Genomic DNA, 56,366 nt, shown 5'->3' with positions numbered 1-56,366 from the left:
GCCTACTACCGTTTCGACGAAGCCCAGCTGGACCCGGCGCAGCGTGCATTGTGGCATGCCTTGAGCAACGGAAGCGACGACCCGTTGCTCCGCCAGGATGCCGAGCGCGTGGCTGCAGTGCTGGCCCATCGCGCCTCTGACCAGAACTGGGCCGACAGCGTGGCCGGCGACATGGAGCGCCACTACTCTCCGGGCCGTACCTGGGAGGCGCTGGCGCGCACCGCCTTGCCGTTGCTGGAGACCGGCGACGTGCTGGACATCGCCTCCGGTGACGGCGTGCTGGCCGAACTGGTCGCCCCCCACGCCAAGCGCTACATCTGCATCGATACCAGCGCGCGCGTGGTCGCCGCTGCCAGCGAGCGCCTGCGCCGGCTGCCCAATGTGGAGGTCCGCGAGGGTGACATGCATGCCCTGCCGTTCAAGGACGGCAGCTTCGACCTGGTGGTGCTGATGCACGCGCTGACCTACGCCAGCAAGCCGGCGCAGGCCGTAACCGAAGCCGCACGCGTGCTGCGCCCGGGCGGCCGCCTGCTGCTGTGCAGCCTGGCCCGTCACGAGCACAAGGCGGCGGTGGAGGCCTATGGCCACGTCAACCTCGGCTTCAGCGACAAGGAGCTGCGCAAGTTCGTCGACAAGGCCGGCCTGCAGGTGTCCAGCCTGGAAACGGTCACCCGCGAGAAGCGTCCGCCGCACTTCGAAGTGATTTCGCTGATCGCCAACAAGCCCTGAGCCCGAGACCACCATGCCTGCCCTGCCCTGGTTGCATCCTGATCGTGCAAACGCCCTGCTCGACGCCCTGCGCGAGCGGATCCTGATCATCGACGGCGCGATGGGCACGATGATCCAGCGCCATGGCCTGCAGGAAGACGACTACCGCGGCGAGCGATTCGCCGGTGGCTATGACCATGCGCACGGTCCCGGCTGCGACCACGGCACGCCTGAAGGCCATGACCTGAAGGGCAACAACGACCTGCTGCTGCTGACCCGGCCGCAGGTCATCGCCGACATCCATACCGCATACCTGGACGCCGGGGCGGATCTGGTCGAGACCAACACCTTCAACGCCACTTCGGTCAGCCAGGCCGACTACCACCTCGAACACCTGGTGTACGAGCTGAACAAGGCCGGCGCCGCCGTTGCACGCGCCTGCTGCGATGCGGTGGCTGCGGCCACGCCGGGCAAGCCGCGCTTCGTGATCGGGGTGATCGGTCCCACCAGCCGCACCGCTTCGATCAGTCCCGACGTCAACGATCCGGGCTTCCGCAACACCAGCTTCGACGAGTTGCGCGACACCTATCGCGAAGCCATCGAGGGCCTGATCGATGGCGGCGCCGACACCCTCATGGTCGAGACCATCTTCGACACGCTCAATGCCAAGGCCGCGCTGTATGCGCTGGAGGAGGCCTTCGACGCGCGTGGTGCACGCCTGCCGGTGATGATCTCCGGCACCATCACCGACGCCTCCGGGCGCACCCTGTCCGGGCAGACCGCCGAGGCCTTCCATGCGTCACTGGCGCATGCGCGCCCGCTGTCGATCGGCTTGAACTGCGCGCTGGGCGCCGAGGCGATGCGCCCGCACGTGGAGACCCTCTCGCAGGTCGCCGACTGTTACGTCAGCGCGCACCCCAACGCGGGCCTGCCCAACGCCTTCGGCGAGTACGACGAAACGCCTGAAGAGATGGCCACCACCCTGCGCGGCTTCGCCGAGGATGGCCTGTTGAACCTGGTCGGCGGCTGCTGCGGCTCCACCCCCGACCACATCCGTGCGATCGCCCGCGCCGTGGCCGGGCTGCCGCCGCGCGCCCTGCCCGGTGTCCAGGAGCAGGCCGCATGAATGTCGCCGCCACCGTTCCACACTTCCCGCCCTCCTGCTGTTGAGCCGACGCCTGCCATGACGCCTGTCCGCCCTACCCGCCTGTCCGGCCTGGAACCCCTGGTCATCACTCCGGACCTGCTGTTCATCAACGTCGGCGAACGCACCAACGTCACCGGCAGTGCGCAGTTCCGCAAGCTCATCAAGGAAGGCCGCTACGAAGAAGCGGTGGACGTGGCCCGCCAGCAGGTCGCCAGCGGCGCGCAGATCCTCGACGTCAACATGGACGAGGGCCTGATCGATTCGGAAGCGGCGATGACCCGCTACCTCAACCTGATGATGTCCGAGCCGGACATCGCCCGCATCCCGGTCATGGTCGACTCCTCCAAGTGGAGCGTGATCGAGGCCGGGTTGAAGTGCCTGCAGGGCAAGAGCGTGGTCAATTCGATCTCGCTGAAGGAAGGCGAGGCGCTGTTCCGCGAACACGCGCGCAAGGTCCTGCGCTATGGCGCCGCCGCGGTGGTCATGGCCTTCGATGAAAGCGGGCAGGCCGATACCTGCGCGCGCAAGGTCGAGATCTGCACCCGCGCCTACCGCATCCTGGTCGACGAGATCGGCTTCCCGCCGCAGGACATCATCTTCGACCCGAACATCTTCGCCGTCGCCACCGGCATCGAAGAGCACGACAACTATGCGGTGGACTTCATCGAAGCCACCCGCATCATCAAGCAGACCCTGCCGCACTGCCACGTCTCCGGCGGCGTCTCCAACGTCTCGTTCTCGTTCCGCGGCAACGAAACGGTGCGCCAGGCCATCCACTCGGTGTTCCTCTACCACGCCATCGCCGCCGGCATGGACATGGGCATCGTCAACGCCGGCGCCATGCCGATCTACGACGAGCTGGAGCCTGAGCTGCGCGAGCGCGTCGAGGACGTGATCCTCAACCGCCGCAGCGATGCCACCGAGCGCCTGCTGGAGATCGCCAAGCGCTACAAGGGCAGCAAGGGCGCGGCGAAGACCGAGGACCTGGCCTGGCGCGGGAAGCCGGTGGCGCAGCGCCTGGCACATGCGCTGGTGCACGGCCTGGATGCCTTTGTCGAGGAAGACACCGAGCTGGCCCGGCAGGCCTCCAGCCGCCCGCTGGACGTGATCGAGGGCCCGCTGATGGACGGCATGAACATCGTGGGCGACCTGTTCGGTGCCGGCAAGATGTTCCTGCCGCAGGTGGTGAAATCCGCACGCGTGATGAAGAAGGCGGTGGCCTACCTGCTGCCGTACATCGAGGCGGAGAAGGCACGCAGCGGTGATACCGCCAAGAGCAATGGCAAGATCATCATGGCCACGGTGAAGGGCGATGTGCATGACATCGGCAAGAACATCGTCGGCGTGGTCCTGGCCTGCAACAACTTCGAGGTGGTCGACTTGGGCGTGATGGTGCCAGCGCAGAAGATCCTCGATGCCGCCCGCGAGCACAACGCCGACCTGGTCGGCCTGTCCGGACTGATCACCCCGTCGCTGGAGGAGATGAGCCACGTCGCCCGCGAGATGGAGCGCCAGGGCTTCGACCTGCCGCTGCTGATCGGCGGCGCCACCACCTCGCGCGCGCACACCGCGCTGAAGATCGACCCGCACTACAAAGCGCCTACGGTGTGGGTGAAGGACGCCTCGCGCGCGGTGGGCGTGGCCCAGTCGCTGATCTCACGCGACCTGCGCGAAGCCTTCGTCGCGGCCAACGAGGCCGACTATGCCGAGATCCGCGCCCGCCACCGCAACCGTGGCGACGCCAAGCGCCTGGTGACGCTGGAACATGCGCGCGCGCAGAAATTCCAGGGTGGCTGGGACAGCTACACGCCACCGGCACCGGAACAACCCGGCCTGCACGTGTTCGATGACTACCCGCTGGACGAACTGGTCGACTACATCGACTGGACACCGTTCTTCCAGGCCTGGGAGCTGGCCGGCAAGTTTCCGGCCATCCTCACCGACGAGATCGTCGGCACCCAGGCCAGCGAGCTGTACCGCGATGCGCGCGCGATGCTCGAGCGCATCGTCGGCGAGAAGTGGCTGACGGCCAAGGCCGTGTTCGGCCTGTGGCCGGCCAACAGCATCGGCGACGACGTCCGCGTGCAGCACCCGCAGGGCGAAACCACCCTGCACTTCCTGCGCCAGCAGGTAGACAAGCCTGCCGAGCGCCCGGACTTCTGCCTGGCCGATTTCATCGCGCCCCTCGACAGTGGCAAGCAGGACTGGATCGGCGCGTTCGCAGTCACTGCCGGTATCGGCATCGACGCGCACGTCGCGCGCTTCGAGGCCGAGCATGACGACTACAACGCGATCCTGCTGAAAGCACTGGCCGACCGCCTCGCCGAGGCGCTGGCCGAGCGCCTGCACCAGCGCGTGCGTACCGAATTCTGGGGCCATGAGCGCGCCGAGGCGCTGGACAACGACGCCCTGATCGACGAGCAGTACCGCGGCATCCGGCCGGCGCCTGGCTATCCGGCCTGCCCGGAACACAGCGAGAAACGGCGCCTGTTCGACCTGCTGCAGGCCGAAGCAAACGCCGGCATGGAATTGACCGAGAGCTTCGCGATGCTGCCCACGGCCGCTGTCTCGGGCTACTACTTCAGCCATCCGCAGAGCCAGTACTTCGTGGTCGGCCGGCTCAGCCGCGAACAGGTCAGCGACTACGCCCGCCGCAAGGGCGTGGACCGCGCTCAGGCCGAACGCTGGCTGGCCTCCAACCTCGACTACGACCCCGAATGACACAAAAAGCACAAAAAGGGGACGGAGGGGATTAAGTCGTTTATGCATTCGCGACTTAATTCCCTCCGTCCCCTTTTTTGCCTCATCATTCCGCGATGACCGTTCCCGTTGCACGCCTCTCCAGCTTCTACCTGTTCTACTACGCGGCGCTGGGCGCGTTCACGCCGTACTGGAGCCTGTTCCTGACCGCGCGCGGCATGAGCGTGACGGCCATCAGCGTGATGATGGGCCTGTGGTACGCCACCCGCGTGATCGCGCCCAGCACCTGGACCTCGCTGGCGGCCGCATCGCCACGACCGATCCGCCTGCTGCGCGCGGGCTGCGTGCTGACCCTGCTCAGCTTCGCGGTATTCCTGCTGCCGCTGCCACAGCCGTGGATGTACCCGGCGATGGTGGTGTTCTGCTTCTTCTACAACGCGGTGATGCCGCAGTTCGAGTCGATCACCCTCACCCATCTGGGCAACGACAGCCATCGCTACGGGTTGATCCGGGTCTGGGGCTCGCTCGGCTTCATCGCCGTCGTGACCCTGTTCGGCTGGCTGATCGAAGATGACGGCACGGCCAGCCACGCCGGGCTGCTGCCGTGGATGATGCTGCCACTGTTCGCGCTGCTGGTCGCCTCGGCCTTCAGCAACCACTACGCGCGCGGCATCGGCAAGACCGGCGGCGACGCCAGCGGCTTCTGGCAGATCGTGCGCCGACCGCCGGTGCTGGCGTTCTTCCTGGCCGCCTTCATGGAGCAACTGTCTTTCGGCCCGTACTACACGTTCTTTTCGGTCTACATGGACCATCACGGCTACCGCACCTCCACCCTGGGCCTGTTGTGGACCATCGGTGTGGTCTTCGAAGTGGGCGTGTTCTTCACCATCGGCCGCTTCTTCCGCCGCTATGACGCCAGCTGGATGCTGTTGATCGCGCTGGTCAGTTCCTGCCTGCGCTGGGCCGTGACCGCACTGTTCCCGGAAAACCTGCCGGTGATGCTGCTGGCGCAGAGCGCGCACGCGCTGGGCTTTGCGGCGTTCTTCGCAGCAGCGATGCAGATGCTGGCGACCTACTTCCCCGGTCGCCTCAATGGGCATGGCCAGGGGCTGCTGTACGGATTCTCGTCCGGTGTCGGCGGTGTGCTCGGCGCACTCATTGCCGGCCAACTGTGGAAGATCGACGATGGTCGCACCGCGTTCCTGGCCGGCAGCGGCTTCGCCCTGATTGGCGCCCTGCTCTGTTTCTTCGCACTGAGCCTGCCGCTCATACGTGCGCGACGGAACAGCCGCGTGCGCTGACCCCTGCCCGGCTCAGCGCTGCAACAGCACCTGTTGCAGCGAGGGCAGCAGCACCCGGTTGCCATGCGCACTGAGATGATCGCCATCGAAGAACAGCGGCCGCCCATCGCGCTGGGCTGGACATAACGCGTCGTCGCACAGCGCCGGCATCGGGTCCCACAGCACGCCACCTGGCAGTCCATCGACCACCTGCTGCAGGCTGCCCAGCATGGGTGCCCGCAACGTTTCCATCGCGACGCGCGTGCTGTCCAGGCCGTTGCGGCAGACCTCGTTGCGGGCATTGAAGCGGTCCGAGCAGCGATAAGGAGGCGCTGGCAGCACTGGCTTGGGCGCCTCCAGCACGATGCGCACGCCACGCTCGGCCAAGGGTCTCCACTGCGCGACCGCCTCGGCCACTTCGGCGTCGCGTCCTGCCGCGGCCTCTGCCGTCAGTTCGCCCGCCAGCTGCGCCTGCGCATCGAACAGCACGAACTGATCGGAAAGGCGTGGCACGCGCAACGACACCAGCACCACGGCATCCCCCGGCTGCGCACGCCGCACGATATCGGCGAACACCGCGGCGTCGAAATCAGCGCAACCGGCACCGGCACCGCGCCACTTCTGCAGGCTCACCTGCGGGCATCCGCCGCGGCCATAGAGGGAGACCGCCGAGCCGGTTTCCAGGGCCAGTCGCTGCAGCAGCTCGATGTAGGCCATCGCATGCGAATCACCAGCAACGAACACCCGCTTCGGCGCGCCAACCGGTAGCGGGCGGTCGCAGTCTCCACGGGCAAAGGTGCGCGCACTACCGCCTTCGAAACGATGCTTGGCGACCACCAGTGCGCACTCGGGATAGTCACCGGCCACGCTCTTGCCATTGGGGTACCAATCGGCCGGATGCCGGCTGACCGTACTCAACGACAGCCGCGGCACCTGCAGGTAGAGCACTGTCTGGATGCCGGCGGCGCACAGCAGTACGACCGCGCCGGCCAGCACCCAACGCCCGGGACGCAGGCGCTGCGCCAACGTGCCGCGGAACGGCTGTTCCACCCAGCGCCACGACAGCCATGACAGCAGCAGCACCAACGCCATCGCGGTGGTCATCTGCAAGGGTGTCTGCAGGCCCACGGTCCAGCGCATCAGCACGAACACCGGCCAGTGCCACAGGTACAGCGAGTACGACAGCAGGCCGATACGGCGCATCGGGGCGCTGGCCAACAGGCGCGCCACCCATGCCTGCGGATGATGATGCAGCGCCCACAGCAGGCCCGCGGTGGCGAAGGCCGGCAGCACGCCGTCAGGCCACGGTGACCGCCCGGCACGCGCGGACCACAACGCCCACCCCAGCAGGCCCAGCGCCACCATGGCCAGCAGGGAGAACACCGGCGCGGCGCGCTTCAGTGCCTGGCCGGTTGCCGGGTCCAGCGATTCGCGCACATGCAGCAGCTGGAACAGCAGCACGCCCACCCCCAGTTGCCAGAGGCGGGTGCTGGTGGCATAGAACGCCCACGATGGCGGCGCCTCGCGCAGACCCAGCACCGCCGCATGCAGCAGCGACGCCATGCTGACCAGGGCGAACAGGCCCAGGCTGATCCAGCGCCCGCGTGCACCGCGCGCCCAAGCCAGGAACAGCAGCGGGAACAGCAGGTAGAACTGCTCTTCCACGCCCAGCGACCAGGTGTGGGTGTAGGGATTGAATTCGGCCCTGGGTGCGAAATAGTCGTTGCCGATCGCTGCCAGCACCCAGTTGCTGAAGCCGAAGAACGCCATCAGTCCGGTCCTGTCACTGGCTTCGCTGAGCCAGGACTCGGGAATGAACAGCACGCTTGCCACGGCAGTCAGCAACAGGCAGGCCAACAGCGCCGGCGCGATGCGACGGATGCGGCGCACATAGAAGCGCAGCATCGACTGCCCCAGCGACAGCGGCGGCAGCCGGTGTACCGACGCGCTGACCACGAAACCGGAGATGACGAAGAACACATCCACGCCGGTGAACCCGCCTGGCAACCAGGCCGGGTCCAGGTGGAACACGATGACGGCCAGCACGGCGATCGCGCGCAGGCCGTCAATGTGCGGCACGTAGCCACGGCTTGGATCAGCGGTCATCCCTACCCCCACGGCCGCGACGGCAGCGCGCCCGCGGCGGTCACGCGTTTACCAGACCAGGTCGTCCGGCACCTGGTACTGCGGGTCCGCGTACGGATCTTCCTCGGCCGGCGCATTCGGATCGACCTTCAGCGCCACCGATGCGGCGAACACCGCCTCGCACTGCGCCAGCACCTCGGCGGTCACCAGCAGGTAGCGGCCATTGAGCTGGACCACACCCAGCTCACCGGCGTTGAGCGCGGTCAGCTGTTCGGCGGTCACATAGATGCGCTTGATCTTGCCGCCGTAGGGGAAGTGGCGGGCAATGTCCGCCGCTTCGGCATTCAGGCCCTTGTCCTTCAGCAGTTCTTCCAGCTTGGTCTTGGCCTCGCGGCGCACACGCGCCTCTTCCTGCTTCAGGCGCTCGGTTTCGATGCGCTCTTCCTTTTCCTTCTGCGCGCGGATGGCGTAGGCCTTGGCCAGGTCCATCTCTTCTGCGCTGCGCGGCTTGCGCGGGCCCTGCTGGCCCGGGCCACGCGACTGGCCGGGCTTGCCCGGGCCGCCATGGCCAGGACCGCGACGCTGGCCGGGCTTGTGCTCGCCCTTGCCAGCGCCCTGCGGCTTTCCATTGCCGTTGCCACCCTTGCCCTGCGGGCGGCCATCACGGCGGGGGCCATCATTCTTGCGCTCTGGCTTGGGCGCAGGCTTGAAGCCCAGGCCCATCAGCTGGTCACGGAGGGTATCGCTCATAGGATTCGGATCAGTAGTGCGGCGGCGGCGGTTCGCTCGCCGGATCGGAAGAATTCAGCGCGTTGCGGACCTTGCCCAGATCTTCCAGCAGCACGCGCAGCACGTCGGCGTTGCGCATGCCCTGCATGCGGGCATCGGCCAGCGCATCGCTCAGTTCGGCCAGCGCCTGTTCCTGGAAGGACACGCGCATTTCCAGTTCGACCAGGCGCGCTTCCAGCGCCTGCTCGCGTTCGGTTGGCAGCAGATCAGACATGCAGCGAGCGCCCCCGGCCAATGCCGTAATACGCCAGGCCCGCTGCTTCCACGTCCGCCGGCTCGTACAGGTTGCGGCCGTCGAACACCACCGCGTCCTTCAACTGCTCGCGCAGCGTCTGGAAATCGGGGCTGCGGAACTGCTTCCACTCGGTCACCACGACCAGTGCATCGGCGCCCTGCAGCGCCTCGTTGGCATTGCTGCAGAACACCAGGTCATCGCGTTCACCGAAGATGCGCTGCGCCTCATGCATCGCTTCCGGATCGTAGGCACGCACCGTCGCACCGCCTTCCCACAGTTGCGCCAGCAGGCGTCGGCTGGAGGCTTCGCGCATGTCGTCGGTGTTTGGCTTGAATGCCAGGCCCCACACGGCAAAGGTCTTGCCACGCACGCCTTCGTCCTCGCCCTTGTCGTAATGGCGCTGGACCAGGGCGAACAGATGGCCCTTCTGCGCATCGTTGACCGCTTCCACGGCGTTCAGCAGTTTAGGCTCCAGGCCGGCCTGCTGCGCGGTGCGGGCCAGCGCCTGCACATCCTTGGGGAAGCACGAGCCACCATAGCCGGCGCCCGGGTAGATGAAATGCCAGCCGATGCGCGGATCCGAGCCGATGCCCTGGCGGACCTGCTCCACATCGGCGCCGACACGTTCGGCGATGTTGGCGATTTCGTTCATGAACGAGATCTTGGTCGCCAGCATCGCGTTGGCGGCGTACTTGGTCAGCTCGGCCGAACGCACGTCCATTTCCACCACGCGGTCGTGGTTGCGGTTGAACGGTGCATACAGGCGCCGCATCACCGCCACCGACTCGGCGCTGGTCGCACCGATGATGATGCGATCCGGACGCATGCAGTCGGCAACGGCGTCGCCTTCCTTCAGGAATTCCGGGTTGGACACCACGTCGAAGGCGATGTCGGCGCCACGTGCCGCCAGCTCTGCGGCAATGGCGGCACGGACCTTGTCGGCGGTGCCCACCGGCACCGTCGACTTGTTGACCACCACGGTCGGCACGCTCATGTGCTGGCCGATGGTGCGGGCCACGGCCAGCACGTACTGCAGATCAGCGCTGCCATCCTCGTCCGGCGGCGTGCCGACGGCGATGAACACGACCTGGCCGTGGCCGATCGCGGCTGCGGCATCGGTGGTGAACGTCAGCCGCGACGCGGCGTGATTGGCCTTCACCATCGGTTCCAGGCCCGGCTCATAGATCGGGATGATGCCCTGGTTGAGGCCATCGACCTTGGCCTGGTCGATATCGACGCAGACCACCTGGTGGCCGACATCGGCCAGGCAGGTACCGGTCACCAGCCCTACGTAACCGGTACCGAAAATCGCAACGCGCATGTCCGTGCTGGCTCCGTGGTCGCTTACGGCAGGACGCCCAGCAGCTCGACGTCGAACGTCAGAGTCGCGTTCGGGCCGATCGGGCCACCCGGGGTGCCGTTCTCACCGTAGGCGAGCTCGCCCGGGATCCAGAAGCGGTACTTCGAACCGACCGGCATCAGCGCGACGCCTTCGGTCCAGCCCTTGATCACCTGGTCCAGGCCGAACTCGGCCGGCTGACGACCATAGGAGCTGTCGAACACGGTGCCGTTGAGCAGCTTGCCTTCGTAGTTGACGCGCACCTTGCTGCTCGGCAGCGGACGCTCGCCGCTGCCCGGGCGGATGACCTGGTACTGCAGGCCCGACGGGGTGGTTACCACGCCGGGCTGGGTCTTGTTCTTGGCCAGGAACGCATTGCCTTCCTCGCGGTTGGTCTGCGCGGCAGCGGCGGCCTTGGCCTGCATTTCGGCCTGCTTGCTGCCCATGAACGCCTGGATGGTGGCGGTCGCGTCAGCTTCCGTCATCTTCGGCTGACCCTTGCTCAGGCCGGTGCTGATCGCGTCAAACAGCGAGGCGACATCGATGTCGTCCTTCAGCTGTGCCAGCGACGGGCCGACCGAGTAGGAACCGATCATCTGCGACACCTTGACGCGGTCGACCTTCGGCGGCTGCGAACCCGGCGCCATGCCCGGCACCTGCTGCCCGCTGCGGGCCATCACGACCTGGCGCAGTGCGGCATCGGTGGCCTTGGCCTGTTCCTGGGTGATCTGCGGCTGCAGGCCTTCGAACGAACGTTCCACGGCGGTGCGCAGCGCGGCCACATCGATCTCATCGGCGATCGGGGTGAACGACTTGGCGACGTCCAGGCCGATGGCGTAGCCGAGCTTCTGCTTGGGGGAATTCAAGGTTGCGGTCTCCTTGGCGGCTGCGGGGGCAGCCGGTTGTTGCGACAGAGCGACACCCGAAGTGCCCATCGCCAGAATCAGAACCGACGCCGCGGCGCCGCGCATTCCCATCTTCATTCGCTGCATTCCTGGAAGTGTCTGGGCGCCGACGTCGGCGCGAAAAGAAGCATTGTCGCACGCATGCCGTCGATGTCGAGGCATCCGTGCCGGATATCAATGCGTAGGAGCGACGGCCAGCGCCTTGTCGATGGCGGCGGTCAGCTGTGGATCGTCCGGCGTCACCTTGCTGGCGAACTGGGCGATGACCTTGCCATCGCGGCCGACCAGATATTTGTGGAAGTTCCAGCCCGGCGCCACGCCGGTGGCTGCGGTCAACCGCTGGTACAGCGGCGTGGCCTCCGCACCGACGACGTGCACCTTCTCGAACATCGGGAACTTGACGCCATAGGTAAGCGTGCAGAAATCCTGGATCTGCTTCTCGTCACCCGGTTCCTGGCCCTTGAAATCGTTGGACGGGAAACCCAGCACGGCAAAGCCGCGGCCGGCATAACGCTTCTGCAGCGCCTCCAGGCCTTCGTACTGGGGGGTATAGCCGCACTTGCTTGCGGTATTGACCACCAGCAGCACCTGCCCGTGGTAGCGCTGCTGCAGGTTGACCTGCTGCTTGCTGGCCAGCGGGCGATAGTCCAGGTCCAGCAGATCGGCCGCCAGCACGTGGGCGGAACCGGCCAGGCCGGCCACCAGCAGGGTCAACAGGGACAGGCCGCGCAGTCGGCGCGGGACAACGGTCGGCAGGGGCATCGAGAGCAGTCCGCGGTAGCCATTCACAGGGCCGGCCGATAGCGGCCGGGAATCGGCCGAACTATAGCACCGGGCTCCGTTGCCCCTTGTTGCGGCGGGCGCCGGCGGCTTTGCGCGGCGTGGCCTTTCCCGGGAGGACCCACCCTCAACGGCGCAGGGATGACATAGCATGGACAACGCTGAATGGAAGGCAGGGCGTGATCGGCCCGCACGACAATTCCGTTTCCCTTTTCAATCAAGGGGATAAGGGGATATTTCAGCGGTTTGACCACCCCTGCCATCAGTTGGGCACGGCAAGGGGTTGCACGTGGGCGTGCCGGTGTTATAGTTGCATACAACACCAGTCACCTGAGACAGGGGGAGCCATGAACGCCCGGATCCGTCGCAACCTCGCCGCACCCGCGGCCGCTGCCGTTTCGACCCTGATCGTGCTGGCCTGGCTGGCCATGCCAACCGCTCCCGCCTCCGCCGACAGTGCGCAGGATGCATCCGTTTCGCCGGCCGGGAACGCCGATCCCTCCCCCTCTCCCCCGCGTCGGCTGCACAGCTCCCTGTCCATGCCGTATTTCTCGTTCGCACAGCCGCTGACCCCACGGAGCTGAATATGAGCGACATCCAGTGGAGCGACGGCGCTCCCATCTACCGTCAGTTGAAGGAGCGCGTGATCGCCATGATGCTCGACGGAATCCTCAAGCCGGGCGATGCCCTGCCTTCGGTGCGCCAGGTGGCCGCCGACTACCAGCTCAACCCCATCACCGTTTCGCGCGCTTACCAGGAACTGGCCGATGAAGGCCTGGTCGAGAAGCGCCGCGGCCTGGGCATGTTCATGACCGAGCAGGCGGCCACGCAGCTGCGCAGCAGCGAGCGCGAGCGCTTTCTCAACGAAGAATGGCCGGCGGTGCTGGAGCGCATCCAGCGCCTGGGCCTGAGCCTCGACGAATTGCTGCCCCAGGGGAAAGTCTGATGAATAGCACCGCAAGTGAACCGGTCATCACCGCCCGAGGCCTGCGCAAGGCCTACAAGACCACCGTGGCCCTCGACAATGCCAGCTTCAGCATTCCGAGCGGGCGCATCGTCGGCCTGATCGGGCCCAACGGCGCCGGCAAGACCACCGCGCTGAAGGCCATCCTCGGCCTGACCTCGGTGGAAGGTGAGTTGAGCGTGCTCGGCCGCGACCCGCGGCAGCACCGCGACGCGCTGATGAACGACATCTGCTTCATTGCCGACGTCGCCGTGCTGCCGCGCTGGCTGAAGGTCCGTGAAGCGATCGATTTCGTCGCCGGTGTCCATCCGCGCTTCGACCGTGCCCGCTGCGAGCGTTTCCTGGCCAACACCAAGCTGCAGCCGAAGCAGCGCGTGCGCGAACTGTCCAAGGGCATGATCGTGCAGCTGCACTTGGCGCTGGTGATGGCCATCGATGCGCGCATCCTGGTGCTGGACGAGCCCACCCTGGGCCTGGACATCCTGTACCGCAAGGAGTTCTACCAGCGCCTGCTGGAAGATTATTTCGACGAACAGAAGACCATCATCGTCACCACCCACCAGGTGGAGGAGATCGAGCACATCCTCAGCGACGTCATGTTCATCCGTGATGGTCGCATCGTGCTCGATGCAGAAATGGACGATGTCGGCCAGCGCTACACCGAGCTTCTGGTCAACGCCGACCAGCTGGAGACCGCGCGTGCGCTGAAGCCGATCGACGAGCGCAGCCTGACGTTCGGCAAGACCGTAATGCTGTTCGACGGTGTGCCGCGCACCCAGCTCTCCACCCTTGGCGAGACCCGCAGCCCGGGCCTGGCCGATCTGTTCGTCGCCATCATGAAGGGGACCTACGCATGACTGCCGTCAACCACCCCGTCAGCCCGATGGGCACCCTGCGCTGGCTGCTCAAGCGCGAGTACTGGGAGAACCGTGGCGGTTTCCTGTATGCGCCGCTGATCGCCGGCCTGATCTCGCTGGTGATGAGCACCGTCGGCATCGCCTTCGGCCTGTTTGCACTGAACCGTGCAGCACGCAACGGCGCACTGCATGTCGACGGCGAGAGCGTGAACATCAACGGCCTGGACCTGGCCCTGCTGACCCGGGACATCAGCGCCAAGGACCTGGCCGACCTCGGCAACGGCCTCGACCTGACCCTGGTGCTCAGCTCGGCCTGGCCGTTCCTGGTGCTGGCCTTCGTGGTGTTCTTCTACTGTCTGGGCGCCCTGTACGACGACCGTCGCGACCGCAGCATCCTGTTCTGGAAGTCGCTGCCGCTGTCGGACACCCAGACCGTGCTGTCCAAGGTGATCAGCGCACTGGTCGTGGCCCCGCTGATCGCGGTGATCGCCGGCATCATCACCATGTTCGGCTTCATGCTGGTGATCAGCATCGTCGCGCTGATGCACGGTGGCAGCCCGATGACCCTGATCTGGGGTCCGGCCAGCCCGTTGACCCTGGCCGCCGGTCACCTGGCCTGGATTCCGGTCTACGCCCTGTGGGCCCTGCCCACCGCCGGCTGGCTGCTGCTGTGCTCGGCCTGGGCCCGTACCAAACCGTTCCTGTGGGCGGTGATGCTGCCGCTGTTCGCCGGCGTCATTGTCAGCACCACCAAGGTGATGCCGTTGATCGGCCTGACCACCGGCTGGTTCTGGCAGAACATCGTTGGCCGACTGCTGCTGGGCGGCGTGCCGGGCACCGACCTGGTGTATCGCCTCAGCGCCGAGGAAGGCACGCGTCGCGATCTCGAATCGGTGGTCAGCCTGATGTCCCCGGCCTCGCAGCTGAAGTCGCTGGCGATGCCGGAACTATGGATCGGTGCCGCCGTCGGTGTCGTGTTCATCGTCCTCGCCATCCGCCTGCGCAAGCGCGCCGGCGAGATCTGATTCCATCCACCCGGAGGAACCACCCATGCGTTCCCTGCTCGCCTGTTCTGCGTTGTTGCTGTTGCCTCTGTCGGCGCTGGCCGCCGATGCTCCGAACTGCAAGTTCACCGCCGCCCGCACGCTGAAGCTGGATGTGGCCGGCGCCAAGGCGGTGGTGCTGGAGGTGAACCAGCATGACCTGAAGGTCGTCGCCAGCAAGGGCGGTGGCCAGCTCGATGGCCGCGCCTGCGCCTCCAGCCAGGAATGGCTGGACCAGCTGGTACTGGAGCAGCGCAGGGAAGGCGACAAGCTGGTCGTCAGCCTGCGCCGCGACGGCCGCCACAGCGGCATCAGCCTGGGCAACAGCTATGCGTGGCTCGACATCCGCGGCAGCGTGCCCGACAACCTGCCCCTGCAGCTCAAGGTCGGCTCCGGCGATGCCAGCGTGGACAACGCCCAATCGCTGAGCGTGGACGTCGGCTCGGGCGACGCGATCGTTCGCGGCACCCGCGGCAGCATCCACGCAGCGGTGGGTTCGGGTGACCTGGACATCGACGGTGGCGGCTCGCTGAACCTGCTGTCGCTCGGCTCCGGCGACGTCAAGGCGCGCAACATTGGCGGCGATGCGGTCACCGGCACCGTCGGCTCCGGTGACCTGAAGATCAGCGATGTCCGCGGCAACGCCCGGCTGGACACGGTCGGTTCCGGCGACATCGGGTTCAAGCGCGTGCAAGGCAACGTCGAGGTCGGCGTGGTCGGCTCGGGCGATGTCGATCTGTCCGACATCGGCGGCAACGTGCACGTGCGCAGCCATGGTTCGGGCGACATCCAGGTCGACGGCGTGCGCGGCAGCCTGACCGTCGACCACAGCGGCAGCGGCGATGTCGGCCACCGCAACGTCGGCGGCACGGTCACCCTGCCCCGCAACAAGTAACCGCCACCGGACCAATTCGAGGGAGTTGCCATGAACCTGCTGCGCCTGCTGCCTGCCACCCTGCTGTGCCTGCCGCTGATCGCCTGCGGCGGCACTTCTTCCACGCCCGACAAGACCGTCGGCAAAAGCGTCGCCGAAGCCACCAGCGGCGTCGGCCAGACGGTCAAGGAGGCCATGGTTGATGCCCGCAAGGACATCACCCAGGGCAACATCAACATCTCCGCCGACAAGCAGCCGCGTGCGGAGATCACGCCGGATGGCCACCTGCTGATCGACGGCAAGGACGTGCCGGCCAACGAGGCCCAGCGACAGCGGTTGCTGGAGTACCGCGGCCACGTCGTCGCCATTGCGATGGACGGCATGGATGTCGGCCTGGCCGGCGCCAAGCTCGGCGCCAGCGCTGCCGGAGAGGCACTGAAGGGCATCTTCAGCGGCGACAGCGAAGGCATCGAGAAGCGGATCAATGCCGAGGCCGAGAAGATCGAAGCCCAGGCCAAGCGCATCTGCAACCGCTTGCCGGCGATGCTGGCCAGCCAGCAGGCACTGGCGCGCGAGCTGCCGGCGTTCAAGCCCTACGCAACGATGGACCAGAGTGACGTCGACGACTGCGGCAAGGACACCGTGGTCCAACGCTAGGCCTGTGACAGATCAGCGCACCCGGCCGGCAGCGGCGCCCCGCTGCCGGCCGTCGTGCGCCGGCCGGCTTACAATGGCGGCCCCGGAGGCCCCCCAACCGAATGCCATGAAGAAGTTGTTCCTGCTGCTGGCCGCCCTGCTCTGCCTGGGCCTGGTCGGCTGTGACAAGGATTACCGCAACCACCGCGCCGAGCGCGGCAAGCCAAAGATCTCCGTCAGCGAAGGCATGGTCACTGTGCGTCGCCCGCCGGCGCCGAACATCATCATCCTCGGCGATGGTTCGATGAAGGTGGACGAGATCCAGATTCCGCTGGACGAGGCACAGAAGCAGATGCTGCAGACCATGTTCGGCAAGCTGCAGGTGCTGCGCCAGAACACCCTGGTCGCCGCCCCGGCCGATCCCAACATGCAGCCGGTGAAGATCCAGCCGCCGGAAGGCATGGAAGTGATCCCGGCCGACCTGGTCCAGCGCATCCCCGAGTTCAAGGACTACACCGACACCTTCGGCAACATCGTCGCCGACCGTCGCTGAAAAAACGCCGCCCCCTGGGCGGCGTTTCCTCTTGTAGAACCGAGCCCATGCTCGGCCCAGGTCCAGGAAGCAGCCGGCCATGGGCTCGGCCCTACGACCGGCAGATCAACCGCCGCCGCCACCGCCCCCCGCGTGGATGCCACCGGCAGTCAGTGCGGCCGGGTCCAGCAGGCGGCGCAGCTCGGCTTCATCCAGGCCGCTGTCCTCCAGCGCGACATCCAGCACCGGACGCTGCTCCTTGTAGGCACGCTTGGCAATCGCCGCCGCCTTCTCGTAGCCGATGATCGGGTTCAGCGCGGTGACCAGGATCGGGTTGCGCGCCAATGCTTCGGCAACGCGATCCTCACGCACCTTCAGCCCGGCAATCGCGCTGTCGGCCAGCAGGCGCGACACATTGGCCAGCAGGCCAATGCCATCCAGCAGGTTCACCGCGATCAGCGGCAGGGTGACATTGAGCTGGAAGTTGCCGGTCTGCCCGGCCACGGTGATCGCGGTGTGGTGGCCGATCACCTGCGCGCAGGCCATCACCGTCGCTTCCGGAATCACCGGGTTGACCTTGCCCGGCATGATCGAGCTGCCCGGCTGCAGCGCCGGCAGTTCGATCTCGCCCAGCCCGGCCAGCGGACCGGCGTTCATCCAGCGAAGATCGTTGGCGATCTTGATCAGCGCCACCGCCAGTGCATTGAGCTGGCCCGACAGTTCCACCGCGTCATCCTGCGCGGCCAGGCCCTCGAACTTGTTCTCGGCGCTGTCGAACTTGAACCCGGTCTGCTGCTTCAACGCCTTGGCCACCTGCGCGCCGAAGCGCGGGTCGGCATTGATGCCGGTACCGATGGCGGTGCCGCCCAGCGGCAGCCGGCGCACACGCTTGAGGCTGTCTTCGATGCGTTCCTGTGCCGAGGCCAGCTGTGCCGACCATGCGCCGAACTCCTGCTCGAAGGTCAGCGGCATCGCATCCATCAGGTGCGTGCGGCCGGTCTTGACCACCTTGCGCAGGCTGCGGCCCTTCTTGTCGAGGGTCTTGCGCAGGTGCACCAGCGCCGGCAGCAGCTGCTCATGTGCCGCCAGTACCGCCGATACGCGCAACGCGGTCGGGATCACGTCATTGGAGCTCTGCCCCTGGTTGACGTGGTCATTGGGGTGCACCGCGGTCTTGCCCGCCTTGCCGGCACGGTTGGCCAGGGTGGCGATGACCTCGTTGGCATTCATGTTCGAGGACGTGCCAGAACCGGTCTGGTAGACGTCGATCGGGAACTGCGCGTCCCAGGTGCCGGCGGCCACTTCGGCGGCAGCGGTCTGGATGGCCTTGGCCACGTTCTTGGGCAGATGGCCCAGCTCGGCGTTGACGCCAGCGGCAGCGCCCTTGACCAGGCCCAGGGCACGGATGAAACCGCGCGGCATGCGCTGGCCCGACACCGGGAAATTCTGCACGGCACGCTGGGTCTGCGCGCCCCAGAGGGCGTCGGCAGGCACCTGCAGCTCGCCCATGCTGTCGTGTTCGATTCTGAAACCCTTGCTTGCAGCTCTGCTCATTGCATCAACTCCGCACTACTTCAGTTGGGGAAAGGGAAGCGGCGGCTGGCAGGGTGTCGCTTCCCGGGCTGGCGGCTGCGCCAACGATACTCCCTTGCCCGCAGCGTGGGATGACGAGGACGGGCCAGATCGTTCCGTCCGCAGGGCCGTGTTGTAGAGCCGAGCCCATGCTCGGCTGCCCGCGGGGCGCCGGATTCTCCGAAGCAGCCGAGCGTGGGCTCGGCTCTACAGGGCACGCCCCGCCGGCACGTCGTAGAATATCGGCCCCGCCGCTCGTCCCAGCCCTGCCGACATGTCCGATTCCGCCCTGCTCGCCCTGTCCCCGCTCGATGGCCGCTATGCCGGCAAGGTCGACGCCCTGCGCCCGATCTTCTCCGAGTACGGCCTGATCAAGGCCCGCATCACGGTCGAGGTGGAATGGCTGCTGGCCCTGGCCGCCGAGCCGGGCATCGTCGAACTGGCTCCGTTCTCCGACGCTGCCATCGCCCGCCTGCGCGCGCTGGCCGCCAGCTTCAGCCCGGCCCAGGCCGCGCGCGTGAAGGAGATCGAGCGCACCACCAACCATGACGTCAAGGCGGTGGAGTACTTCATCAAGGAACAGCTGAAGGACGACGCCGAGCTGGCCCCGGCGCTGGAATTCGTGCATTTCGCCTGCACCAGCGAAGACATCAACAACCTCAGCTACGGCCTGATGCTGGAACAGGCGCGCCGCGAGGTGCTGTTGCCGACCCTGGACGGCATCGCCAGCACCCTGCGCACCCTGGCCCACGCCGAGGCTGGCCAGCCGATGCTGTCGCGCACCCACGGCCAGACCGCCTCGCCGACCACCCTGGGCAAGGAGCTGGCCAACGTAGTCGCGCGCCTGGAGCGCCAGCGCCGGCAGATTGCCGCGGTCGAACTGACCGGCAAGATCAACGGCGCGGTGGGCAACTACAACGCCCACATCGCCAGCTACCCGGACGTGGACTGGCCAGCCTTCGCCGAGCGCTTCGTGACCGGCCTGGGCCTGGTGTTCAACCCGTACACCACGCAGATCGAGCCGCACGACAACATCGCCGAGATCGGTGATGCCGCACGCCGCGCCAACATCATCCTGATCGACCTGGCCCGTGACATCTGGGGCTACGTTTCGCTGGGCTACTTCAAGCAGCGCCTGAAGGAAGGCGAAGTTGGTTCGTCGACGATGCCGCACAAGGTCAACCCGATCGATTTCGAGAATGCGGAAGGCAACTTCGGCATCGCCAACGCGCTGTTCGAGCACTTCAGCGCGAAGCTGCCGATCAGCCGCTGGCAGCGTGACCTGACCGATTCCACCGTGCTGCGTGCGCTGGGCACCGCGTTCGGCCACAGCCAGGTGGCACTGGATTCGCTGGCCAAGGGCCTGGGCAAGCTGGAAGTGAACCCGCAGCGCCTGGACGCCGATCTGGACGCGGCCTGGGAAGTGCTGGCCGAGGCCGTGCAGACGGTGATGCGCCGCCACGGCCTGCCGAACCCGTACGAGCAGCTGAAGGCGCTGACCCGGGGCCAGGGCATCACCGCCGAGTCGATGCGTGCGTTCGTGCAGGGGCTGGAGCTGCCGACGGATGCGAAGCAGCGCCTGCTGGAGATGACCCCGGGCAGCTACACCGGCCTGGCTGAGTCGCTGGCGAAGAAGATTTAAGGGGATTCCTTTGCGGCGGCGGCCGCGGGCGCTGCCTGCGGCAGGCAACGGCAACGGCAACGGCAATAGCAACGTCAAGAGCGGCTCTGGATTGCTGCTAGCTGGGTGGGGCGGGAGGGGCCAGCGGGACACGCCGTGAACCCATCCATGGGGGCTCGATGGCGCCATCCATGGCGCCAACGGTCCCGCTGGCCCCTCCCGCCCCACCTCTGGCAGATTCCCGGTGACGGATCGAAGAGCATTGGGTTGTCGGGACGGAATTTGAAAGAGGGACGCGGCTTCGCCGCGTCCGTCTTTGTTTGAGGGTCTTTTGTAGAGCCGAGCCCGTGCTCGGCTGCTTTTGGGCGTGGGCAACAGCAAGCCGAGCGTGGGCTCGGCTCTACAAGGGCATGAGCAAGCGCAGCGCGCGACCCGCTGTTGCCTTTGATCTTCTTCTTCCATTCCGTGGCGGGCCGCGCAGGAAACTGTCACCCGCGACGAGGGGCTCCGCCGTTGGCCGGACACCCCGCGACAAACCACCGCACGTGCGCAATCCCGACGAACGGCGGACAATGGAACCCTTGGCGGCTCGCCACGCCGCCCCTCCCGCTTTCCGCTGCAAGGATTCCCCCATGGCCGCCCGCAAGTCCTCCGCCCCCCTGATCGAAGTCACCGCCCGCCCTGGCCAGCCGCTCGGCATGGCGCCGGCCACCTTCCTGCGCGACTTCTGGCAGAAGCGCCCGCTGCTGATCCGCAATGCCTTCCCGGATTTCCAGACCCCGGTACAGCCGGAAGACCTGGCCGGGCTGGCCTGCGAGGAAGGTGTGCTGGCGCGCCTGATCGAGCACGACAAGGCCCAGGACGGCTGGCGCGTGCGCACCGGCCCGTTCCAGGAAGACGTGTTCCCCGCCCTGCCCGACCACGACTGGACCCTGCTGGTGCAGGACGTGGACAAGTGGGACCCGGACGTGCGCGCCCTGATCGAGCACTTCAGCTTCCTGCCGCGCTGGCGCATGGATGACGTGATGATCAGCTTCGCCGCCACCGGCGGCTCGGTCGGCGCCCATGTCGATCAGTACGACGTGTTCCTGCTGCAGGCCCACGGCCACCGTCGCTGGCAGATCGATGCGAGCGAATCGATCAAGGGCAGGCAGCCGCCGCTGGGCTTCCGCCCGGACGTGGAGCTGAAACTGCTGAAGGTGTTCAAGCCCACCCACGACTGGGTGCTGGCGCCGGGCGACATGCTGTACCTGCCGCCGAACGTGCCGCACCACGGCGTCGCCGAAGACCCCTGCCTGACCTTCTCGTTCGGCATGCGTGCGCCGTCTTCTGCCGAGCTGATCAGCGACTATCTGGACACCCTGATCGCCGATGCCGATGAGAACATCCGCTACCAGGATGCCGACCTGAAGGTGCCGGCCGACCCGAACGAAATCGACACGGTGGCGATGGCGCGGGTGATCGCCGCCCTCAACGCCATCCGCATGAACGACCCGGACAAGCTGGGTGACTGGTTCGGCCGCTTCATCACCACCTACCGCGCCGCCGGCGAAGTGATGGCCCACCAGGCTGCGCCGGCCGCGGAGCAAGTGGTCGAAGCGCTGGCCTCGGGCATGCTGCTGCAGCGCCACCCGTGGGCCCGCCTGGCCTGGCGCCGGGCCAAGCGTGGCGCCAGCCTGTATGTCAGCGGCCAGGACTTCGCGCTGCCGGTGAAGGACGCGCAGCGACTGGCCGGCGCCGAGCAGCTCGACGCCGCCGCCTATCGCGGCCTGTCCGACAAGGGCCGTGCCGTGGTCCAGCAGCTGCTGGTCGGGGGTGTGTTCCAGCTGATCGACCCGAATGAGGTGTACGAGGCCGAAGACGAGGAAGACAGCGAGGATGCCGTGGTGCTCGGCGAGGTCGTCGAAGGCCGCGACCGCGTCGAGGCGATCGACGCCGACGCGGTGTCCGACGATGTCCACTCCGTGACCGTGCACGACGACGGTATCGAGGTCATCGTCAACTTCGAGGACGACGACGAAGACGACAGCACCGGCCGGGCCTGAGCCATCGTCATGATCCGGGTCCAGCAGGTCAGCCACGCCGACGCCCACGTTGCCATCCACGACGTGCGCCAACGCGTGTTCGTGCAGGAACAGGGCATCGCCGCCGAGCTGGAACGCGATGCGCTGGACCCGGTCAGTGCCCATGTGCTGGCGCTGGACAGTGACGGCCAGCCGGTCGGCACCGGCAGGCTGGCTCCGGACGGCCGCATCGGCCGCATGGCCGTGCTGGCCACCCATCGCAGCAACGGGGTCGGCGAGGCCCTGCTGGCGGCCCTGGTCGAAGCCGGGCGCCGGCTCGGCCTGGCCGAACTGCACCTGCACGCCCAGCTGCCCGCGTGCGATTTCTATGCACGCCAGGGCTTCCTGCCCGAGGGCGAGGTGTTCGAGGAAGCCGGCATCGGACACCAGCAGATGCGCCGCCGGCTGGGCGTGGCCAGCGCCATCGACAGCCGCGTCGAGGCGGTGGCGATCACCACGGCCATCATCCACCGCGCCCGTCGCCAGCTGTGGCTGCACAGCCGCCAACTGGACCCGGGGCTGCTCGACGCGCCCCCGGCACAGTCCGCCCTGCGCCGCTTCGTCACCGCCCGCCACGACAAGCAGCTGCGGGTGATCGTGCACGACGCCGCCGCGATCGCGTCTGCCGGGTCGCCGCTGCTGGCGCTGGCCCAGCGCCTGCCCAGCGTGGTCCAGTTCCGCGAGGTCAGCGATCCGGTCGACCGCGCGCTGGCCTCGGCCTGCCTGCTCAACGATGCGGGCGACTTCTACTTTCGTCTGATCGGCCATCGCCTCGACGGCGAGGCCGGCATCGCGCTGCCAGCACGTTCGCAGCCGTTCGAGCAGCAATTGCAGCGTGTCTGGGACCGTTCGCGCGTCTGCAGCGAACTGCGTGCGCTCGGCATCTGAGTCGGCACAGCCGACCGAACCTGTCTGGAACCGGCATCGGCGGACGCGGGATACCTGTGGTGGTGCCCCTTCGTGTCCGGTTGGGGGTACAATTTGGCTGTTTGAACGCGCCCGCGCAGGGCTATTCATCTTCCTGCCGGGTCCTTCTGAAGCCATACCCCACAAAGCGAATCAACACCCTCCATCGTGGACAATCAACTGAAGCAGTTTGCGCAATCTTCGCAACTCGCCGGCGGCAACGCCTCCTATGTCGAGGACCTGTACGAGCAGTACCTGGTCTCCCCGGATAGTGTCGATCCCAAATGGAAAACCTACTTCGACGGCTTCAAGGGCCGCGAAGCAGGTGACATTCCGCACTCGGCCGTCATCTCCCACATTGCGGACGCGGCCAAGGATGCGCTGAAGGCCGGTACCGGTAACGGTGCAGGCGACGAGCGCGAGCGCAATGTCGGTCGTCTGATCACCGCCTACCGTTCGCGCGGCCACCTGGACGCCCGCCTCGATCCGCTGGGCCTGGCCGCACCGGTCAATACCCCGGATCTGGGCCTGCCGTTCCACAGCCTGTCCGATGCCGACCTCAACAGCGAGTTCAGCACCGGCGGCGTCGGCGGCCAGCCGCGCATGAAGCTGCGCGACCTGCTGGCACGCCTGAAGGCGACCTACACCGGCTCGATCGGTGCGGAGTTCATGCACATCTCCGAGGTCGAGCAGCGCCAGTGGATCTACAAGAAGCTGGAAGCGGCCGGTGGCAACTACCAGCTGGACGCTGACACCCAGCGCCGCACCCTGGAGCGCCTGACTGCGGCCGAAGGCCTGGAGCGCTACCTGCACACCAAGTACGTCGGCCAGAAGCGGTTCTCGCTGGAAGGCGGCGATTCGCTGATCCCGATGATGGACACCATCATCCGCAACGCCGGCAAGGATGGCGTCAAGGATGTGGTGATCGGCATGGCCCACCGTGGCCGCCTGAACGTGCTGGTCAACACCCTGGGCAAGAACCCGCGCAAGCTGTTCGACGAGTTCGAAGGCAAGTTCGAGCACGACGAGCACGCCTCGGCCGGCGACGTGAAGTACCACATGGGCTTCTCCGCCGACGTCGCCACCGATGGCGGCCCGGTGCACCTGGCGCTGGCGTTCAACCCGTCGCACCTGGAAATCGCCGACCCGGTCGTGGCCGGTTCCGTGCGTTCGCGCCAGGAGCGCCGCAAGGACACCGCGCGCAAGCAGGTCATGCCGATCCTGATCCACGGCGACGCGGCCTTCTCCGGCCAGGGCGTGGTCATGGAACTGTTCCAGATGTCACAGGCCCGCGGCTTCGCCGTCGGCGGCACCGTGCACATCGTGGTCAACAACCAGGTCGGCTTCACCACCTCCAACCCGCTGGATACGCGTTCCACGCGCTATGCCACCGACGTGGCGAAGATGATCGCCGCGCCGGTGCTGCACGTGAACGGCGATGACCCGGAAGCAGTGGTGTTCGCCGCACAGCTGGCCTTCGAATTCCGCCAGACGTTCGCCAAGGACGTGGTCATCGACCTGATGTGCTACCGCCGCTGGGGCCACAACGAGGCCGACGAACCGGCGATCACCCAGCCGCTGATGTACCAGGTGATCCGCAAGCACCCGACCACCCGCGAGATGTACGCCGAGCAGCTGGAAAAGGCGGGCGTGATCGCCGCCGGCGCCGGCAAGGCGATGGTCGATGCCTACCGCGAGAAGCTGGACGCCGGTGAAGTGACCACCGAGCTGGCCAAGGTCGAGAAGACCCCGCCGAGCAGCCCGCTGTTCGTCGATTGGCCGAAGCTGCTGGAAGGCAAGCTGTCCGACCCGGTCTCGACCAAGGTCGAGAAGAACAAGCTGGTCGAGCTGGCCAAGCTGATCAACACCATTCCCGATGAAGTGCAGCTGCACTCGCGCGTGGCCAAGGTCTATGACGACCGCCGCAAGATGGCCGCCGGCGAGATCCCGGGCGACTGGGGCTTTGCCGAGAACCTGGCCTACGCCACCCTGCTCGACGAAGGCCATGCACTGCGCCTGGTCGGCCAGGACGTGGGCCGCGGTACGTTCACGCATCGCCACGCGATCCTGCACGACCAGAAGACCGACAACTACTACATGCCGCTGCGGCAGCTGGTGGATTCGCCGGAGAAGGCCACCGTCATCGATTCGCTGCTGAGCGAAGAAGCGGTGATGGCCTACGAGTACGGCTTCTCCACCACCGATCCGAACACGCTGTGCATCTGGGAAGGCCAGTTCGGCGACTTCGCCAACGGTGCCCAGGTGGTGATCGACCAGTTCATCGCCGCCGGTGAAGCCAAGTGGGGCCGCATTTCCGGCCTGACCCTGCTGCTGCCGCATGGCTATGAAGGGCAAGGCCCGGAACACAGCTCGGCGCGCCTGGAGCGCTTCCTGCAGCTGTGCGCGCTGGAGAACATGCTGGTGGTCGTGCCGTCGACCCCGGCCCAGGCCTTCCACATGCTGCGTCGCCAGCTGCACATGACCACCCGCAAGCCGCTGGTGGTGATGTCGCCGAAGTCGCTGCTGCGCCACAAGCTGGCCGTGTCGACCCTGGACGAGCTGGCCAACGGCGAGTTCCAGCACCTGATCGGCGACGCCAACGCAGACGCCAAGAAGGTCAAGCGCGTGGTGCTGTGCTCGGGCAAGGTCTATTACGACCTGCTGGAGGACCAGATCAAGCGTGGCCAGGACGACGTGGCGATCATCCGCGTGGAGCAGCTGTATCCGTTCCCGCGTGCGCTGCTGGCGGCCGAACTGAAGAAGTACGGCAAGGCCACCGACGTGGTGTGGACGCAGGAAGAACCGCAGAACCAGGGCGCGTGGTACCAGATCCGCCACCATCTGCAGTTCTGCCTGGCCGATGGCCAGAACCTGCACTACGCCGGTCGCGCACGTTCGGCCTCGCCGGCTGCCGGTCACATGGCTGACCACGTCCGCGAGCAGCAGCAGCTGATCGCCGACGCACTGGTCAACCCGTTCAACGACACGTTCGCTGAATAATCCTCCCCCTATTTAGAAGACAAACCAGGAAGCTCCCGCAATGGCCACCGAAGTCAAAGCCCCGGTACTGCCCGAATCCGTCGCCGACGGCACCATCGCCACCTGGCACAAGAAGGTGGGCGACGCCGTCAAGCGCGACGAAAACCTGCTTGACCTGGAAACCGACAAGGTCGTCCTGGAAGTGCCGTCGCCGGTCGACGGCGTGCTGAAGGAAATCAAGTTCGCCGAAGGCTCGACCGTGACCTCCAGCCAGGTCGTGGCGATCATCGAGGAAGGCGCCGTTGCAGCTGCTCCGGCACCGACCGCCGAGGCCGCTCCGGCCGCTGCTCCGGCCGCCGCCGCTCCGGCTCCGGCCGCTGCCGCTGCGCCGGCCCCGGCCGCCAAGTCGGCCGCCGATGCGCTGCCGCCGGGCGCCCGCTTCACCGCCATCACTGAAGGCGTGAACCCGGCCGATGTCGACGGCACCGGCCGTCGCGGCGCGGTCACCAAGGAAGACATCGTCAACTTCGCCCGCAACGGCGGCGCCGGCAAGGCCGGTGGCGCACGCCCGGAAGAGCGCGTGCCGATGACCCGCATCCGCAAGCGCATCGCCGAGCGCCTGATGGAGTCGAAGAACTCCACCGCGATGCTGACCACCTTCAACGAAGTCGACCTGTCCAAGGTGTCGGCGGCGCGCAAGGAACTGCAGGACGAGTTCGTCAAGGCACACGGCATCAAGCTGGGCTTCATGAGCTTCTTCGTGAAGGCCGCCGCCAACGCGCTGCAGCGCTTCCCGCTGGTCAACGCCTCGATCGACGGCGACGACATCATCTATCACGGCTACTCGGACATCTCGATCGCCGTCTCGACCGAGAAGGGCCTGGTCACGCCGGTGCTGCGCAACGTCGAGCGCATGTCGTTCGCCGACATCGAGAAGACCATCGCCGACTACGCCAAGAAGGCCCGAGACGGCAAGCTGGGCCTGGAAGAACTGCAGGGCGGCACCTTCACCGTGACCAACGGCGGCACCTTCGGTTCGCTGCTGTCGACCCCGATCATCAACCCGCCGCAGAGCGCCATCCTGGGCATGCACGCCATCAAGGAGCGTCCGATCGCCCAGAACGGCCAGGTCGTGATCGCGCCGATGATGTACCTGGCGCTGTCCTACGACCACCGCATCATCGACGGCAAGGACTCGGTGCAGTTCCTGGTGGACATCAAGAACCAGCTGGAAAACCCGGGCCGCATGCTGTTCGGCCTGTAAGACACCTCCCGCCCCTCCGCGCCTGCGCGGAGGGGTTCTGGTAATGCATCAAGGAATAATTCAATGGCTGAACAATTCGACGTCGTCGTCATCGGTGCCGGCCCGGCCGGTTACCACGCTGCCATCCGCGCGGCCCAGCTGGGCCTGAAGACCGCCTGCATCGATGCAGCGCTGGGCAAGGACGGCAAGCCGGCCCTCGGCGGCACCTGCCTGCGCGTGGGCTGCATCCCGTCCAAGGCGCTGCTGGATTCCTCGCGCCAGTTCTGGAACATGGGCCACATCTTTGGCGACCACGGCATCAGCTTCAAGGATGCCAAGATCGACGTCGAGGCGATGGTTGGCCGCAAGGACAAGATCGTCAAGCAGTTCACCGGCGGCATCGGCATGCTGTTCAAGGCCAACAAGGTCGCCGCCTACTACGGCTTCGGTGAACTGCAGCCGGGCAACGTGGTCAAGGTCACCCAGCATGACGGTTCCATCGTCGAGCTGAAGGGCACCAACGTCATCATCGCGGCCGGTTCGGATTCGATCGAACTGCCGTTCGCCAAGTTCGACGGCGAGACCATCGTCGACAACGTTGGCGGCCTGGACTTCACCGAAGTGCCGAACCGCCTGGCCGTGATCGGCGCCGGCGTGATCGGCCTGGAACTGGGCAGCGTGTGGAAGCGCCTGGGCGCTGAAGTCACCATCCTGGAAGCCATGCCGGAGTTCCTGGCGGCTGCCGATGCCGAAGTGGCCAAGGCGGCTGCCAAGGAATTCAAGAAGCAGGGCCTGGACATCAAGCTCAATGCCAAGGTCTCCAAGACCGAGATCACCGGCAAGGGCAAGAAGAAGGAAGTCATCGTCACCTACACCGACGCGGAAGGCGAAAAGACCCTGACCGTGGACAAGCTGCTGGTGGCCGTTGGTCGTCGCGCCGCCACCAAGGGCCTGCTGGCCGAAGGCACCGGCGTCAAGATCAACGAGCGCGGCCAGATCGAAGTCGATGCGCACTGCCACACCGGCGTCAACGGTGTGTGGGCAGTCGGCGACTGCGTGCGCGGCCCGATGCTGGCGCACAAGGGCTTCGAGGAAGGCATCGCGGTGGCTGAGCTGATCGCCGGCCTGCCGGGCCACGTCAACTTCGACACCATCCCGTGGGTCATCTACACCGAACCGGAACTGGCCTGGGTCGGCAAGACCGAAGCGCAGCTGAAGGCCGAAGGCATTCCGTACAAGGCCGGCAGCTTCCCGTTCGCCGCCAACGGCCGTGCCGTGGCGATGATCGAGCCGGCAGGCTTCGTGAAGATTCTGGCCCATGCCGAAACCGATCGCATCCTCGGCATGCACCTGGTCGGCGCCAACGTCTCCGAGCTGGTGCACGAAGGCGTGCTGACCATGGAGTTCAGCGGTTCGGCCGATGACCTGGCCCGCATCTGCCACGCCCACCCGTCGCTGTCGGAAGTGGTCCACGACGCGGCGATGGCGGTCAGCAAGCGCGCCATCCACAAGGCGAACTGATCGGCATCATGGTAGGTGCCGACCGTTGGTCGGCACTCACCTGCAGACGAAAAACCCCGCCCCGGCGGGGTTTTTTGTTGCCCGTTTCCCTGTAGCGCCGAGCCCACGCTCGGCTGCCCTGCAAAGGCCGCCGAGCATGGGCTCGGCGCTACACCTTTCCAGCCGGCTTCTTCGGTGGATCCTCACAGACCCTGTGCTGTACCACCGTATCGCCGGCCTTCCATTGCTTGACCACCCGGCAGCGCGCCTCGGCTTTCGGCGCAGGGACCGCCGCTGCATTGGCTTCGTCAGCCGCAGCGCTCTGCTCGCGCTCCAGCCACGCCGACGGGGGTACCGGGGGTGCGGCCAGCACCGGGCCTGGCAACAGGACCAGACCGGCCAGCAGCACCCTCCTCATGCGGGAACCGCCCGGCCGCCAAGCAACCGCGCCGGCAGCATGAACAGCGCGCGCAGGAAGGCGAACAACGCCGAGAAGGTGATGCCGACCAGGCGGAACGGCAGGCTCAGCAGCCACACGAGCGGCCAGGCGATCAGGGCGAGGATCGCCAGCGGCCAGCACAGCACGAACAGCAGGCACCACACACCGAGCGCGAACAGGGTCTTCATCACGGTCTCCTTGGGGCGGCACCCTGCCGCCTGCGGACACCTTGGCGCCCTGCCCTCGCCGCCGGCAAACGGTTTGCGACGAAACCCGGGCTGGGGGCGATGAAATCCGGTGCAGGGCCGTCGTTGTAGAGCCGAGCCCGCGCTCGGCTGCTCTTCGTTGCGATCACAGAAAACCCGCGCTGCGCGCGACAGCCGAGCGTGGGCTCGGCTCTACAGGAGCTGCACCGCGCCCGGGCGGCCATGGGTCACCTGGAATCGCGCCGCGGTACGCACTGCGGCATCCGGGCGCAGCACGCTGTCGGCGAAGCGGAGCTCGGCGTCCACGGTCTGCCGGTTCAGCTGCAGCTCCCACCAGCCGCGGCGGTCGCCGTCGAAATAGCGGATATGCGGATTCTGCGGAATCGATGGCCCGTAGTACGGCCCGTACGGCGTGTCGTCGCCGCCACTGCTGATCGCCGGGGCGATGAATTCGGTGGCCACGACCGGCGCGCTGGCCGCGTCGAAATCCAGCTTCAGGTCATTGACGAAGGTGGAATGCCAGTCGCCGCCCAGCACGATGGCATTGCCCTGCCCGCCCGCCTGCATCGCCTGCAGCAGACGCCTGCGTGCGGCGGGATAGCCATCCCAGGCGTCGTTCCAGAAGCGCTCGCGTGGCGTGCCGCCGTCCAGCCGCAGCTGCGACATCAGCAGCTGCTGCACCACCACGTTCCAGCGCGTGCCCTGCGCGGCGGCCATCGACTGCGTGAACCACGCTTCCTGCCCCGTGCCGAGCATGCTCATGCGCGGATCCAGCGCCGCTTCGCAGCGCGGTGACTCGCCCACACCGCAGGGATTGGCCGGGCGGAACTGGCGGCAGTCGAGCAGGGTCAGCTGTGCCAGATCGCCGTAACGCAGGCGCCGGTGCACGCGCAGGCCGCCATTGCCCGCAGGCGTGCTGCGCATCGGCAGGTGTTCGTAGAACGCGCGGTAGGCCGCCGCGCGGCGAACGATGAAGTCCTCGATCGACACGCTGGGCTTCTCCGGATGGATGCCCGAGTAGTCGTTCTGCACCTCGTGATCGTCCCAGATCACCGCGAAGGCGTGTGCGGCATGGGCCGCCTGCAGATCCGGGTCGAGCTTGTACAGCGCGTACTGGTCACGGTAGCGCTCCAGGCTCACCGTCTCGCCACTGAAACGCGCCGCGTCCAGCATGGTGCCACGCACGTTCTGCAGCGGGCTGTATTCATACAGGTAGTCGCCGGCATGCAGCACGAGGTCGACATCGCTCCGTGCGATATCGCGCAGCACCGGATAGTAGCCACTGTTCCAGGCCTGGCAGGTGCACAGGGCCAGCCGCAGCTGCTGCAGCTGCGTGTCCGGTAGCGACGCGGTGCGGAAGTGGCCGACCGCGCTTTCCTCATCGCCATCGCAGGCGAAGCGGTAGTAGTAGTCGCGGCCCGGGCGCAGGCCATTGACCTCCACGTGCACCGAATGGGCCAGCTCCGGCACCGCGGCAGCGACGCCCCGCTGTACCAGCCGGCGCATGCCGGCGTCTTCGGCCACGAACCAGCGCACCGGCACCGCCCGCGACGGCATGCCGCCGCCGTTGAGCGGGTCCGGCGCCAGCCGCGTCCACAACACGGCCCCCTGTGGATCCGGATCACCGGCGGCGACACCAAGGGTGAACGGATCACCCCCCAGCCGCGGCCGTGGGCCGGCCGTGGCCAGCCCCGGCATCGCCGCCAGCGCGATCGCCGCCCCCGTGCCCTGCCACGCCATGCGCAGCAGGCGACGACGGCGTTCCGGATCCACAGGCCCGCGCATCAGAAGCGCACGGTGGCGGTGGCCATCACCTGGCGCGGCGCGCCGACCTGCATGGTCGCCAGGCTGCGGGTCGGGTCGGCGGCGTAGGTGCCGTTGGTGTTGATCGAAGACAGGTAGCGCTTGTCGGTCAGGTTGGTCAGGTTCAGCGCCATGGTCAGGTTCTGCGCCGGGCCCAGCGCGCCGAAGTCATAGGCCACGGAGGCATTGACCAGCCAGTAGCTCGGCACCGACGCGTCGTTGGTATAGGTCACGTAGCGCTTGCCGACGTGGTTGGCCGACAGGCGCATGTCCCAGGGGCCCGGGGTCCAGGCCAGGGTGCTGGCGAACATCCATTCGGGGGTGTCGACGGTCTTCTTGCCGCGGGTCGGCACCACGCCATTGTTCACGTAGTCGTTGTCGTAGGTGCTGTCATTCCAGGACAGCGCGTTGGACCAGGCCAGGTCCTGCATCGGCTTCAGCTGCAGTGTCGCCTCGGCGCCGCGGCTGGTCACCGAACCGACGTTGGAGAACAGCGCCGGGCAGCCGAGGATGCCCACGCACTGGGCGATCGCCAGCAGGCGGTTGTCGAACTTGACGTCGTACACCGCAACCGAGGCTTCATAGCCCTTCCCGTAGCCGCGCCAGCCCATTTCCAGGGTGCGTGACTGTTCCGGCTTCAAGTCCTGCGCGCTGGCATCGAACGCCGCCTGCGGCACGTTGAACGGGCTGCCCACGCCCAACGCGTAGGCGGCGATGTTCCTGGCGAACGAACCGAAGATCTCGTTGCCTTCGTTGAGCTTGAAGTTGAAACCCGCCTGAGGCAGCAGGCCCTTCTTCGAAGTCAGGCTGCTGTTGTTGGCATAGCTGCCCAGTGGCGTGCGCACGCGGGTGCGGGTGTGCGGCGACTTCGCACCGATGTCGATGGTCAGCCGGTCATCGAACAGGCGGAAGCGGTCCTGCACGTAGAACTGGCGGGTAATGGTGGTGTAGCGCTGGTGCCACACGCGCTGGTCCGGGTTGCGCAGGAAGAAGTCATCGGTGACCGGGCCGTCGATGTAGTAGAAGTTGCGCTGCACGCTGTGGCCGTTGTCCTCGTACCAGAGGCCGGCTTCCAGGTCGTGGCCGCCGACGTTCCAGGTGAACGCCGAGGTCACGCCGGTACGGTCGATCGCGTACTCGGTGGTGCGGATCGAGATCGGAATCTCGCGACCGGTGCCCGGGTTGGACGGATTGGACGGGCTGAACCAGTGGCCCTGGCCACGGTTGCTGTGGTTGTAGACGTTGACCTTCAGCCGCATCGACTCGTTCAGGCCGAAATCGCCGGCGATGCTGGAAAGGTCATCGTTGCGCAGGCCGTGGCCGGAGTAGTACGCATCCCAGGGGCTGTTGACGCCGCCCGTGAACCTGCCGCGCGCGGCGGCGACGGCACGATCCCAGTCCGGCGCGTAGTTGTCCCAGTCCCAGCCAAGGCGATCGATCATCTCCAGCGACAGGTCCTGGTAGTCCGCCTCGACGCGGCGCGAGGCGTTGAACAGCGCGGTGATCCTGCTGTCCGTTCCGAAATTGTAGGTGGCCTTGCCGTTGAACTGTTTCAGCTCCTGCGAGCCCTTGCCCTTCCACTTGTCGCCTTCGGAGTACACGCCGGACAGGTAGGCCGCAAAGCCCTGGTGCTCACCCGTCTCCAGGCGCGCATAGCTGCGCCGCGCGCTGTCGCTGCCGAAGCCCTGCGCCAGCACCACGCCGTACTCGGTGGACGGATCGATCGAATAGAACTGGAACACGCCACCGAGGTTGCTGGTGGACGGCGTACCCAGCGCGCCGATGCCGGTGGACACTTCGGCTCCGCCCAGGTTCTCGCTGATCACGGCACGGCTGATGTGCAGGCCGTTGCTGTTGCCATAGGCCATGTTGCCCAGCGGGATGCCATCGAGCGTGTAGCCCAGGCGGCTCTGGTTGAAGCCACGCAGGCTGATGGTGGTGGACCATTCGTAGGCGCCGGTGGCATCGGCCGACTCGAAGTGAACGCCCGGCTTGCTGGCCAGCAGCTTCAGTGGGTTCGCACCGGGCGGCAGGATCTTCATGTCCTCGGCGGTCACGCGCTGCACCTGGCGGGCTTCACCGCGGCCGATCACCGAGATCGAATCGAGGGTGGTCGCCGACGGTGCGTCGGGGGCGGGGGCGGTTTCAGCGGCAGCGAGCGACGGCAGCGAAGCACAGACCAGCAGGGCCAGCAGATTGCGGCGAAGCGGAGCGTGGGACGACATGGAGGCGGATTCCTTGGGCACGCTGGACGCCGAAGGGCGGCGTCGAAGGGCAGCAGCGGCGGAATCGTAGAAGCGGCGCGTTACATGTCATTTACACGCCACATGCGGAATCCTTGCGTTCCGAATGGTTTACCGTCCGGAAGGCGATTGCCGGCCAGCGGCCGGCATGGCCGTTATTCGAACGAGCCGACCGAATCGTGGGCCAGGTTGTCGAAGCGGGTGTACTCGCCGAAGAACTTCAGCTTGCACGAGCCGGTCGGGCCACCACGGTGCTTGCCGATGATGATCTCGGCCAGGCCCTTGTCCGGCGAGTTTTCCTTGTTGTAGTAGTCGTCGCGGTAGATGAACACGATCATGTCCGCGTCCTGCTCGATTGCGCCCGACTCGCGAAGGTCGGCCATCACCGGGCGCTTGTCGGTACGCGTTTCCAGCGAGCGGTTGAGCTGTGACAGCGCGATCACCGGCACATTCAATTCCTTGGCCAGGCCCTTCAACGAACGCGAGATCTCCGAGATTTCGGTCGCGCGGTTTTCGCTGTTGCCGGGCACGCTCATCAGCTGCAGGTAGTCGATCACGATCAGGCCGAGGTCATGCTCGCGCTTGAGGCGGCGGCACTTGGAGCGCAGCACTTCCGGCGACACGCCCGGCGTATCGTCGATGAAGATCTTGGTTTCCTTCAGCATCTTGATCGCGCTGGTGACGCGGCTCCAGTCCTCGTCTTCCAGCTGGCCGGTACGCAGGCGCTGCGCGTTGATGCGGCCATTGGAGGAAATCAGGCGCATCGCCAGCTGCGATGCCGACATTTCCATCGAGAACACCGCCACGCCCTTCTTCGACTTGATCGCCGCGTACTCGGCGATGTTCAGCGCGAAGGTGGTCTTGCCCATGGCCGGGCGCGCCGCGAGGATGATCAGATCGGTCGGCTGCAGGCCGGCGGTCATCGCATCGAAATCGGTGTACCCGGTCGGCAGGCCGGTGATGTTGCCGCCGTTCTCGAAGCGATTGCGCAGCTCCTCGAATGCATCCTTCAGCGCACCGGGCATGGCCACGAAATCGGTGCGACCACGTGCGCCCTGTTCGGCAATGGCGAACACGCTCTTTTCCGCCGAGGCCAGCAGCTCGCTGCTGTCGCGGCCTTCGGGCTGGAAACCGTCGTTGACGATGTCGGTGCCCACCTGGATCAGCTGGCGCAACACTGCCTTGTCACGCACGATCTCGGCGTAGGCCACGATGTTGGCAGCCGACGGCGTGGTACTGGCCAGTTCGATCAGATAGGCACCGTCGCCCACCAGTTCCATCTTGCCCTGCGACTCGAACCACTCGCCCAGGGTCACCGCATCGAACGGACGCTCGCGCTCGGAGAGCTCGCGGATCGCCCGATAGATCATCTGGTGGTCGCGACGGTAGAAGTCGCCTTCGGTCAGCTGGTCATTGACCCGGTCATACGCTTCGGGCGCCAGCATCAGCCCCCCCAGCACCGCCTGCTCGGCTTCCACCGAATGCGGCGGTACCCGCAACTGGTCGATGCGCGACTCGTCGCGATCGCGATCGAAGCCATCACCGCGCTCTCTGCGGTTGGAACGGAAGCCGGGACGAGCGGACATGCTGCGGTGTTTCCTGCAAAAGTGGGCCAGACGAGTGTAGGCATGCGCCGACCCCGGCGACCATGGACAAGCCTGTGGATAAGCCGTGGAGAAACGGGGGATATCCGCCGGCGCCTGGCCAGACTGGCGTGGGGGCGTCGCACTGCCTGCGACAGGCGCCATTGCGGCACCCGAGCGGAGCATTATCGCAGATCAGGCGCCACGGGTCGGAGCCCGTCGCTGCGCGTCAGGATCCGACCCCGGGGCGTGGTTGGGGTCGGATCCCTCTGCGACGCAGGGAACTCCGACCCCGCAGGCGTCAATCGCCCTTGACGTGCACCGCGATCAGCGCCAGGAACCGGTCCACGTAGCCCTGCAGGAACTTCTGCGTGCCCTCGTTGTGGATCGTGCCGTCGGCATCGATCAGGCCCTCCTTGAAGTGGATGAACGCCTCGGGCTGCCCAAGCACATGCATGTCCAGGAAGGCCAGGGTGTTGCGCAGGTGCTGCTGGGCCACGGCGGTACCGATCTGCCCGATGGAGGCGCCGATCACCGCCGCCGGCTTGCCGGCAAACGCACTGTCACCGTAGGGGCGCGAGCCGATATCGATGGCGTTCTTGAGCACGCCCGGCACCGACCGGTTGTATTCGGGGGTGACGAACAGCACCGCGTCAGCGGCGCGCACCTGGTCCTTCAGCCGGGTACCCTGCGCCGGGTACTGCGCGTCGAAGTCCTGGTCATACAACGGCAGGTCGCCGATCTGCACGTACTGGAAGCGTGCGCGATCACCGGCGATCTTCTCCAGCGCATGGGCCAGCTTGCGGTTGCACGAGTCCTTGCGCAGGCTGCCGACGAACACGGCAATGGTGGGGACGGACATCGGGACATACTCCTCATGGTGCGGGAGGCCCAGCCTAGTCGCCGGGCCCGTGCAGGCCGGTGAAGATCAGCCGCCCACAATGCCTGCGCGCACCTGCCGCCAATGCGCCTGCCAGGCCTGGAACATCAGCACGTTCCACAGATGGGTATGCCACTTGCGCTGCCCTCCCAGGAACTGCTGCCACAGCGGCTGCACCGCCGCCGCCGACAGCACGCCCTCACGCTCCAGCCGCGCCGGCTGCAGCAGGTCCTCGGCCCAGGGCCGCAGGTCGCCTTTCAGCCAGTCACTGACCGGCGCGCCGAAACCGCGCTTGGGACGGTGCACCATCGAATGCGGCACGTAACGGCCCAGCACGCGCTTGAGCAGCACCTTGCTGGTGGTCTCGCTGCGCTTGAAGCCCAACGGCAGCGACCAGGCGAACTCGGCCACCCGCCAGTCCAGCAGCGGTGCGCGCGCCTCCAGGCTGACCGCCATCGAGGTGCGGTCGACCTTGCACAACAGATCGTCCGGCAGGTAGGTCACGAAATCGGCCAGCATCATCGCGTCGGCCGGCGTACCCGCGCCGTGCAGCGGATCGGCCAGGTCGTAGAAGCTGCCGGCGGCCCGCGCGCCGGTCACCGCCGCGGCCGGGTCGCGCCAGCGCGAGATGCGGTTGCGGTAGACGTCGCCGATGCCACGCGCACCGGTCTCGGCCAGCAGCGCGGCCAGGCCGCCGGTGCGCGAGGCTTCGCCCTGCTGCTGCGCACGCGCGCCCATCCAGCGCCGCAGCGGCCCCGGCACGCGGCCGAGCATCTGCCAGTTGCGCAGCGCGCGCACATACCGGGTATAGCCGAAGAACAGCTCATCGCCACCGTCACCAGACAGCGCCACGGTCACGCCCTGCCGCGCCAGCCGGGCGACCAGCGCGGTCGGCACCTGCGACGCGTCGGCAAAAGGCTCATCGAACATCGCCGGCAACTGCGGCACCACCGCCAGCGCGTCGGCGCCGCTGACGTACAACTCGGTATGGTCACAGCCCAGGTGGGCCGCCAGCTCCCGGGCCAGCGGCGCCTCGTCATGTCCCGAATCGGTGAAGCCGATGCTGAAGCTGTGCACCGGCTGCCCGCTCTGGGCCTGCATCAGCGACGCCACCAGTGAGGAATCGGTGCCACCGGACAGGAATACGCCGACCGGCACGTCGGCCACCATGCGTAGCGCCACCGCGTCGCGCAGCAGCGTGTCCAGCTGTTCCTCGGCGTCCTCGATGCGGCCCTTGAAGGGTGCGGCCAGCGCCGCCTGCATGCGCGCGCGCGCATCCCAGTACGGCCGCTGTGCCTGTTCCGGACGATGCGCGGATGCGCCGGCAGCGACGGCCGCCGCGTCCAGGCGCAACACCCGGCCCGGCATCAGCTTGTAGCAGCGCTGGTGGATGCTGTGCGGCGCCGGGATGTAATCCAGCCGCAGCAGCAAGGTAAGCGCATCGCGGTCGATGTCGTTGTCGAACGCCGGGTGCTGCCAGAGCGCTTTCAGTTCCGAACCGAACACCAGCGTGTCGCCGGCCCAGCCGTAGTACAGCGGCTTCTTGCCGACGCGATCGCGGGCCAGCCACAGGCAACGCTCCTGGCGGTCCCACAGCGCGATGGCGAACATGCCGTTGCAGCGCTGCAGGGTGTCTTCCACGCCCCATTGCAGGATCGCCGCCAGCAGTACTTCGGTGTCGGAATGGCCGCGGAAGGCATGCCCCAGCGGCTCCAGTTCCTCGCGCAGGGCGGCGAAGTTGTAGACCTCGCCGTTGTAGGCCATCACGTAGCGGCCGTCGGCCGAGGCCATCGGCTGGTGGCCCAGCGGGGACAGGTCGAGGATGCTCAGGCGGCGATGCGCCAGCGCGATGCCCGCGTCGGCATCGACCCAGCTGCCGCCATCATCGGGCCCGCGGTGGTGCAGCGCCTGGCCCATGGCCAGGGCCTGCGCCTGCAGCGCCTCGGCCGACGCCAGCGGCGCCGGCAACAACATTCCCGCCAATCCACACATGCATCAGGGTTCCTGCGCCAGGTCGAGGGCGGCGCCAATCACCGCATTGTCGCTTGGAAGCCCGAACATTGCTGCCCCCGCCAGTGGCGTGTAGGTGTCGGCACCACAGACCCGGCGCAACGGCAGATGGCCGAACCCGGCCTCGACCAGCGCGGTGACCACGCCCTCGCCCACCCCGCCGCTGTGGCGGCCTTCATCCAGCACCAGCACCCGCCGTGCGCTGGCGGCCTGGGCAGTGATGAAGCCCGCGTCCAGCGGTACCAGCCAGCGCAGGTCGACCACCCGCACCTGCCAGCCCAGCTGCTGCTCGATCGCCCGCGATGCGCGCAATGCCATCGGCACGCCGTTGCCATAGGTATAGATCACCAGGTCGCCGGCCTCCGGCGCATAGACCCGGCCCTCCCCCGGCACCAGCGACTGGCCCTGTGCGGGGAAGTCGAACAGCCACTGGCCATCGCCGGCTTCGTGCAGGTCCTTGCTCATGTACAACGCGATCGGCTCCAGGAACACCGCCACCCGCCCATCCACCCGCGCCAGTGCGGCCAGCGTGCGCAGCATCATCACCGCATCGTCGCCACGCGACGGGCAGCCCACCACCAGCCCTGGGATGTCGCGCAACGCGGTGATCGAGTTGTCGTTGTGGAAGTGGCCACCGAAGCCCTTCTGGTAGCCCAGCCCGGCCACCCGCACCAGCATCGGGTTGCGGTACTGGTCGTTGGAGAAGAACTGCAGCGAACACGCTTCGCCGCGCACCTGGTCGATGGCGTTGTGCAGATAGGCCAGGTACTGGATCTCCGGAATCGGCAGCATGCCCAGGTTGGCCAGGCCCTGAGCCATGCCCAGGATCATGGTCTCGTCCAGCAGGGTGTTGAACACCCGGCGTGGGCCGAAGCGGCGCAGCAGATCCTTGGTGACGGTGTAGACACCGCCCTTCTGTGCGACGTCCTCACCGAACAGCAGGCTCTGCGGATACTTCGCCAGCAGTTCCTGCAGGGCATGGTTGATCTGGATCGCGAGGTGGCGTGGCGCCTGCCGTTCGGGCAACGCCTCCGCACCGCCATACAGCGCTTCACGCGTTCCGGCGGGCACCTCGCGCCGTGCTTCGGCCTGCACCGCAGCCGGCGTATAGGGCGCAAGCGGCTCCATCACTTCCCGCAGCGACTGCAGCTTCGGCCGTCCTTCGGCATCGGCGGCGGCGGCCATGCAGCGCGCGCGCATCGTCTCGTAGGCCACCTCGATGGCGGCCGCATCCATCCAGCCCGATTCCATCGCGATCTGTGCCGAGCGCAGCAGCGGATCCTGCGCCTCGGCCGCGCACAGCTCGGGCAACGCGCGCCATTCCACCTCGAAGTCGGTGCCGGCGTGCCCCATCAGGCGCGTGGTGCGCAGATGCAGGAAGGTCGGCCGCCGCGTACGCCGGCAGTGCTCCACCGCCGCCTGCACCTGCGCATGGCCGGTGGCCAGGTCGAGGCCATCGGCGTAGAAATAGTCCAGCCCGGGCTGACCGCTGAAGCGTTCGGCAATCCAGCCTTCAGGCGTTTTCACCGAGATGCCCAGGCCATTGTCCTCGCAGACGAACAGGACCGGTGCCGGCAGCTTCTGGTAGGCCGACCACATCGCGGTGTTGAACGCGGTCTGCGCGGTGGCATGGTTGGCCGAGGCGTCGCCGAACGAGCACAGTACGATGCTGTCGGCCGGAATCGGCAGTTCGTGGCCCAGCCGCTTGCCGCTTTCGAGGGCCAGCGCGGTGCCCAGCGCTTTCGGCAGATGCGAGGCGATGGTCGAGGGTCTGCGGCAGCACCCACAACGGTTTGCTGCCCCACACCTTGTGCCGCCCCCCGCTGGCCGGGTCATCGGCGCTGGCAGCAAAGGACAGCGCGGCATCGCGCAGCGGGTCGATCCCCGGCACCTGGCGTGAGCGCTCGGCCATGAAGGCACCGGAGCGATAGTGCAGGAATGCTGGATCCGTATGCCGGCAGGCCCGCGCCAGCAGCGCATTGCCTTCGTGGCCGGATGAACCGATGGTGTAGAAGACCTTGTTCTGCACGCGCAGCACGCGCGCCATCAAGTCCAGCTGGCGGCTGGCCAGCTGCGAATCGAACAGCTCGCCAAACGCGGCGGCGGTAAGCGTGCTGCCCGGCAGGATCGGCGCATCCGGCGCCGGGCGCGGGCGCGGGGTACCGCGCCAGCCACGCACCGCGTCGAGGAAATTGGCGTCGCACACGTCGGCGCGGTTGAGCACGCGCATGCGTGCGGGAATCGGATCTGGAACCACAGCGAACATCGAACACCCTCCGTGTCGTTGTTGCATTCCGCCCGGGGTTGGCCAGGCGCTACCCTGTGGGGGATCACCTTGGTGAGAGTCATGCGGCCTCGAAGCGGGCGCGCACCTCGGCGGTCACCGCCGGCATCGGCAGGAAGCGCGGCTGCCCGCGCACGCGCTGCAACCAGGCGCGAACTTCCGGGAACGGCTGCAGGCTGATTCCACCCTCGCCTGCGACGTCGGTGTAGGCGAACAGCGCGATGTCGGCGATGCCGTACCCACTGCCGGTGAACCATTGCGCATCACGCAGGTGCTGCTCCATCACCGCCAGTGCAGTGGCGGCGCGCTCGTGCAGGCGTGGCAGTTCGGCGCGGCGCGGCGACCCAGGCGGGGTCCAGCCGCGGATGAAGCGCGCGACCGCTACGCACGGCTCGTGCGTGTACTGCTCGAAGAACATCCAGCTCAGTGCCTGCGCGCGCTCCCAGCCATCGGTGGGCAGGTAGGGCGTGCCTTCGGCCAGCCAGAAAAGGATCGCATTGGACTCGGTCAGCACGCGGCCATCGTCGCGGACGATCAACGGCACCTTGGCATTGGGATTGAGCGCGAGGAACTCGGGGGTGTGGGTCTGGCCGTGGGCACTGTCCACTTCCACCCAGCGGTAGCGGCTGCCGAGCTGCTCCAGCAGCAGGCGGACCTTGTGGCAATTGCCTGACACCGACATGCCGTGCACCGTCAACGGGACGCGCTCTTCCACCATTGCCTGCTCCCTCGGATCCGGCCGGCGGCCGGCTGCGTGCAGTCTGGCAAGCACGCCAGTGAATGCCAAGCGCGGGTGCAGCATGACTACACGGTAGTGCCGGCCGCTGGCCGGCATCCTCGATGCAGCTGGATCCAAGCGATTGCCGGCCAGCGGCCGGCACTACCAAGCCACGCTCAGCGCGCGCGTTGCCGCCACTGTTCGCGCGACTGGCCCCAGATCTGCATGGGCTTGTCGTTGTATGGCGCTGGCAACTCCCCCATGCGCAGCAGGGTGCTTCCCAGCTTGCGTGCCACGGCCCGCGAGTTGTCGTTGTCCTCGGCGATGGTATGGATCACCTCGGCCCAGCCCAGCGTATCGAACGCCCAGTCGATCGCCGCGACCGCCGCCTCCGGCGCATAGCCCCGGCCCCAGCTGGCATGACGGATGCCCCAACCAACCTCGGTACCCGGCCAGTCCTGCGGCTGCCACGGTCCCATCCGCCCGATCCAGTCGCCGCTGGATTTCTCGATCACGCTGAACATCGAGAAGCCGAACAGCTGCCAGGCGCCGGCCAGGCTGCAGAAACCGCGCCAGGCCACCGAGGGTGGCTGCACGCCGCCCAGGGTACGCATCGTGGCCTCGTCGGCGCAGAACGCCAGGTACGGCTCGTAGTCCTCGCGAAGCAGCGGGCGCAGGATCAGCCGCTCGGTTTCGATGCGCAGGTCGAAGATGCTCATGCCGGCTCCATGTCGAAGGGAGCACCCATGATGGAGGATGGCTTCCCTGCGCGGATGAATATCGCCGGTCGCAATGAAACGGGCCGGCATGAGCCGGCCCGTCAGGTACTGCATGCTGCGCCGGGATTACTGGCGCGTGGCTGCGGCAGTGGCACCGGCGGCAGCGGTCTGCGTGACCAGCTGGCCATCGACCACCGGCAGGCGATCGCTGGCCGGCTTGTTGTCCATGCGCACGGTCTTCTCCGCGCCGTCATAGCGGTAGGTCACGTTGTAACCCTTCACCACGTCGTTGGTACCCATGGCAATGCGGTTGCCCGGCTTGCTGGCCATGCGCATGGTGCCGGTGGTGCCATCCTCATTGCGATAGGTCACGTTGTAGCCGGTGACGCGGCTCGACTCGGAGGTGGCGGTCTCGGTGTGGCACTGGCGCTCGGTGCGGTTGACCACACGGCCACCCACATGGCGCTTGTCGATCTGGTTGCCGATGAAGCCGCCGGCCACGGCACCGGCGGCGGTCGCGGCCTTCTTGCCGTTGCCGCCACCGACCTGGTTGCCGAGCAGGCCACCGACCACAGCGCCGACCACGGTGCCGCCGACGTTGCCATCGCGTTCCGGCAGGCGTTCCTGCACCGTCACGTCCTGGCAGACCTCGTGCGGGGTCTGGGTGGTGGAGGTCTCGCGCACTGGATCGGTGCCGATCACGGTGGCGTAGGCCTTCTGCTTCTCGGTGATCGGGTCAACCTTCAGCACATCGGCATATTCAAGCCCGCGCGGCGCGGACGGGTCCAGCTTGTCACCACGTGCGCCGTCGTCAGAAGCGTTACCTTCAACGAGGCGCGATTCACCATTGGGGGTTCCGGCGCTGATGGAATCGGGCGACTTGTCACCACTCTTCATGAAGGCGGCGGTGGCGATGCCACCGACCAGCAGCGCGCCCGCTGCGACCAGGACAGTTGTAGTTGTGCTTTTCATGACCTGCTCCTTGCGGACCATCCGCAACGTTCTCGGGGCAGATTGCAGCATGCGCTGCCTGAACGGAATCTCCACATTTCCTGCTCATTCCGATAACCCATTCAGCATCGGGAAATGCTGGGCCCGTGGTAGCGTTTGCATATTCCCCACGAGGCTTCCCGCCATGGCCAACCCGATGCTGCTGCCGGTACTGCAATGGGCCCGCCGGCTGCGCTACCCCACCCTGTTCAAGCTCACCGCCGGCCTGTTCGTGCTGACCTTGTTCATCCCGGACCCGATCCCGTTCGTCGATGAGCTGGTGCTGGGCTTCGGCACGCTGCTGCTGGCCAACTGGAAGAGCCGCAACGCCGCAACACCTCCGCCGCTGGAACAGCGTTGAGCATCCTGGTTGACAGCCACTGCCATCTGGATGCCAGCGGGTTCGACCGTGACCGCGCTGCGGTGATCGAGCGTGCGCAGGCCGCGGGGGTGCGCCAGCAGGTGGCACCGGCGGTGACCGCGGCCAGCTGGCCGAAGCTGCGTGAGGTCTGCCAGCAGGCGCCGGGGCTGTACCCGGCCTACGGCCTGCATCCGATGTTCCTGGCCGATCACCAGCCCGGGCACCTGCCACTGCTGCGCGAGTGGATCGAGCGCGAACGCCCCTGTGCGATCGGCGAATGCGGCCTGGACTTCTTTGTCGAAGGGCTGGACGCCGACGCCCAGCAGGCGTATTTCATCGGCCAGCTGGAACTGGCCCGCGAATTCGAGTTGCCGGTGATCGTGCACGCGCGACGCGCGGTGGATGCGGTGATCTCCGCCATCCGCCGCGTCGGCGGCCTGCGCGGCGTGGTGCACAGCTTTTCCGGCAGCCCGGAACAGGCCGCGCAACTGCACAGGCAGGGCTTCCTGCTCGGCCTCGGTGGCCCACTGACCTACGATCGCGCGCAACGGCTGCAGCGGCTGGTGCGCGAGATGCCGCTGGAACAGCTGCTGCTGGAAACCGACGCGCCCGACCAGCCCGACGCCGGCATCCGCGGCCAGCGCAACGAGCCAGCGCGGCTGGCGACCATTGCCCGGCACGTGGCCGCACTGCGCGGGATGGAGCTGGAAGCCGTGGCCCAGGCCACGACGGAGAATGCGCGGCGATTGTTCGCGCTGCCGGCAATGTAACGGGTAGGTGCCGGCCGCTGGCCGGCACGATCCATCACACCGCGCTGGCCTCTACCGCATCCACCTTCACCTTCTTCGGCTCCAGCAGCATCTCCAGCGCCTTGCCAACCGCCGCGAAGGCGAACGCGCCGGTGATGTGGGTTGCCGCGCCCAGGCCGGCACCACAGTCCAGCTTCAACGCCGCATCGGCGCCCAGGTTCGGACGGATGCCGCAGACGCTGCCATCGGCCTGCGGGTACTTCACATTCTCCAGCGAATACACCGCCGGTACGCCGAAATAGCGCTTGGCGTTCTTCGGGAAGTTGAATTCGCTGCGCAGCTTCTTGCGGATCAGCGCCAGCATGGCGTCGTGCTCGGTGCGAGAGACATCGCGGATGCGCACCAGGGTCGGATCGGTACGGCCACCGGCGGCACCGACGGTCAGCAACGGCAGCTTGCGGCGGCGGCACCATGCGATCGTCTCGACCTTGACCCGGAAGCTGTCGCAGGCATCGATCACCAGATCGAACCCCCGGTCCAGCAGCGCGGCCATGTTGGACACGGTCAGGAATGCCTGCACCGCGTCGACCCCGATGTCCGGATTGATCGCACGGCAACGCTCGGCCATCGCCTCGGCCTTGTTGCGGCCGTAGTTGCCTTCCATCGCCGGCAGCTGCCGGTTGGTGTTGGACACGCAGATATCGTCGGCATCGATCAGGGTCAGGTGGCCGACGGCCGAACGGGCCAGCGCCTCCACCACCCACGAGCCGACGCCGCCCATGCCGACCACCGCCACGCGGCTGCCCTGCAGGCGCTCGAGTGCACCCACGCCGTACAGCCGTTCGATGCCGGCGAAGCGTTGTTTGACCTGTTCGTTCATCGGGCTATTTTAACGTGCAGGTGCTGGCGCCCGCAGTACGCCGGCGTCGAACCCACCGTTGCACGCCCGGAGTGCCCGCATGAATGCCAGCCCGCCCCGCCGCCTGTCCAGCGCCCATCGCTACCTGTTCGTGCTCTGCCTGGGCCTGCTGATCGGCCTGATCGCCACGGTAATGGTCGGCCGCGCCCTGCAGGCGCGTCGCGATCCGTTCCCGGGCAGCCTGATGCAGGTGATGCAGCGGCAGTCACAGCTGCTGCAGCAGGCCCAGCTGCAGAACCGCTGCAGCCTGGCTGACAGCGTGCCGCGGCTGCAGGTGCTGCGCCTGCTGTCCAATGACCTGGACCAGGCGTTTCCCGGGCTGAAGGACAGTGCGCAGTTCCAGCAGCACGCCAGCCAGCTGCGCGGCAACCTCAACACGGCGCTGGCCTCACCCCCCGGCGACTGCAGGGCCCTCGCCCAGCTGGTGGAAACACTGCAGGCGGACTGCCGCGCCTGCCACCAGGATTTCCGCTGAGCCGCATTCATCCTGCAGCCGGGCAGCACGCACACGGTTGGCGCGTTGTTCACGTTCGAAAGGAGAGGATTCGTCCACCCTGCTGCACGACGCAGTACCACCCAACCCACCCGCCTTCACGGCCAGGAGACGCCCCATGAAGATCCAGCTCATCGCCGCCAGCGCCATCGCTACCCTCGCGCTGGCTGGCTGTGCCACCTCGCCCGGTTACAGCGGCGGTGGTTACAACAACGGCTACAACAACGGCGGCTACGGCAACAATGGCGGCTACAACCAAGGCCGTTGCGCTGACTGTGGCATCGTCACCCGCATCAACACCGTGCCCTCGGGCCGCACCGCGCCCAGCGCGACCGGCGCGATCCTCGGCGGCATCGTCGGCGCCGTGGCCGGCCATGAAATCTCCGACCACACCGGTGGCAGCCGTGGCAACAAGAACATCGCCGCCGCCGCAGGCGCGGTCGGTGGTGCCCTGGCCGGCAACCAGATCCAGAAGAACGTCACCAGCGATACCTATGACATCAGCGTGCGCATGGATGATGGCCGCACCATCGTGGTCAACCAGCGCGATCTCGGCGGCATCCGCGAGAACACCTACGTGCGCGTCGTTAATGGCAAGGTCATCCTGCGCTGACCTGCACCGGGCCAACGGCAAAGAAAAAGGCCCGCTTGCGCGGGCCTTTTTCATGCCGACGGGCGGCGGGTATTACACCGGCTGCACCTTGTCAGCCTGCAGGCCCTTCTGGCCCTGCACGACTTCGAAGCTCACAGTCTGGCCTTCCTTGAGGCTCTTGAAGCCCTGGGTCTCGATGGCGCGGAAGTGCACGAACACGTCCTCGCCATTCTGCCGGCTGATGAAGCCGAAGCCCTTCGCATCATTGAACCACTTTACGGTACCGGTCTCGCGCTCAGCCATCTCACTAACTCCCTTTGACTCTCTCTTGTTGTTGGAAACGCCCGGTGGGCGGCTGACAAGCAAGGGGGAAGCGAGGTGCATCGATGCAGCGGATCGGAAAGATCTTGCTTCATCAGGCCACGATCCACGGTGACCTTGCCAAGCTCAGCGACTGCAACTTAACCCGCCCAAAACGAAAAAGCAACTGGCAAAATCTTTCACTGTCAACCCCAAAACGGCCACCATACGGGACAGCATGGGACTCTCATTCATCTTATATCTGCTAGCGGTCATTTTTGTCCTGATCGGCATCGCCGGCATCATCCTGCCGGCCCTCCCGGGCATCCCGCTGGTGTTCATCGGGCTGCTGCTGGCGGCCTGGGCCGACGGCTTCGCCCACGTCGGCTGGCCCACCCTGGTCGCGCTGGGCGTGCTGACCCTGCTTTCACTGTTGGTGGACGTGCTCGCCACCGTAGTTGGCGCGCAGCGCGTCGGCGCCAGCCGCAAGGCCCTGTGGGGCACCTTCGTCGGCAGCATCGTCGGCCTGTTCTTCATGCCCATCGGCCTGTTTGCCGGACCGCTGGTCGGCGCCCTGCTCGGCGAGTACTGGCACACCCGCGAACTCGGCCGCTCGACCAAGGTGGGCCTGGCGACCTGGCTCGGCATCCTGCTCGGCCTGGCACTGAAACTGGCGGTGGTGATCGCGATGCTGGGCCTGTTCGCGTTCGCCTGGTTCTTCTGAGCCACCTAGCCTTCACGCCACGCGCACGCCGTGGCCGTGCATAAACGGTGGGGCTGGCCGCGATCCGGTGCAGCCGCCACACTGTGCGATTCCCGTATCCATCGAAGGGCCTGCTGCAATGACCCTCCCCACGCTGCTTCCCCGTCTGGCGCCGCTGGCGCTTGCCCTGGCCAGTGCACCGTTGGCTGCGCAGGAGTTCGCGCCCAGCGCCGACACCTCGCCGGCCGCCTGCGCGGCGATCACCACCGACGCGGCCCGCCTGGCCTGCTATGACCGCCTCTTCGGGCACACCCCGGAGGCCACCGCCGCCGCCGATGCCGCCGCCGAATCGGCTGCGCAGGCGCGCCGCGAGGAACGACAGACCGCGCGCGTGAGCCAGGGCGAGGAAAAGCTGCGCGAGCGGGTCAGCGACCTGTTCCGTCCGGCGGCACCGGACAGCGCGCTGGCCAATGCTGGCCGCGGTTCGCTGCTGGACAGCCGCTGGGAGCTGGCCGAGGACTCCAAGCTGGGGCCCTTCCAGCTGCGTGCCTACAAGCCGGTGTACCTGCTGCCGGCGTTCTGGACCAGCGACCGCAACACCACGCCGCATTCGCCGAACCCGGCCAACAGCGTGACGACCCCGCAGGTACTCGACAGTGCCGAGCTGAAGTTCCAGATCAGCTTCAAGACCAAGATCGCCGAGAACCTGTTCGGCGACAACGGCGACATCTGGGCTGGCTACACCCAGAGTTCGCGCTGGCAGGCCTACAACAGCGAGGATTCGCGCCCGTTCCGCGAAACCAACTACGAACCCGAAGTGATGATGGTGTTCCGCAACGGCTACTCGATCGGTGGCTGGCGCGGGCGCATGACCGGTATCAGCCTCAACCACCAGTCCAACGGACGGGCCGATCCGCTCTCGCGCAGCTGGAACCGGGTCATGCTCAACATCGGCCTGGATCGCGAGAACTGGGCGCTGGTGCTGCGCCCGTGGTACCGCATCCCGGAAAGCCGCAGCGAAGACAATAATCCGGACATCGAGGATTACATGGGCCGGGGTGACGCGACCCTGATCTGGAACCGCAACGGGCATGAAGTCGCGCTGATGGCGCGTCATTCGCTGCGCACCGGCAGCCGCTCCCACGGTGCACTGCAGCTGGATTACGGCTTTCCGATCAGCAATCTGCTGCGTGGCCATGTGCAGGTCTTCGACGGCTATGGCGAGAGCATGATCGACTACAACCACAAGGCCACCTATGTGGGCGTGGGCGTGTCGCTGCTGGAGTGGTTCTGATGGACGTGACGATCTGGCACAACCCGGCCTGCAGCAACTCGCGCGGCGCACTGAAGCTGATCCGCGATGCGGGCTTCGACCCGGTGGTGATCGAGTACCTGGGCGCCCCACCCGACGCGGCCACGCTGCGCCAGGTGCTGGCCGAGTCGGCCCTGAGCGCGCGCGACCTGGTGCGCAGCAAGGAGACCCAGTTCGCCGAACTCGGGCTGGAAGATGCCGACGATGCCACCCTGCTGGCTGCGATGGCCGAACACCCGCGCCTGATCAACCGCCCCGTGGTGCGCACGCCCAAGGGCACACGGCTGTGCCGCCCGCCGGAAACGGTACTGGAGATCCTGTAACGGAAAAGGGGACGGAGGGGATTAAGTCGTTTGTGCACAAACGACTTAATCCCCTCCGTCCCCTTTTCTGGTTACCGCCAGTCGGTGATGCCTTCGCGGCGGTAGGCCTCGGCGAACGCCGGGCGCGCCTTCATCGAGGTGGCATGTGCCTTGAGCGACGGCCAGGTGTCACTGGGCCTGGGCATGTTGCGCGACCAGCGCATCAGCATCACCAGCATGTAGTCGACCACGCAGGGCGTGGCGCCCAGCAGGTAGGGCCCATGCGCCAGCAGGTGCGTGGCCACATGCTGCCAGGCCGCTTCCAGGCGCTGTCGCGCCATCTCGCGACTGGCCTCCACGTTTGCCTCGCCCGCCACCTCGTGCGGATAGAACCAGGCGCGATAGGCCGGCTGCAACGTATTGGCACACCAGAACATCCAGCGGTAGGCATCGGCGCGCTGCGGCGTGCCCAGTGCCGGCAACAAACCGGCGTCCGGATGGCGGTCGGCCAGGTACAGGGCGATCGCCGCCGCTTCAGTCAGTACCAGGCCATCGATCAGCAGCGTCGGCACCACGCCGGCCGGATTCAGTGCCAGGTACTCCGCCGACTTGTGCTCGCGCGCGTCGAAATCCAGCAGCACCAACTCGTGCTCGATGTCGAGCTCGATCAGCAGCCAGTGCACCACCAGCGCGGCGGTGCTTGTCGAACCATACAGCGTGGTGCTCATGCGGCGGATCCTGTGCAGGTGGGCCGGCCGATTATGCGCCCGTGCGGGAGCCGTCGCTCAGCCGCAGCTGCTCATGCAGGTATCGCGGCGCTCGCCACAGGACATCATCGGCGCGCGCAGCGTGCAGTCATGCGTCTTCAGTTCGCAGGCACGGCGCAGGTCCGGGTTGTCCACGTCCTTGCAGCGCTTGTCCGGCGCCGGCACCATCCGCTGCTCGCAATTGCTCTGGCGGCTGCCGAGAGAGTCATTCTGCGCCATGCAGCTGCGATAGCCGGCCTGGCACTGCATGCGGCATTGCGCCGATGCAGGGAAATCCGCGCCTTCGTACGACGCCGGGGTGCTGCAGCCGGCCAGGGCCAGCAGCACGCCGGCCACGATGAAGCGATGCAGGGCCATGGACACGTCCTGTGCGAGGGTGTGCCGACCGTAGCAGAGCCAGGGCTACAGGCGTGTTAATCCTGCCTCCAGATACAGCAACGGCGCCACAGGGGCGCCGTTGTCCGGACCGAAGCGTGCGGGAATTACTCCACCACCACCGGAATCTTGCCGATGCGGGCCTGCCACTCGCGCGGGCCGGTCTTGTGCACCGATTCGCCGGCGGAGTCGACGGCCACGGTCACTGGCATGTCCTGCACGGTGAACTCGTAGATCGCCTCCATGCCCAGGTCAGCGAAACCGACCACCTTGGCCGCCTTGATCGCCTTGGACACCAGGTAGGCCGAGCCACCGACGGCCATCAGGTAGGCCGACTTGTGCTTCTTGATCGCCTCGATCGCGGCCGGGCCGCGCTCGGCCTTGCCGACCATGCCCAGCAGGCCGGTCTGTGCCAGCACCTGCTCGGTGAACTTGTCCATGCGGGTCGCCGTGGTCGGGCCGGCCGGGCCCACCACTTCGTCACGCACCGGATCGACCGGGCCGACGTAGTAGATGAAGCGGCCCTTCAGATCGACCGGCAGCTGCTCGCCCTTGTTGAGCATGTCGACCATGCGCTTGTGCGCGGCGTCGCGGCCGGTGAGCAGCTTGCCGTTGAGCAGCAGGGTCTGGCCCGGCTTCCAGCTGGCCACGTCTTCCGGGGTGATCGTATCCAGGTCCACCCGGGTGCCCTTGGATGCGTCGTAGGTCAGCTTCGGCCAGTCTTCCAGCGACGGCGGGTCCAGCATCACCGGGCCGCTGCCATCCAGGGTGAAGTGCGCATGGCGGGTGGCCGCGCAGTTCGGGATCATCGCCACCGGCAGGTTGGCCGCGTGGGTCGGGTAGTCGTTGATCTTGATGTCGAGCACGGTGGTCAGGCCACCCAGGCCCTGCGCACCGATGCCCAGCGCGTTGACCTTCTCGTACAGCTCCAGGCGCAGCTCCTCGATGCGGTTGGACGCACCACGGGCCTGCAGCTCGGTGATGTCGATCGGCTCCATCAGCGCTTCCTTGGCCAGCAGCATCGCCTTCTCGGCGGTGCCACCGATGCCGATGCCCAGCATGCCCGGCGGGCACCAGCCGGCGCCCATGGTCGGCACGGTCTTCAGCACCCAGTCGACAATCGAGTCGGACGGATTGAGCATGGCGAACTTGGTCTTCGCTTCCGAACCACCGCCCTTGGCGGCGACGATCACGTCGACTTTGTTGCCCGGCACCACCTTGACGTTGACCACGCCCGGGGTGTTGTCCCTGGTGTTGATGCGCTTGCCTGCCGGATCGGCCAGCACCGAGGCGCGCAGCTTGTTGTCCGGGTGCATGTAGGCGCGGCGCACGCCTTCATTGGCCATGTCTTCCACGCCCATGGTGGCGTCATCCCAACGCACGTCCATGCCGATTTCCAGGAACACGGTGACGATGCCGGTGTCCTGGCAGATCGGGCGGTGGCCCTCGGCGCACATGCGCGAATTGATCAGGATCTGCGCCATCGCTTCCTTCGCGGCCGGCGACTCCTCGCGCTCGTAGGCGGCGGCAAGGTTCTTGATGTAGTCGACCGGGTGGTAGTACGAGATGTACTGCAGCGCGTCGGCGATGGACTGGATGAGGTCTTCCTGCTTGATCGATGTCACGTCTTGCTCGCTTGCTCGAGGCTGGCGGGGGTAATCCACCCATTTTACCCCCTCCCCCGGCCCCGGGGTGGTAGTGCCGGCCGCTGGCCGGCAAGACTCCCCCGACGCTCTGTCACGCCACGCGCCACTGCGGCGTCCTTGCCCACATGAACGCCGAAACCGCTTTCCAGACCCACCGCCCGCGCCTGATGGCGCTGGCCTACCGCCTGCTCGGCAGCCGCACCGACGCCGAAGACGTGGTCCAGGACGCCTGGCTGCGCTGGTCCGGCGCCGATCCTGCGGCCGTCCGCGATGCCGAGGCCTGGCTGGTCACCACCACCACCCGGCTCGGCCTGGACCGGCTGCGTGCGGCCAAGCGCGAGCGCGTCCACTACGTCGGCCCATGGCTGGCCGAACCGCTGGCGGTCACCCTGGAGCCGGACCCGGCGCCCGGTCCGGCCCAGCTGCATGCGCTGGCCGACGACGTCTCGGTCGCTTTCCTGACCCTGCTCGAACAGCTCGGCCCGGAGGAACGCGCCGCCTTCCTGCTGAAGGAGGCGTTCGACCACGACTACCGTGAGATCGCCGAGCTGATCGGCCACAGCGAGGCCAACTGCCGGCAGCTGGTGCACCGTGCCCGGCAACGCCTGCAGGCCGGACGACCGCGCTTCAATGCCGATGCCAGCCAGCACCGGCAGCTGCTGGCGCGCTTCATGGAGGCCTCGCAGCGCGGCGACAGCGACGCGATCCAGGCCCTGCTGCACGCCAACGCGGTGCTGGTTTCCGACGGCGGTGGCGTGGTCACTGCGGCGGTGCGGCCGCTGCTGGGCGCCGAACGCATCGGCCGCCTGTTCTGGGCCATCGCCCGCCGCGGCGCGGTGCATCCCGCCCAGCTGGGCTACGTCAACGGCGAGCCGGCGATCCTGCGCTTCCAGGGTGAGCGCCTGCATTCGGTCACCACCATCGAAGTGGTCGATGGCCGCATCGCCAACGTGTACAGCGTGTTGAATCCGGAAAAGCTGCCGGGTGTTGTCACGCGCGATGACGGTACGGCGTCCTGGTAGTAAAAGGCGGCCACCGTGGCCGCCGTGGAGCCGAAAATGTCCGACCACGCCTCTCCCCGCGTCCCCTACACCCGCCTGGCCGCCGAGGCCTTCAAGGGCCTGCTGGCCACCAGCCAGGCCGTGCATGACAGCTCGATCGATCCGACCCTGATGGAACTGGTGTTCCTGCGCGTGTCGCAGCTCAACGGCTGCGGCTACTGCATGGACATGCACGGCACCGCGCTGCGCAAGGGCTGCATCGAGCCGCGCAAGCTGGACACGCTGCCGGCATGGCACGAGAGCCGCTTCTTCGACGAACGCGAGCGCGCGGCACTGGGCTGGGCCGAGGCGCTGACCCGGCTGACCGACGGCGCGCCGTCGCAGGCCGCGTTCGATGCCCTGGCACCGCACTTCGATGAGAAGGGCATCAGTGACCTGAGCATGGGCATCGCGGTGATCAATGCCTGGAACCGCCTCGGTGCGGGGTTGCTGCCGCCGCTGCCGTAAAGGGGGCTGGCCGGGCTGCCGCCCGGCACCCGCAGAGGCAACAACCAGAGCAACATCAAAAACCGGCACTACTGTGAGTTGGCGGGGTGGGTCAGGTCGCAGGGGACGCTGCAAGTACGTCCATGTAAGCTCGGTCGCCGCATCCATGCGGCTCACGCCCCTACGACCTGACCCCCCCCCCCGCCTTCGACAGTTCATCGGTGCTGCTGGTAGGTGTCGACCTTGGTCGACACGGTAGATCCACGCTACGCGTGGATACGGGAGGGTCGGATCCCTTCGCTTCGCGAAGGGCTCTGACCCGCTGTGGGTCGCTGGGGTCAGAGCCCTTTGCCGCGCAAAGGGATCTGACCCCGGTGCCGGCAACTCGGCTGCACTGACTCCCCCTGCACGTATCACGCGCGCACAATACGCGCATGCCTGCCATCCCCACCGCTGGCGCTGCCGCCGCGAAGAAACCCAGCCTGCGCCAGCGCTTCAAGGCGATGCGCAACCTGCCGCCGTTCCTGCGCATGGTCTGGCAGACCAGCCCCGCGCTCACCCTGGCCAGCCTGGGGCTGCGCCTGATCCGTGCGCTGCTGCCGGTGGCGATGCTGTACGTCGGCAAGCTGATCATCGACAGCGCCCTGCACCTGAGCCAGCACGACGCCGGTTTCCCGCCGCTGGGCGAGGCGCTGTCCAGCGGCATGCTCAATCCGCTGCTGGGCCTGCTGGCGCTGGAATTCGGCCTGGCCATCGCCTCGGACCTGCTCGGCCGGCTGGTCAGCTATGCCGACGCGCTGCTGTCGGAACTGTTCGCCAACGTCACCAGCATCCGGCTGATGGAACACGCGGCGACGCTGGATCTGGAGGACTTCGAGGACCCGGACCTGCAGGACAAGCTGGACCGCGCGAGGCGCCAGACCATGGGCCGGATGAACCTGATGAGCCAGCTGTTCGGCCAGGTGCAGGACGCGATCACCGTGGCCAGCCTCGCCGTCGGCCTGCTGGTCTACGCGCCGTGGCTGATCCTGCTGCTTGCGCTGGCACTGGTGCCGGCCTTCATCGGCGAATCGCACTTCAACGCGGCCGGTTACAGCCTCAACTTCCAATGGACGCCCGAGCGCCGCCAGCTCGACTACCTGCGCCAGCTCGGTGCCAGCGTGGAAACGGCCAAGGAAGTGAAGATCTACAACCTGCACCGCTTCCTGGTCGAGCGCTATCGGCGCCTGTCGGTGGCGCTGTTCCAGGCCAACCGTGCCCTGGCACGGCGCCGGGCGTTCTGGGGCACGCTGCTGGCTGCGCTGGGTACGCTGGGCTACTACACCGCCTACGCCTACATCGCCTGGCGCACGGTGCGCGGCGATTTCTCGATCGGCGACCTGACCTTCCTTGCCGGCAGCTTCCTGCGCCTGCGCCAGCTGCTGGAAGGCCTGCTGATCGGCTTCTCGCAGGTGGCCAGCCAGGCGCTGTACCTGGACGACCTGTTCTCGTTCTTCCAGATCGAGCCGGAAATCCACTCGCGCGAAGGCGCCATACGCGTGCCGCAGCCGATCCGCCAGGGCTTCGTGTTCGAGAACGTCGGCTTCCGCTATCCCGATGCCGAACAGTGGGCGGTGCGCCACCTCGATTTCCAGCTGCAGGCCGGCGAAGTGCTGGCCCTGGTCGGCGAGAACGGCGCCGGCAAGACCACCCTGGTGAAGCTGCTGGCACGCCTGTACGAACCGGACGAGGGCCGCATCCTGCTCGATGGCCGCGACCTGCGCGACTACGACCTGGACGACCTGCGCGCCAACCTCGGGGTGATCTTCCAGGACTTCGTGCGCTACAACCTCAGCGCCGGCGAGAACATCGGCGTCGGCCAGGTCGAGGCCATGGACGACCGGGCGCGCATCGCCGACGCCGCGCGCCGCGGCATGGCCGAGGAAGTGATCGAGGAGCTGCCCGGTGGCTACGACCAGCTGATCGGCCGCCGTTTCAAGCAGGGCGTGGACCTGTCCGGTGGCCAGTGGCAGAAGATCGCCATTGCCCGCGCATGGATGCGCAATGCGCAGGTGATGATCCTGGATGAGCCAACGGCAGCACTGGATGCGCGCAGTGAGTTCGAGGTGTTCCAGCGGTTCAGGGAACTGGCGGATAATCGCACCGCCGTATTGATTTCCCACCGTTTTTCCTCGGTCCGCATGGCCGATCGCATCCTGGTGCTGGCCGATGGCCGGATCGAGGCCAGTGGCACCCACGCCCAGCTGATGGCACAGGGCGGCCGCTATGCCGAGCTGTTCGAGCTGCAGGCGGCGGGTTACCGCTGAGAACGCCTCTCGTTCCGCCCAATGAGAACCCGTCTCATTTGAGATAGAATTCCCCCGACGACTTTTGATAGATACGCCCATGTCCTCCGCTTTTGGCGCCGAAACGGTGCTTGAGGTCCGTCACTGGACCGACGCCTACTTCAGTTTCACCACCACCCGCGACAGCGGCTTCCGCTTCGAGAACGGCCAGTTCGTGATGATCGGCCTGGAAACCGAGGCACGGCCGCTGCTGCGTGCGTACTCCATCGCCAGCGCCAACTGGGAAGAGCATCTGGAGTTCTTCAGCATCAAGGTGCAGGACGGCCCGCTGACCTCGCGCCTGCAGCACATCAAGCCGGGCGACAAGGTGCTGGTCGGCAAGAAGCCCACCGGCACCCTGCTGATCAGCGACCTGCACCCGGGCAAGAACCTGTACCTGCTGGGCACGGGTACCGGCATGGCGCCGTGGCTGTCGGTCATCAAGGACCCGGAGACCTACGAGCGCTTCGAGAAGGTGATCCTCTGCCACGGCGTGCGCTACGAAAAGGATCTGGCCTACCGCGATTACTTCGAGAGGGAGCTGCGTGAGCACGAGTTCCTGGGCGAGATGATCGGCGACAAGCTGCTGTACTACCCGGCCGTCACCCGCGAGCCGTTCGCCAACCAGGGCCGCCTGACCTCGCTGATGGAAAGCGGCCAGATGCAGCGCACCCTCGGCCTGCCGGAGCTGAGCCCGGAAAACGACCGCGCGATGATCTGCGGCAGCCCGCAGATGCTGGCCGACCTGCGTGCTGTGCTCGATGCCCGCGGTTTCCAGGTTTCGCCGCGCATCGGCCAGCCGGGCCACTACGTGTTCGAGCGCGCGTTCGTCGAGAAATGATCCTGCAACGGTAGTGCCGGCCGCTGGCCGGCTCTTCCTGGCCCACGGGGTTGCCGGCCAGCGGCCGGCACGACCTCACAGCAGCGCTTCAATCTCGCCGCGCAGCTGCTCCGGCCGGGTGGTGGGCGCATGCCGCGACACCACCCGCCCCTGGCGATCGACCAGGAACTTGCTGAAATTCCACTTGATGCGGGCACTGCCGAGCACGCCGCGCCTCTCCCGCGCGAGCCACCTCCAGAGCGGGTCGGCCCCATCGCCGTTGACCTCGATCTTTTCCGACAGCGGGAAGCTGACCGGATAGTCCAGCGAACAGAACTGGCGGATCTGTGCGGCATCACCGGGCTCCTGCGCGCCAAACTGGTTGCACGGGAAGCCGATCACCACCAGGCCGCGCTCGCGGTAGTCCTGCCACAGCTGCTCCAGCCCGGTGTACTGCGGGGTGAAGCCACAGCGGCTGGCGACGTTCACCAGCAGCAACGGGTGGCCCTGGTACCGGGCCAGCGCCTGCGGCTGGCCGTCGAGGTCGCGGAAGCTGAAATCGTAGGCAGTGGTCATGGCAGCG

Annotated in this window: 51 protein-coding genes and 1 pseudogene (1 of these 52 running past the window's edge); 28 read left to right on the top strand and 24 right to left on the bottom strand. The window is 67.0% G+C overall.

Going from position 1 to position 56,366, the window contains the following annotated elements; translation table 11 throughout:
• The 4 genes from E5790_RS17275 to E5790_RS17260 form a co-directional block, all read left to right on the top strand.
• Positions 1 to 729, top strand: the 3' portion of a protein-coding gene (locus E5790_RS17275; RefSeq protein WP_014037755.1) for a metalloregulator ArsR/SmtB family transcription factor. The gene continues 201 nt to the left of window position 1, outside the view; the window shows 729 of its 930 coding nt (coding positions 202–930); the start codon falls outside the window, past its left edge; the stop codon is at positions 727 to 729.
• 13 nt (positions 730 to 742) lie between these two features.
• Entirely contained in the window at positions 743 to 1,834 is a 1,092-nt protein-coding gene (locus E5790_RS21995) for a homocysteine S-methyltransferase family protein (protein ID WP_014647681.1), read from the top strand.
• 57 nt (positions 1,835 to 1,891) lie between these two features.
• On the top strand, positions 1,892 to 4,576 hold the full coding sequence (gene metH, locus E5790_RS17265) for a methionine synthase (protein ID WP_111207026.1): 2,685 nt from the start codon (positions 1,892 to 1,894) through the stop codon (positions 4,574 to 4,576).
• A gap of 95 nt (positions 4,577 to 4,671) precedes the next feature.
• Complete coding sequence (locus E5790_RS17260) at positions 4,672 to 5,856, top strand: MFS transporter (RefSeq protein ID WP_111207025.1); 1,185 nt, start codon at positions 4,672 to 4,674, stop codon at positions 5,854 to 5,856.
• Positions 5,857 to 5,868: 12 nt separating this feature from the next.
• Here the strand turns inward: E5790_RS17260 and E5790_RS17255 are convergent, their stop codons facing one another.
• The 6 genes from E5790_RS17255 to E5790_RS17230 form a co-directional block, all read right to left on the bottom strand.
• Entirely contained in the window at positions 5,869 to 7,941 is a 2,073-nt protein-coding gene (locus E5790_RS17255) for an acyltransferase family protein (RefSeq protein ID WP_111207024.1), read from the bottom strand.
• 48 nt (positions 7,942 to 7,989) lie between these two features.
• The gene (locus E5790_RS17250; RefSeq protein ID WP_111207023.1) at positions 7,990 to 8,670 is read right to left on the bottom strand and encodes a DUF2058 family protein; all 681 of its coding nucleotides are present in this window, start codon (positions 8,668 to 8,670) and stop codon (positions 7,990 to 7,992) included.
• 10 nt (positions 8,671 to 8,680) lie between these two features.
• Positions 8,681 to 8,923, bottom strand: a complete 243-nt coding sequence (locus E5790_RS17245) for a SlyX family protein (protein WP_005410256.1) — start codon at positions 8,921 to 8,923, stop codon at positions 8,681 to 8,683.
• Positions 8,916 to 10,265, bottom strand: coding sequence for a UDP-glucose/GDP-mannose dehydrogenase family protein (locus tag E5790_RS17240; protein WP_032962083.1), 1,350 nt, complete (start codon positions 10,263 to 10,265; stop codon positions 8,916 to 8,918). The genes E5790_RS17245 and E5790_RS17240 overlap by 8 nt, the downstream gene beginning before the upstream one ends.
• Before the next feature lie 23 nt (positions 10,266 to 10,288).
• The gene (locus E5790_RS17235) at positions 10,289 to 11,266 is read right to left on the bottom strand and encodes an FKBP-type peptidyl-prolyl cis-trans isomerase (RefSeq protein WP_032962085.1); all 978 of its coding nucleotides are present in this window, start codon (positions 11,264 to 11,266) and stop codon (positions 10,289 to 10,291) included.
• 96 nt (positions 11,267 to 11,362) lie between these two features.
• Positions 11,363 to 11,950: a glutathione peroxidase gene (locus tag E5790_RS17230; RefSeq protein ID WP_014647689.1), complete on the bottom strand. Its 588-nt coding sequence runs from the start codon at positions 11,948 to 11,950 to the stop codon at positions 11,363 to 11,365.
• A 365-nt stretch (positions 11,951 to 12,315) separates the two neighbouring features.
• Between E5790_RS17230 and E5790_RS17225 the strand changes: the two genes are divergently transcribed.
• The 7 genes from E5790_RS17225 to E5790_RS17195 all read left to right on the top strand — a co-directional run bounded on the left by E5790_RS17225 (position 12,316) and on the right by E5790_RS17195 (position 16,895).
• On the top strand, positions 12,316 to 12,552 hold the full coding sequence (locus E5790_RS17225; RefSeq protein WP_111207022.1) for a hypothetical protein: 237 nt from the start codon (positions 12,316 to 12,318) through the stop codon (positions 12,550 to 12,552).
• 2 nt (positions 12,553 to 12,554) lie between these two features.
• Positions 12,555 to 12,914 (top strand): GntR family transcriptional regulator, encoded by a 360-nt coding sequence (locus E5790_RS17220; protein ID WP_005410261.1) that lies wholly within the window; start codon positions 12,555 to 12,557, stop codon positions 12,912 to 12,914.
• Positions 12,914 to 13,789 carry an ABC transporter ATP-binding protein gene (locus E5790_RS17215; RefSeq protein ID WP_014647691.1) on the top strand — a complete coding sequence of 292 codons (876 nt, stop codon included), beginning with the start codon at positions 12,914 to 12,916 and terminating at the stop codon, positions 13,787 to 13,789. The genes E5790_RS17220 and E5790_RS17215 overlap by 1 nt, the downstream gene beginning before the upstream one ends.
• Positions 13,786 to 14,814 carry an ABC-2 transporter permease gene (locus E5790_RS17210; RefSeq protein ID WP_046431579.1) on the top strand — a complete coding sequence of 343 codons (1,029 nt, stop codon included), beginning with the start codon at positions 13,786 to 13,788 and terminating at the stop codon, positions 14,812 to 14,814. Before E5790_RS17215 ends, E5790_RS17210 begins: the two co-directional genes overlap by 4 nt.
• A 25-nt stretch (positions 14,815 to 14,839) precedes the next feature.
• On the top strand, positions 14,840 to 15,727 hold the full coding sequence (locus tag E5790_RS17205; protein ID WP_014647693.1) for a DUF2807 domain-containing protein: 888 nt from the start codon (positions 14,840 to 14,842) through the stop codon (positions 15,725 to 15,727).
• A gap of 30 nt (positions 15,728 to 15,757) precedes the next feature.
• Entirely contained in the window at positions 15,758 to 16,363 is a 606-nt protein-coding gene (locus E5790_RS17200) for a hypothetical protein (protein WP_049442450.1), read from the top strand.
• 106 nt (positions 16,364 to 16,469) lie between these two features.
• Positions 16,470 to 16,895 carry a hypothetical protein gene (locus E5790_RS17195; protein ID WP_014647695.1) on the top strand — a complete coding sequence of 142 codons (426 nt, stop codon included), beginning with the start codon at positions 16,470 to 16,472 and terminating at the stop codon, positions 16,893 to 16,895.
• A gap of 105 nt (positions 16,896 to 17,000) precedes the next feature.
• Here the strand turns inward: E5790_RS17195 and E5790_RS17190 are convergent, their stop codons facing one another.
• Positions 17,001 to 18,428: a class II fumarate hydratase gene (locus tag E5790_RS17190; RefSeq protein WP_032962093.1), complete on the bottom strand. Its 1,428-nt coding sequence runs from the start codon at positions 18,426 to 18,428 to the stop codon at positions 17,001 to 17,003.
• Positions 18,429 to 18,720: 292 nt separating this feature from the next.
• Between E5790_RS17190 and purB the strand changes: the two genes are divergently transcribed.
• From purB to lpdA, 6 genes are all read left to right on the top strand, one after another.
• Positions 18,721 to 20,088 carry an adenylosuccinate lyase gene (purB, locus tag E5790_RS17185; RefSeq protein ID WP_111207021.1) on the top strand — a complete coding sequence of 456 codons (1,368 nt, stop codon included), beginning with the start codon at positions 18,721 to 18,723 and terminating at the stop codon, positions 20,086 to 20,088.
• A gap of 611 nt (positions 20,089 to 20,699) precedes the next feature.
• Positions 20,700 to 22,112: a cupin domain-containing protein gene (locus E5790_RS17180; protein ID WP_049442448.1), complete on the top strand. Its 1,413-nt coding sequence runs from the start codon at positions 20,700 to 20,702 to the stop codon at positions 22,110 to 22,112.
• A 9-nt stretch (positions 22,113 to 22,121) separates the two neighbouring features.
• Positions 22,122 to 23,018: a GNAT family N-acetyltransferase gene (locus E5790_RS17175; protein WP_136191780.1), complete on the top strand. Its 897-nt coding sequence runs from the start codon at positions 22,122 to 22,124 to the stop codon at positions 23,016 to 23,018.
• A 186-nt stretch (positions 23,019 to 23,204) separates the two neighbouring features.
• Positions 23,205 to 26,036: a 2-oxoglutarate dehydrogenase E1 component gene (locus tag E5790_RS17170; RefSeq protein ID WP_014647701.1), complete on the top strand. Its 2,832-nt coding sequence runs from the start codon at positions 23,205 to 23,207 to the stop codon at positions 26,034 to 26,036.
• Positions 26,037 to 26,076: 40 nt separating this feature from the next.
• Positions 26,077 to 27,279, top strand: coding sequence for a dihydrolipoyllysine-residue succinyltransferase (sucB, locus tag E5790_RS17165; RefSeq protein ID WP_014647702.1), 1,203 nt, complete (start codon positions 26,077 to 26,079; stop codon positions 27,277 to 27,279).
• A 63-nt stretch (positions 27,280 to 27,342) separates the two neighbouring features.
• Positions 27,343 to 28,779 carry a dihydrolipoyl dehydrogenase gene (gene lpdA / locus E5790_RS17160; RefSeq protein WP_014647703.1) on the top strand — a complete coding sequence of 479 codons (1,437 nt, stop codon included), beginning with the start codon at positions 27,343 to 27,345 and terminating at the stop codon, positions 28,777 to 28,779.
• 148 nt (positions 28,780 to 28,927) lie between these two features.
• On the opposite strand, the gene E5790_RS17155 is transcribed toward lpdA, so the two are convergent.
• The 11 genes and pseudogenes from E5790_RS17155 to E5790_RS17105 form a co-directional block, all read right to left on the bottom strand.
• Entirely contained in the window at positions 28,928 to 29,176 is a 249-nt protein-coding gene (locus E5790_RS17155) for a hypothetical protein (protein WP_053495588.1), read from the bottom strand.
• Positions 29,173 to 29,385: a hypothetical protein gene (locus E5790_RS17150; RefSeq protein ID WP_032958903.1), complete on the bottom strand. Its 213-nt coding sequence runs from the start codon at positions 29,383 to 29,385 to the stop codon at positions 29,173 to 29,175. The genes E5790_RS17155 and E5790_RS17150 overlap by 4 nt, the downstream gene beginning before the upstream one ends.
• A 210-nt stretch (positions 29,386 to 29,595) precedes the next feature.
• On the bottom strand, positions 29,596 to 31,188 hold the full coding sequence (locus E5790_RS17145) for an alkaline phosphatase D family protein (protein WP_111206018.1): 1,593 nt from the start codon (positions 31,186 to 31,188) through the stop codon (positions 29,596 to 29,598).
• On the bottom strand, positions 31,188 to 33,431 hold the full coding sequence (locus E5790_RS17140) for a TonB-dependent receptor (protein WP_111206017.1): 2,244 nt from the start codon (positions 33,429 to 33,431) through the stop codon (positions 31,188 to 31,190). The genes E5790_RS17145 and E5790_RS17140 overlap by 1 nt, the downstream gene beginning before the upstream one ends.
• Before the next feature lie 173 nt (positions 33,432 to 33,604).
• Positions 33,605 to 35,035 (bottom strand): replicative DNA helicase, encoded by a 1,431-nt coding sequence (locus E5790_RS17135; protein ID WP_014647708.1) that lies wholly within the window; start codon positions 35,033 to 35,035, stop codon positions 33,605 to 33,607.
• A 298-nt stretch (positions 35,036 to 35,333) separates the two neighbouring features.
• The gene (locus tag E5790_RS17130; protein WP_014647710.1) at positions 35,334 to 35,894 is read right to left on the bottom strand and encodes an NAD(P)H-dependent oxidoreductase; all 561 of its coding nucleotides are present in this window, start codon (positions 35,892 to 35,894) and stop codon (positions 35,334 to 35,336) included.
• A 66-nt stretch (positions 35,895 to 35,960) separates the two neighbouring features.
• Positions 35,961 to 37,904, bottom strand: a complete 1,944-nt coding sequence (gene asnB / locus E5790_RS17125) for an asparagine synthase (glutamine-hydrolyzing) (RefSeq protein WP_111206016.1) — start codon at positions 37,902 to 37,904, stop codon at positions 35,961 to 35,963.
• Between the two features lie 3 nt (positions 37,905 to 37,907).
• Positions 37,908 to 40,188, bottom strand: a pseudogene (locus tag E5790_RS17120) (thiamine pyrophosphate-dependent enzyme).
• Positions 40,189 to 40,267: 79 nt separating this feature from the next.
• Positions 40,268 to 40,924, bottom strand: coding sequence for a glutathione S-transferase family protein (locus E5790_RS17115; RefSeq protein WP_111206015.1), 657 nt, complete (start codon positions 40,922 to 40,924; stop codon positions 40,268 to 40,270).
• Between the two features lie 176 nt (positions 40,925 to 41,100).
• Positions 41,101 to 41,643: a GNAT family N-acetyltransferase gene (locus E5790_RS17110; protein ID WP_053495598.1), complete on the bottom strand. Its 543-nt coding sequence runs from the start codon at positions 41,641 to 41,643 to the stop codon at positions 41,101 to 41,103.
• A gap of 126 nt (positions 41,644 to 41,769) precedes the next feature.
• Positions 41,770 to 42,615, bottom strand: a complete 846-nt coding sequence (locus E5790_RS17105; protein WP_046431690.1) for a glycine zipper 2TM domain-containing protein — start codon at positions 42,613 to 42,615, stop codon at positions 41,770 to 41,772.
• A 163-nt stretch (positions 42,616 to 42,778) separates the two neighbouring features.
• On the opposite strand from E5790_RS17105, the gene E5790_RS17100 reads away from it, so the two are divergent.
• Positions 42,779 to 42,994, top strand: coding sequence for a DUF6116 family protein (locus E5790_RS17100; RefSeq protein ID WP_014647716.1), 216 nt, complete (start codon positions 42,779 to 42,781; stop codon positions 42,992 to 42,994).
• Positions 42,991 to 43,764, top strand: coding sequence for a TatD family hydrolase (locus E5790_RS17095; RefSeq protein WP_111206014.1), 774 nt, complete (start codon positions 42,991 to 42,993; stop codon positions 43,762 to 43,764). Before E5790_RS17100 ends, E5790_RS17095 begins: the two co-directional genes overlap by 4 nt.
• A 34-nt stretch (positions 43,765 to 43,798) precedes the next feature.
• Here E5790_RS17095 and E5790_RS17090 read toward each other — a convergent pair whose 3' ends face one another.
• On the bottom strand, positions 43,799 to 44,623 hold the full coding sequence (locus tag E5790_RS17090) for a tRNA threonylcarbamoyladenosine dehydratase (protein WP_111206013.1): 825 nt from the start codon (positions 44,621 to 44,623) through the stop codon (positions 43,799 to 43,801).
• A gap of 79 nt (positions 44,624 to 44,702) precedes the next feature.
• On the opposite strand from E5790_RS17090, the gene E5790_RS17085 reads away from it, so the two are divergent.
• The gene (locus E5790_RS17085; RefSeq protein WP_014647719.1) at positions 44,703 to 45,137 is read left to right on the top strand and encodes a cytochrome c; all 435 of its coding nucleotides are present in this window, start codon (positions 44,703 to 44,705) and stop codon (positions 45,135 to 45,137) included.
• A gap of 136 nt (positions 45,138 to 45,273) precedes the next feature.
• Positions 45,274 to 45,768: a glycine zipper 2TM domain-containing protein gene (locus E5790_RS17080; protein ID WP_005417545.1), complete on the top strand. Its 495-nt coding sequence runs from the start codon at positions 45,274 to 45,276 to the stop codon at positions 45,766 to 45,768.
• A 72-nt stretch (positions 45,769 to 45,840) separates the two neighbouring features.
• Here E5790_RS17080 and E5790_RS17075 read toward each other — a convergent pair whose 3' ends face one another.
• Entirely contained in the window at positions 45,841 to 46,050 is a 210-nt protein-coding gene (locus tag E5790_RS17075) for a cold-shock protein (protein WP_014647720.1), read from the bottom strand.
• Positions 46,051 to 46,285: 235 nt separating this feature from the next.
• Here E5790_RS17075 and E5790_RS17070 point away from each other — a divergent pair, with 235 nt between their 5' ends.
• From E5790_RS17070 to arsC, 3 genes are all read left to right on the top strand, one after another.
• The gene (locus E5790_RS17070; RefSeq protein WP_032958895.1) at positions 46,286 to 46,771 is read left to right on the top strand and encodes a DUF456 domain-containing protein; all 486 of its coding nucleotides are present in this window, start codon (positions 46,286 to 46,288) and stop codon (positions 46,769 to 46,771) included.
• Positions 46,772 to 46,889: 118 nt separating this feature from the next.
• Complete coding sequence (locus tag E5790_RS17065) at positions 46,890 to 48,044, top strand: phospholipase A (RefSeq protein ID WP_053496454.1); 1,155 nt, start codon at positions 46,890 to 46,892, stop codon at positions 48,042 to 48,044.
• Positions 48,044 to 48,385 carry an arsenate reductase (glutaredoxin) gene (gene arsC / locus E5790_RS17060; RefSeq protein ID WP_111206012.1) on the top strand — a complete coding sequence of 114 codons (342 nt, stop codon included), beginning with the start codon at positions 48,044 to 48,046 and terminating at the stop codon, positions 48,383 to 48,385. Before E5790_RS17065 ends, arsC begins: the two co-directional genes overlap by 1 nt.
• A gap of 71 nt (positions 48,386 to 48,456) precedes the next feature.
• On the opposite strand, the gene E5790_RS17055 is transcribed toward arsC, so the two are convergent.
• The 3 genes from E5790_RS17055 to E5790_RS17045 all read right to left on the bottom strand — a co-directional run bounded on the left by E5790_RS17055 (position 48,457) and on the right by E5790_RS17045 (position 51,131).
• Positions 48,457 to 49,092, bottom strand: a complete 636-nt coding sequence (locus E5790_RS17055) for a glutathione S-transferase family protein (RefSeq protein ID WP_049442437.1) — start codon at positions 49,090 to 49,092, stop codon at positions 48,457 to 48,459.
• Between the two features lie 57 nt (positions 49,093 to 49,149).
• A complete protein-coding gene (locus E5790_RS17050; protein WP_046431623.1) occupies positions 49,150 to 49,488 on the bottom strand; it encodes a hypothetical protein in 339 nt (112 codons plus the stop codon).
• Positions 49,489 to 49,613: 125 nt separating this feature from the next.
• Positions 49,614 to 51,131: a fumarate hydratase gene (locus E5790_RS17045; RefSeq protein WP_014647726.1), complete on the bottom strand. Its 1,518-nt coding sequence runs from the start codon at positions 51,129 to 51,131 to the stop codon at positions 49,614 to 49,616.
• A 146-nt stretch (positions 51,132 to 51,277) separates the two neighbouring features.
• Between E5790_RS17045 and E5790_RS17040 the strand changes: the two genes are divergently transcribed.
• From E5790_RS17040 to E5790_RS17025, 4 genes are all read left to right on the top strand, one after another.
• Positions 51,278 to 52,174 carry an RNA polymerase sigma-70 factor gene (locus tag E5790_RS17040; protein ID WP_014647727.1) on the top strand — a complete coding sequence of 299 codons (897 nt, stop codon included), beginning with the start codon at positions 51,278 to 51,280 and terminating at the stop codon, positions 52,172 to 52,174.
• A 36-nt stretch (positions 52,175 to 52,210) separates the two neighbouring features.
• Positions 52,211 to 52,660, top strand: a complete 450-nt coding sequence (locus E5790_RS17035) for a carboxymuconolactone decarboxylase family protein (RefSeq protein ID WP_111206011.1) — start codon at positions 52,211 to 52,213, stop codon at positions 52,658 to 52,660.
• Between the two features lie 413 nt (positions 52,661 to 53,073).
• A complete protein-coding gene (locus tag E5790_RS17030) occupies positions 53,074 to 54,945 on the top strand; it encodes an ABC transporter ATP-binding protein (protein ID WP_111206010.1) in 1,872 nt (623 codons plus the stop codon).
• 79 nt (positions 54,946 to 55,024) lie between these two features.
• Positions 55,025 to 55,804, top strand: coding sequence for a ferredoxin--NADP reductase (locus E5790_RS17025; RefSeq protein WP_014647730.1), 780 nt, complete (start codon positions 55,025 to 55,027; stop codon positions 55,802 to 55,804).
• 75 nt (positions 55,805 to 55,879) lie between these two features.
• Here E5790_RS17025 and E5790_RS17020 read toward each other — a convergent pair whose 3' ends face one another.
• Positions 55,880 to 56,359, bottom strand: a complete 480-nt coding sequence (locus E5790_RS17020) for a glutathione peroxidase (protein ID WP_111206009.1) — start codon at positions 56,357 to 56,359, stop codon at positions 55,880 to 55,882.
• Positions 56,360 to 56,366 lie beyond the last annotated feature (7 nt).

The organism is Stenotrophomonas sp. PAMC25021 (genome assembly GCF_004795795.1).
Lineage (GTDB): Bacteria > Pseudomonadota > Gammaproteobacteria > Xanthomonadales > Xanthomonadaceae > Stenotrophomonas > Stenotrophomonas muris.
This window is presented reverse-complemented; position numbering and strand designations above follow the sequence as displayed.

Excerpts from the sequence above, each read along its gene's own strand:
- E5790_RS17180 (WP_049442448.1), top strand. The coding sequence starts at position 20,700 with ATGGCCGCCCGCAAGTCCTCCGCCCCCCTGATCGAAGTCACCGCCCGC.
- E5790_RS17020 (WP_111206009.1), bottom strand. The coding sequence starts at position 56,359 with ATGACCACTGCCTACGATTTCAGCTTCCGCGACCTCGACGGCCAGCCG.
- E5790_RS17195 (WP_014647695.1), top strand. The coding sequence starts at position 16,470 with ATGAAGAAGTTGTTCCTGCTGCTGGCCGCCCTGCTCTGCCTGGGCCTG.
- E5790_RS17260 (WP_111207025.1), top strand. The coding sequence starts at position 4,672 with ATGACCGTTCCCGTTGCACGCCTCTCCAGCTTCTACCTGTTCTACTAC.
- E5790_RS17250 (WP_111207023.1), bottom strand. The coding sequence starts at position 8,670 with ATGAGCGATACCCTCCGTGACCAGCTGATGGGCCTGGGCTTCAAGCCT.
- E5790_RS17200 (WP_049442450.1), top strand. The coding sequence starts at position 15,758 with ATGAACCTGCTGCGCCTGCTGCCTGCCACCCTGCTGTGCCTGCCGCTG.
- E5790_RS17055 (WP_049442437.1), bottom strand. The coding sequence starts at position 49,092 with ATGAGCACCACGCTGTATGGTTCGACAAGCACCGCCGCGCTGGTGGTG.
- E5790_RS17150 (WP_032958903.1), bottom strand. The coding sequence starts at position 29,385 with ATGAAGACCCTGTTCGCGCTCGGTGTGTGGTGCCTGCTGTTCGTGCTG.
- E5790_RS17230 (WP_014647689.1), bottom strand. The coding sequence starts at position 11,950 with ATGCCCCTGCCGACCGTTGTCCCGCGCCGACTGCGCGGCCTGTCCCTG.
- E5790_RS17080 (WP_005417545.1), top strand. The coding sequence starts at position 45,274 with ATGAAGATCCAGCTCATCGCCGCCAGCGCCATCGCTACCCTCGCGCTG.
- E5790_RS17240 (WP_032962083.1), bottom strand. The coding sequence starts at position 10,265 with ATGCGCGTTGCGATTTTCGGTACCGGTTACGTAGGGCTGGTGACCGGT.
- metH (WP_111207026.1), top strand. The coding sequence starts at position 1,892 with ATGACGCCTGTCCGCCCTACCCGCCTGTCCGGCCTGGAACCCCTGGTC.
- E5790_RS17140 (WP_111206017.1), bottom strand. The coding sequence starts at position 33,431 with ATGTCGTCCCACGCTCCGCTTCGCCGCAATCTGCTGGCCCTGCTGGTC.
- E5790_RS17025 (WP_014647730.1), top strand. The coding sequence starts at position 55,025 with ATGTCCTCCGCTTTTGGCGCCGAAACGGTGCTTGAGGTCCGTCACTGG.
- E5790_RS17155 (WP_053495588.1), bottom strand. The coding sequence starts at position 29,176 with ATGAGGAGGGTGCTGCTGGCCGGTCTGGTCCTGTTGCCAGGCCCGGTG.
- E5790_RS17145 (WP_111206018.1), bottom strand. The coding sequence starts at position 31,188 with ATGCGCGGGCCTGTGGATCCGGAACGCCGTCGTCGCCTGCTGCGCATG.
- E5790_RS17205 (WP_014647693.1), top strand. The coding sequence starts at position 14,840 with ATGCGTTCCCTGCTCGCCTGTTCTGCGTTGTTGCTGTTGCCTCTGTCG.
- E5790_RS17255 (WP_111207024.1), bottom strand. The coding sequence starts at position 7,941 with ATGACCGCTGATCCAAGCCGTGGCTACGTGCCGCACATTGACGGCCTG.
- lpdA (WP_014647703.1), top strand. The coding sequence starts at position 27,343 with ATGGCTGAACAATTCGACGTCGTCGTCATCGGTGCCGGCCCGGCCGGT.
- E5790_RS17105 (WP_046431690.1), bottom strand. The coding sequence starts at position 42,615 with ATGAAAAGCACAACTACAACTGTCCTGGTCGCAGCGGGCGCGCTGCTG.
- E5790_RS17115 (WP_111206015.1), bottom strand. The coding sequence starts at position 40,924 with ATGGTGGAAGAGCGCGTCCCGTTGACGGTGCACGGCATGTCGGTGTCA.
- asnB (WP_111206016.1), bottom strand. The coding sequence starts at position 37,904 with ATGTGTGGATTGGCGGGAATGTTGTTGCCGGCGCCGCTGGCGTCGGCC.
- E5790_RS17035 (WP_111206011.1), top strand. The coding sequence starts at position 52,211 with ATGTCCGACCACGCCTCTCCCCGCGTCCCCTACACCCGCCTGGCCGCC.
- E5790_RS17085 (WP_014647719.1), top strand. The coding sequence starts at position 44,703 with ATGAATGCCAGCCCGCCCCGCCGCCTGTCCAGCGCCCATCGCTACCTG.
- E5790_RS17040 (WP_014647727.1), top strand. The coding sequence starts at position 51,278 with ATGAACGCCGAAACCGCTTTCCAGACCCACCGCCCGCGCCTGATGGCG.
- purB (WP_111207021.1), top strand. The coding sequence starts at position 18,721 with ATGTCCGATTCCGCCCTGCTCGCCCTGTCCCCGCTCGATGGCCGCTAT.
- E5790_RS17065 (WP_053496454.1), top strand. The coding sequence starts at position 46,890 with ATGACCCTCCCCACGCTGCTTCCCCGTCTGGCGCCGCTGGCGCTTGCC.
- E5790_RS17070 (WP_032958895.1), top strand. The coding sequence starts at position 46,286 with ATGGGACTCTCATTCATCTTATATCTGCTAGCGGTCATTTTTGTCCTG.
- E5790_RS21995 (WP_014647681.1), top strand. The coding sequence starts at position 743 with ATGCCTGCCCTGCCCTGGTTGCATCCTGATCGTGCAAACGCCCTGCTC.
- E5790_RS17090 (WP_111206013.1), bottom strand. The coding sequence starts at position 44,623 with ATGAACGAACAGGTCAAACAACGCTTCGCCGGCATCGAACGGCTGTAC.
- E5790_RS17100 (WP_014647716.1), top strand. The coding sequence starts at position 42,779 with ATGGCCAACCCGATGCTGCTGCCGGTACTGCAATGGGCCCGCCGGCTG.
- E5790_RS17235 (WP_032962085.1), bottom strand. The coding sequence starts at position 11,266 with ATGAAGATGGGAATGCGCGGCGCCGCGGCGTCGGTTCTGATTCTGGCG.
- E5790_RS17210 (WP_046431579.1), top strand. The coding sequence starts at position 13,786 with ATGACTGCCGTCAACCACCCCGTCAGCCCGATGGGCACCCTGCGCTGG.
- E5790_RS17245 (WP_005410256.1), bottom strand. The coding sequence starts at position 8,923 with ATGTCTGATCTGCTGCCAACCGAACGCGAGCAGGCGCTGGAAGCGCGC.
- E5790_RS17190 (WP_032962093.1), bottom strand. The coding sequence starts at position 18,428 with ATGAGCAGAGCTGCAAGCAAGGGTTTCAGAATCGAACACGACAGCATG.
- E5790_RS17030 (WP_111206010.1), top strand. The coding sequence starts at position 53,074 with ATGCCTGCCATCCCCACCGCTGGCGCTGCCGCCGCGAAGAAACCCAGC.
- E5790_RS17110 (WP_053495598.1), bottom strand. The coding sequence starts at position 41,643 with ATGAGCATCTTCGACCTGCGCATCGAAACCGAGCGGCTGATCCTGCGC.
- sucB (WP_014647702.1), top strand. The coding sequence starts at position 26,077 with ATGGCCACCGAAGTCAAAGCCCCGGTACTGCCCGAATCCGTCGCCGAC.
- E5790_RS17175 (WP_136191780.1), top strand. The coding sequence starts at position 22,122 with ATGATCCGGGTCCAGCAGGTCAGCCACGCCGACGCCCACGTTGCCATC.
- E5790_RS17075 (WP_014647720.1), bottom strand. The coding sequence starts at position 46,050 with ATGGCTGAGCGCGAGACCGGTACCGTAAAGTGGTTCAATGATGCGAAG.
- arsC (WP_111206012.1), top strand. The coding sequence starts at position 48,044 with ATGGACGTGACGATCTGGCACAACCCGGCCTGCAGCAACTCGCGCGGC.
- E5790_RS17220 (WP_005410261.1), top strand. The coding sequence starts at position 12,555 with ATGAGCGACATCCAGTGGAGCGACGGCGCTCCCATCTACCGTCAGTTG.
- E5790_RS17050 (WP_046431623.1), bottom strand. The coding sequence starts at position 49,488 with ATGGCCCTGCATCGCTTCATCGTGGCCGGCGTGCTGCTGGCCCTGGCC.
- E5790_RS17215 (WP_014647691.1), top strand. The coding sequence starts at position 12,914 with ATGAATAGCACCGCAAGTGAACCGGTCATCACCGCCCGAGGCCTGCGC.
- E5790_RS17225 (WP_111207022.1), top strand. The coding sequence starts at position 12,316 with ATGAACGCCCGGATCCGTCGCAACCTCGCCGCACCCGCGGCCGCTGCC.
- E5790_RS17130 (WP_014647710.1), bottom strand. The coding sequence starts at position 35,894 with ATGTCCGTCCCCACCATTGCCGTGTTCGTCGGCAGCCTGCGCAAGGAC.
- E5790_RS17135 (WP_014647708.1), bottom strand. The coding sequence starts at position 35,035 with ATGTCCGCTCGTCCCGGCTTCCGTTCCAACCGCAGAGAGCGCGGTGAT.